Origin of the sequence: Sphingomonas sp. (assembly GCF_003248515.1) — a bacterium.
GTDB lineage: Bacteria > Pseudomonadota > Alphaproteobacteria > Sphingomonadales > Sphingomonadaceae > Sphingomonas_I.
Window position 1 is genome coordinate 1 of sequence record NZ_QFOB01000007.1, and the last position, 57671, is coordinate 57671.

The following is a 57671-nucleotide window of genomic DNA, read 5'->3' on the forward strand; positions in this document are numbered from 1 at the left end:
TTGACCGGGAAAGGGGAAAGTCGCGTCACATCGCCTGCAACGCGATGTGACGCCGCTCCGCCGCCGAACGATAAATCGCCTCGATCACCCGAAGATCCGCAAGCCCTTCCTCCCCCGGCACGATCGGGGTCGTATCGTTGATCACGCATTCCGCCAGATGATCCAGCTGCCCGGCGAACTGGCTCTTGCCGGGCGGGAGCGTGCGGGGGGTCGTTTCGCCATTCCGGTGAATGCTCATCGCCTGCCCGGCATAAGGGGTCGCGGGGCTCATCTCGATCCAGCCTCCCGTGCCGGTCACGCGATAGCTGTTGTGGCTGGAGCTGTAGCTGGACACGCAGACCGCCTCGATCCCCGAAGGAAAGCGCAGCAGGAAATTGATGCGATCCTCCACCGTGCGAAAACGCGGATCATTCCGATCGGTGCTTTCGATCGCGCTGACCTCCACCGGCTCCTCGCCCGTCAGATAGCGTGCCGCGTTGAGGCTGTAGATCCCGATATCCATCAGCGATCCGCCACCGGAAAGCGAGCGATCCAGCCGCCACTGACCGGCGGTGATCGGGAAACCATGATCGGCCGTGATGATCCGCGTCGGCCCTACATGCCCGCTGCGGGCGAGATCGATCGCCAGCCGGTTATATTGCTCGAAACGGGAGCGATAGCCGATCATCAGCTTCTTGCCCGCCTGGCGGAAGGCCGCGATCATGCGCTCGCCTTCGGCGACGGAGACGGCCATCGGCTTTTCGCACATCACATGCTTGCCCGCCTGCGCCGCGCGAATGCTGTATTCCGCATGCAGGCTGTTCGGCAGCACGACATAGACGATGTCGATATCCGGATTGTTCCGGATGCGATCGAAATCCCCATAGCTGTATCGATGCGATGCGGGAATGTCATACTTGTCGCCAAACGTGTCGAGCTTGGCCGGTGTCCCGCTCACCAGCGCGACAAGCCGCGAACGATCGCAGGATGCGAAGGCGGGCATGATCTGCTGCGTCGCATAATAACCCAGCCCCACGATCGCATAGCCCACCTTGCGATCGGCCGCGGAAGCACGCGCCGGCCCCAGCGTCATGGCGAGCCCCGCTCCGAGACCGCCCAGTACAGCTCTACGAGAATTTTCGACCATCATCGCGCTCCTCTGATCCTTGCCGCCGCCGCGTTCGCAGACCTCGATCGAAACCCGGCGAAATTTCTTTTATTTGTCTGAGTAGTTATGTAGCCCCGACCTGGGAAGGGCCATCCGGATACGGAATCGAGGCTCTTTTGTAGGAGCAGGATCGATGAAACCAGGCAAGTCCCTCATGCTGGCCGCAGCCAGCCTGCTCGCGTTCATGCCGCTCGGGGCCAAGCCCGGCTTTCCCGTCGCTCCTGTGTCGCCTGCGAAAAGCTGGGCGGCCGACAATGGCAACGGCACCTTCACCAATCCGATCTTCAACGAAGAACTTGAAGATCCGGACATCATCCGGGTGGGCGATACATTCTACATGACCGGCACCACGATGCACGTCATGCCGGCGCTCCCCGTGCTCCGATCGAAGGATCTCGTGAACTGGGAACTGATCGGATACGCGGCAGACCGGATCGACATGGGCCCCGAATATCGGATGGAAGGCGGCAAGGAGACGTACGGTCAGGGAATCTGGGCGCCCGTCATCCGCTATCATGACGGCACCTTCTACATTTTCTCGAACATCAACGGTTACGGCCTCCAGATCTTCACGGCGAAGGACCCGGCCGGGCCGTGGACGCATCGCTCGCTGGGTGGAAAGACGCACGATCTGGGCGTCCTGTTCGACGATGACGGACGCATTTATGCCGCCTACGGCTATAACGAAGTCCACCTGATCGAATTCAAGAAGGATCTGTCCGGCTTCATCGAAGGCAGCGATCGCGTCATCATTCCGGCCGGAAGCGGAATGGGCGAAGGGCATCATTTCTATAAGATCAACGGCAAATATTACATCGTCAGCGCCAATTACGCGCCCGTAGGCCGGATGCAGGCGGCCCGGGCGGACCGGATCGACGGCCCCTATGAAACGGTGACCATCAGCGCGCGGGAAACGATGGGAATACCGCGCCGCCGCCGCGTCAACGGTGCCGATTATGGCCCGCTGCCCGCGCCTGGCGCCGATCTGAAACTCAGCGAGCCCAATCCGAACAGCTTCGGCGCCGTCCCGATCCATCAGGGCGGCGTGGTCGATCTGCCCAATGGCGATTGGTGGGGTTTCTCGATGAGCGATGTCGGCTCGGCCGGGCGGATGGTCATGCTCTCACCCGTCACCTGGCAGGATGGCTGGCCCTATTTCGGCCTGCCCGGCAATCTCGGCCGTTCGCCCAGGACATGGCTCAAGCCGGCCGTCGCCACGCCCCAGAAGCCCGGCGCCACCTGGGATCGAGATGACGATTTTCGTGGTCCGGCGCTCAAGCCCATCTGGCAGTGGAACCATGTTCCCGTCGATGCCAAATGGTCATTGCGCGAGAAGCCCGGCGCCCTGCGCCTTCACACCCTTCCCGCGCCCGATCTGCTGCTGGCGCGCAACAGCCTGACGCAACGCGTTGCGGCCCCGCTCTCCACCGCGACCGTGACGCTCGATGGACGCGGCCTCAGGGCGGGCGACGTTGCCGGCCTCGCCCTGTTCGCGATACCGGATTACTGGATCGGCCTCGTCCGCACGCCAGCCGGCCTCGTGCTGCGGATGCACGATCAGGCCGCCAATCACGATCTCGATCGGCCGATCGCCGGCACGAAGGTCTTTCTCCGGGCGTCCGGCGATTTCGATTCCGAGACGGGCGAACTGAGCTTCAGCACCGATGGCACCACGTTCACGCCGATCGGCGGACCGCTGAAGCTGGCCTTCGGGCTGAAGATCTTCCAGGGCTATCGCTACGCGCTCTTCGCCTACAACAGCGCCGGGGCGGAAGGCGGCTATGCCGACTTCGACGATTTCCGCGTCAACGAGCCGCTCGCGGATCGATCGGGCGATATTCCGCTCGGCAAGGTCATCACGATCGCCAATCTGGCGGACGGGAAGCTGGCATCGGTGCACGAACTCGGCCTTCTGCACGTGAGCGTAGCCGGATCCAAGGAGGCGGCAAGCCTGTCCACCCGCTTCCGTGTCCTTGATCGTGGACAGGGGCGCGTGGCGCTGGAGGCGCTCGACGGCAGCGGCTTCCTCACCGTGACCGGCATAGGCATCTCCGGAGACGTGCGCCTGATGAAGCAGGAAACGCCGGACAGCCTGTTCCAGTGGCAGGATATGCTGCGCCACCAGTTCATGCTGATGTCGTTGAAAACGCACCGCTATATCGGCGTCGATCCGGCAACGGGCGAGCCCTATGGCGCGGACTGGCCCGGCACCTCGCCGGATCGGAAGAACGGCACCGTGATGCAGTGGGCGGAATCGGCGGGCCGCTGATCGGCGCCCGCCGCGTCTGCCCGGCCGCAACGCCACCCCGCCAAGCCGCATTGCGGCGGCGGGGCGGCCCTGTCATCGGGCGCGTTCGTCGAAGCTCAGGGTGCGGCTGAAGAAGGGCAATACCTGATCCTGGAAGCGGAAGGCCGTCCGGCTCGTATGCGTTCCCGGATAGATTTCGAAGCTGTTCGCGATGGAATAGCTGTCCAGCATCTGATGCAGCTTCTCCGCATCCGTCTTCAGGCTGTCCTTGTCGCCCACATCGATCGCGATCGCGCGATACTGGCGCAGATTTCCAACATATTGATCGAGGAAGGAGAGCGGCGCATTGGCCGCCCACTTGGCCAGTACTTCCCGGCGCTGCGCCTCATCTTCCCCCGGCAGATCCAGATAGAGCGGCGGTTTCTTCGGATTGGGCGACCATGCCGCGGCCGCGGCGAGCTGCGCGTGCAGCGCCCAGGGCAGGTTCGCCGCATCAGCGGGCGTCTTGATCGCCGCCAGCTGCTCCAGCGTTTTCGCGTCCGTAGGGCCAGCGCCACGGGCCGAAAGGCAGCACGGGCTCATCATATAGACGGCACCATACAGATCGGCGTGACGCATGCTGATCCGCGTCGCGCCATATCCACCCATGGAATGACCGACGAGCCCCCTGCTCTCCCGCCGCGCGATCGTCCGGTAGTGAGCATCGACATAGCGGACGAGATCGCGCGACACGAAGGCTTCGAAATCGCCGGTCGTGGCCGAACCGGAATACATCGATCCGTTATGGAGAGTCTTGGAATCCGGGAAGACCACGATCATCTCTTTCGCGCCCTGGGCGAACGCGCCTTCGATGGTCTGCGGCGCATGGATTTCCTTCATCCACTGCTCCGCCCCGATCGAATAGCCGTGAAGCGCGTAGAGAACCGGATAACGCCGCTTCGGGCTGGACGCGTAGCTGGGCGGAAGAACGACGACGACGGTGCGATCCGCGCTGTTTCCTTCCAGATTTCCGGCGACGGCCGGCGAATGGACCGCAATATGTTCGAGCTTCACGGGCTTCGCGCCCGCCACGACGGCCGGCTGCTCGGTGCCGACCTGCGCCGGGGCCGCATCCGTCATCACCATGGCCATGGTCAGCGCAACGGCGCTGGCGACCGACATCATCCTCATATCCTGCTCCCCTCTCCGATTATCAGCGGCGTAGCGCCGCATCCCCCCACGCAACCGGCAGTGCCTCGTCATCTCCCGTAGCCGCCCGCGCGACCAGTTCGACGATCGCGGCTCCAGCGATCGGCAGATCGAAATCATGGCCCGCATCGCCATATTTCAGCGGCGGACTGGTTCCGATCAGCTTGCCATCGGCAAACACCTGGAAGGTGACCGGCAGCGCCTTTTCGCGCGCGCTGTCGTCCACGCCCACAGTGGCCGTGAAGCGCCCGAAGCCAGCGTTGCGAACCTCGAGCCGCGAATTGGCGAGGATCCCGATCCCGCCCGACATCTGCCGCCCGGCGATCTGCACAAGCTGGCCGTAAGGGGCGCTGTCGGCTTGCGCACCGCCCCATCCGGCATAGATCGGGCGATCCCCCGCGCCGCGCGTGCCGGACCAGCCGAGCGATCTGTAGATGGTGGGATCAGCCGCGGGACGCGTCACGCCATCCTCCGCCGGGTTCACTCTTCCGGGCTGTTCGGAAAGGTAAAGCCCATCGGCCAGAATGCGTGTGCCGTCCGCACGGAACACCAATGTCTCGTGCGGCAGGATGCGGAGCTTCGTCTCTTTGGAGAAGCGCGTGACCTTCCTGCTCCACAGATCGGTCAGCGTCACCTCCGCATCGTCGCGGAACCGCATCTGTCTGGCCGCGAGGACCGCATCGATGGGTTTGGTGCTGCGGTTCAGCATCGCCACCGCCTTCTGCCCGCTCGCCAGCGTCTTGACGAAGACCTGCAGATCGTCGCTGTCGAATGCCAGCACGGCCTGATTGCCGGCCGCGTCCTGATTGAGCGCGATGATGTCCGTATTGCCCAGCACCTCCATCAACGCCGGGGGAGCGCTACGCAGATCCAGGCTCATGATCAGCGGCGCGTTGATGATCGCCCACAGCGAGAAATGCGATCGCGCCTCGGTCAGATGATCGGCATCGAAATCGCCTTTGCCGATATAGAGCAGGTCCGGATCGTTCCAGGAGCCCGGATGGCCATAGAGGGCGCGCTTGGCCGCACTGTCGAAATTGGCGAGCATGCGCCCCCAGCTTGGCGAGATATCGTCGCTGGTGCGTGATACGTTGCCATAATCCTTGCCCCAGGCGCGCACATCGGCCGAGCCCCAGATGCAAAGGGACAGGAGCCAATCCCCATCCGGATTGGTCCGCGCCAGCGCGTTGTTGATCTGCGCGAACATGCCCTGCACCTGCGGAACGTCCGTCCGGCCGACATAGTTGAGATCGATGATGGGCTTCAGTTCACGGAATTCGCCGGATTGCACCCGCTCCGCCTTGGCGTCGAAAGCGCGCAGGCCACATCCATCGACCTTGAGATAATCAAAGCCCCAGTCGCGGAAGAACAGGTCGATATCCTGTTCGACATGGCCGTACAGGCCAACCTCGCGCTCCAGCACCGTGCCCTGCGGCAGGTTGACCCGGTCGGTGGCATAGGCTTGCGAACAGATATTGCGGCCGAGATCCGAATAGATTCCGGCCTTCAGCCCCATCGCGTGAAGCCGGTCCGTCATCGGGCGAAAGCTGTTGCCACCCTTGCGCGTGACGGCGGACGGAAAGCGATCCGGCCGGATCAGGATGCGCCCGTCGGACAGCCGGCGCTTGAGCCACCAGCCATCGTCGAGATTCACGTAGCGATAGCCCTTTGCCGCAAGACCACTATCGACGATGCGACGTGCCTGGCCGAGGATCTTGGCCTCATCAATATCGGTATCGAAGGCGTTCCAGCTGTTCCAGCCCATCGGCGGGGTGGTGGCGCGCCCGGCCGTGTAGGCGCTCCACGTGCCGGTCGGAGCCAGCGGATCGGCGGCCGCGAGCGGCTGGGTCAGACTTGCAAATGCGATCACGCCAGCCAGCATGGTCGCCGCGCGATGGGCCGCAGCCTTCATTCCCGTTCCTTCATCCATGGGTAACAGCCAGATCGGGGCCGGAAAGCACGATGGTTCGCCCCGGCCGCAATTCGATGGTCTGGCGCCGCCCCGCGCACCGCACCGTGCGGGTTCCCCGCAATTTCGGCACGATCCGGCATTCGGCCAATTGCTGACCCGCCCAGCGCAGGTCCAGTTCGGCGGCACCTCGCACGCGAATTCCGGTCATGGCGCCCTCCGGCCATGCGCGCGGCAGCGCCGGCAGCAGATCGATGATATCGTCGCGGCTTCTCACCAGCATTTCGATCATCGCGTTCGCGCCGCCGAAATTGCCATCGATCTGGAAAGGCGGGTGGGCATCGAACATGTTGGGATAGGTGCGCTGCGAGGAAAGCAGGGTTTCCAGAATGCGATGGGCATGATCGCCATCGCCCAGCCGCGCCCAGAAATTGGCGCGCCACGCCAGCCCCCATCCGGTGGAGGAATCCCCCCGCATCTCCAGCGTCCGCCGCGCCGCCGCCGCAAGCTCCGGCGTCTCGTCCGTATTGATCTGGTGGCTGGGGTGCAGGCCGAACAGGTGGGATATGTGGCGGTGATGGAGATCGGCGGCGGTCATGTCCCAATCCTCCAGCCATTCCATCAGTTGCCCGGCCTTGCCGATGCGGTTGGGCACCAGCCGCGCCCGGGCTGCCGCGAACTGGCGACAGAGATCGCCGTCCCGCCGCAGGATCGCGCCCGCCTTCCCGCAGCGATCGAACAGATCCCGCAGGATCTGCATGTCCATGGTCGGCCCGGCGCACAGGCTGGCGCCGTGGCCGTGATTATTCTCCGGCGAGAGAGAGGGGTTGGTGACGAGATAATCGGTGCCCGGATAGGGCAGCAACGTATCGAGGAAGAACAGGGCCGCATCGCGCATGACCGGCCAGACCCTTTCGAGGAAGGCCCGGTCGCGACCATAATCATAATGATCCCACAGGTGGAGGCAGAGCCACGCGCCCCCCATCGGCCACATGCCGGCGGCCGCAAGATCGATCGGCGCGGTGGCACGCCAGAGATCCGTGTTGTGATGGGCCACCCATCCGCGCGCGCCATACATGGTGCGCGCGGTGCGCGCGCCTGTCCTGGCGATATCCTCGACCATCGCGACGAGGGGCGCCACGCATTCGGCAAGACCGGCCGGCTCCGCCAGCCAATAGTTCATCTCCGTATTGATGTTGATCGTATATTTCGATCCCCACGATGGCGCGTTGCTGTCGTTCCACATGCCCTGCAGATTGGCGGGCTGCCCGCCTGGACGCGAGCAGGCGATCAGCAGATAGCGGGCGTACGCGAAATAGAGCGCCACAAGCGCCGGATCATCGGCGGGCCGGCCGATCGCGATCCGCGCATCGGTCGAAAGCTCGGCCGCCGCCGTCCGGCCGAGTTCGAGCGAGGCGGCGCGAAACAGGCGGCGATGATCCGCCTGATGATCCCGCAGCAGCGTATCGAACGATTTGGCCGAGGCGGCATCCAGCATGCGCGTCGTCGCCGCGACGGGATCGCCGCCGATCAGTTCGAAATTCCGATAGTCACTGGCGAGAGCAACGAGAATGACCACCTCGTCCGCGCCGGCCACGAACAGCCGATCGCCCTCGCGCGAGATGCGGCCACCCGGCGCGAGCAGGCGGGCGTTCATCGCGAGCGACAGCCCCCCTTCGATCCCGGCGCTCGCCTCATTATGCTGCACTAGGATCAGCGAGCCGTCCGCTCCCGGCTGCGCCTCGGCCGCGGCGGCGGGCAGCCAGCCGATACGCGCATTGATGGAGCGCGGTGTGTCGCAACTCAGCCGGATCGCGATGATATCGTCGACGGCGCTCGCAAAGACCTCGCGCCGGAAATTCTTGCCGTGCACCAGGAAACGCGCCGTCGCGAGGGCGCCGTCCAGATCCAGCTCCCGCTCATAGGTTTCCGCGTCATTATCGTAGACGTCGTTGAGGCGGATCTGGAGCGTGCCGACATTCTGATACGGCATCTGCGTTTTCGGGCGCGCCAGCAGCGCCTCATCGGCAAGCTTTTCCGCCTCCGCAAATTTTCCGTCGAAGATCAGTTGGCGCACGCGCGGCAGAGCCTCCCGCGCGGCGGTATTGACGGGATCGTAGGGCCGCCCCGCCCACCATCTGTGGTGATTGAGCTGGAGCATTTCATCGCGAACGCCCCCGAAAACCATCGCCCCCGATCGGCCGTTGCCCACGGGCAGCGCCTCCAGCCACATCCGCGCCGGCTGCCGATACCAGAGACGTGGCGCCTCGACCTGCGGCGAGACGGTGGCCGCGCTGGCCGACGCCACGCGGATCGGCAAGGCTCCCGCCGCGCCGGCAGCCGCGAACGCAAGCGCCGTCCGGCGATCAATCTCGGTCACTTCGCGAATGACCATGAATACAGGCGCGCGATGCTCGCCCCCGGATCGGTCACGCTCATCCAATGCTCCTCTCCGGCGCCGTTTCGCCGCTAGAATCTACTCATACAAATACAGTGCGCGGGGTCAACGCCCTCCCGCCGATGAAAGATAGAAGCGCGCCGAATTTCCGCGACATCGTCGACTTGAACGCAATTTATGTCAGAGTTAATCTCGCCGCATGCGGCAGAGCAACTCGACTGGACCGATGCCCGGGTCGGACGCGAAATCGCCTGCGCCGCAGGCGGGCGGACCTCGCCCCGGATCAGGCGGAGGTTGGCGTGAAGGCCCGGCGAATCGCCGCGATCTTCGCCGCGCCGAATGCGCGCGCGGCCGCCGAGTTTCCGTTGTCGAAACCGTGGAAGGCGCCCGGCACGACCATGAGTTCGGTCGGCACCCCAGCATCCACGAGACGGCGCGCGAAAGCGATATCCTCGTCCACGAACAGGTCGATCGCTCCGACTCCGATGAAAGCGGCCGGCAGGCCCGCCAGATCCTTCGTCCGCGCCGGCACGGCGGCGACCGGCACGTCTGCGCCGCCGGGCGCCATGCCGAGGAAAGATCGCCAGCCGAACCGGTTGTCGGCGACACTCCAGCCGATGGTGCCGACATGCGCGGGCGGCTCCACGCCGCTTCCCGTTCTGTCATCCAGCATGGGATAGATCAGCACCTGCAGCACAAGCGGCACTTCGCCGCGATCCCGCGCGGTGATCGCCAGCAGCGCGGCATGCCCTCCCCCGGCGCTTTCGCCCATCACAGCGATCCGCGAGCGATCGATCCCGATCGTTTCGGCCTGCGAATGGACCCAGCGCAGCACCGTATAATTATCTTCGATCGAAGCTGCATAAGTCGCTTCCGGCGCGAGGCGATAATCGACCGTCACCACCACGCAATCGAGCATGCTGGCGAGCGCCTGCTTGCCGGCAACCTCGGCCCTGGCATTGCCGAACAGGAATCCCCCGCCATGCGCATGCACGATCACGGGCCGCCGCTCGCCGGCGCGGGCATTGATGATGAACGCACGCACGGCCGCTCCGGCGCCGGACGGCACCATCACTTCGCGCACCGGAACCGCAGCGCCGAAGGGCGCGGCGGATTCCTCGATCCTGCGCCTGATCCGGAGATAATTCTGGTCGAGCGGCGGGCTTCCGGCGCTCGATGCGATCGTGCGCCGGGCCATCTCGCGCAGTTCGGGAGCCACCATCCAGAGCGGATCGGAGAGGGGCTGGGTGGCCAGCGCGCGGGCCATGGACGGACGGAGGACGCCCACGCCCGAAAGCAGCGCCGCAGCACCCGAAATCAGACCACGCCGATCAATATTCATCGCTCATGCCTCGCTTCCACGCGCGGCCAGCGCGATGTTTGACTTTGATATCCGACAAAATGGGAGAGGTGAATGCAATATAGTCAAAAATCCGGCATGGCAGGCGCAGTAATGTGCGCACTTCTGCTTTCGGCCATGACGAGCCCCGCCATTGCCGCGGAAACAGCGCCGGCGCCCGATACGATCGGCAGTGGGCATTTTCCGGCCGTGAAGGAGGAAATATCCGGTCTTCCCGATCACGTCGTCTATCGGCCGCGCGATCTCGGCGGCGTCCCGCAGGGCGAATTGGGGGTCTATCTCTTCGGCAACGGCGCCTGCAGCGATGATGGCGCCAGTTCACGCATGCATCTTCTGGAGATCGCATCCCACGGTTATCTCGCCATCGCGCCGGGCCGCATCCGCTCCGGCCCGGGCGCGCTCGCACCCAAAACATCGCGGGCGCAAGCTCCCGGCCGCCTGAGCGCCCCCACCTCTTCCAGCGCGCTCGCCGAGGCCCTCGACTGGGCGCTCGCCGAGAATGAGCGGCCGGGCAGCCCGCTTCACGGCAAGATCGATCCAAAGCGGATCGCCGTCTCCGGCTTCAGTTGCGGCGGATTGCAGGCCTACCAGATTGCCACCGATCCCAGGATCCGCACCACCGTCATCATGAACAGCGGCATATTCTCCGAGGGCAAGAGCCCGATCGAGGGAATGGATCTCGGGAAGAGCCGCCTGAACGAATTGCACGGAACGGTACTCTACGTTCTCGGCGGGCCGACTGACATCGCCTATCCCAATGGCACCGATGATTTCCGGAGGCTTGCCCATCTCCCCACAGCGATGGTCAACATTCCCGTGGGTCATGGCGGCACATATGATCAGCCCAATGGAGGATTGGCCGCGAAAGTCGTCGTAAGCTGGCTGGATTGGCAGCTGAAGGGCGACGGCAAGGCTGCCGCGCAGTTCCAGGGCAAGGATTGCGGGCTGTGCACCACCGCCGGCCTCACTATCGAAACCAAGAGGATCAGCGATTAGGGACCGCGCACGGCGGAGCATCCCCGAAGATGGAGATGCTCCGCTGCCCCCCAAACATCGCCCGACGATCGCCCATTCGGAATGTATGACAATTTACCGAGAAAATCTGGCCATCGAAGTACAGGGTGACTGTTTCATACAATAGAAGATGCCAGACGATGATTTTCGACAATGAATGCCGGATGGCCGACGATCCCGAAGGGGAAGCGCGCCGGATCCTGCTCGGTTGATATTTGGGAGAGCCCGATGATCCGCAAAGCCCTTCTCACGCTGATGATCGCCTGCGCGGCGCCGGCCTTCGCGCAGGATGCGAGCATGACGCCGATCGCCGCCCCGGCCGAACCCGGCGCGATTCCGCTCGGCACCGGCCCCGGCAAATCCACTGCGCCGGAGGCGTGGTTCCGCCAATATGGCACGGCCTTTAACCGCAACGTCTCCACCGCCACGCTCACGCCCTTCCTCCCCGATCCCGCCAAGGCGACCGGGGCGGCGGTGATCGTGGCGCCAGGGGGCGGCTTTCTGATGCTTTCGATGGAGAATGAAGGCTGGAAGGTGGCGCGCGCGCTGGCTGACCGGGGGATCGCAGCCTTCGTGCTCAAATATCGATTGAAGCCCACGCCAGCCGACATGCCGGCCTTCGAGGCCGCCGCCACCGCGATGTTCAGCAGCGCCGGGCGATCGGATTCGCGGCTGCGGCCGGAGGATGCGATCAACGGCCTCTCCGATCAGATCGCCGATGGCAAGGCCGCTTTCGCGCTGGTTCGCGCCCGCGCTGCGGAATGGCATGTCGATCCTGATCGGGTGGGCATGATCGGCTTTTCGGCCGGCGCGATGACGACGATGGCGACGGCCCTCGCCGCTCCGGAAACCAAACCCGCCTTCATCGGGCCGATCTACGGATCGATGGAAGCGGTGAACGTTCGGCCGGATGCTCCGCCGATGTTCGCCGCGCTCGCCTCCGACGATCCCCTCTTCGCCCGCAAGGGCTTTGGCCTCATCGATTCCTGGCAGAAAGCAGGCCGCCCCGTCGAATTTCATCTTTATCAGGCGGGCGGGCACGGCTTCGGCCTCGGCAAGCGGGGCACAACCAGCCAGGGCTGGCTGGAAAGCTTCGTGCGGTGGCTGGAATTCAACGGGATGCTCAAGAAATAGCGGAGGCCCGGTTTCCCCATCCCGCCATCGGACGGCCTATCGCGCGCGCGTGGATGGCCTGCGCCGTGGCGGAGCATCCGATTGCCGGCGGATGAGCGCATGATCCAGCACGACATGTCTCTCGATCGTCCGTGACCGCCCTTTCTGGCGGATCGCGGCTATCAGCAGATCCACCGATTTGCGGGACATGTCGGCAATGGGCTGACGGATCGTCGTCAATTCCGGCCAGATGGCGGTGGCGAGCGCGGTATCATCGAAACCGCAAACGCTCAGGTCTCCGGGTACATCGATATGATGGCGATGGGCGACGGCAACCACGGCGGCGGCCATATCGTCGTTGGAGGCGAAAATCGCCGTGGGAGGATTGGATATCTCCAGCAGTTGCTCGGCCGCATCCAGACCTGAGCGATAGGTGTACAGGCCGGGCGCGACCAGGGCGGGATCCGCATCGAGACCGGCCTCTTCGAGTGCCAGACGATAGCCCTCGAGCCGAAGCGCGCTGCCGGTCTGGTTGGGATTGCCCATCACGAATCCGATCCGGCGATGCCCCAGTTCCATCAGGTGCCGCGTCATGGCGCGCGCCGCTTCCCGATCGTCGATCGTCACCGCCAGCATCTGTTCCGGGGGGCGCCCGGTCGCCACCACAACCGTCGGCACCCGCGCCTCTTCCAGCACGGCCAGCACCGCCTGGGAATCGCAGATCGGCGGCGGCAGGATGATGCCATCGATGCCGCCCGCGACGAGATGGCGCGCGGCTTCCACCTCATGATCGCCGATCTCGCATTTCTCGACCACGATCTGCGCATCGCTGCGGCTGGCCTGATCGAGGCCGCCCACCAGAAACTCGCTCAGATAGGCGGAACTGGGATTGCTGTAGAGGATGCCGATCCGCACCTGCCCCGCGCCCGCCAGGCTCCGGGCAGCGGGGTTTGGAGAATAGTTCAGCGCCGCAATGGCGAGGTTGACGGCCTCGCGCGTCGAATCCCTGACATTCGCCTCGCTGTTTATGACACGGGATACCGTCATCGGCGAAACGCCCGCCTGTCTGGCCACATCGTTTATCGTCGGCACGGATCGTCTGCGGCGTGTGCTTTTCTCGGTCATGTCCTGTGCTTTCACGAACCGAGGGAGAGCGCAATCTCACAAGACGGCCTCTCTTGCCGCAGCGCCGTCATCCGCCTAGTGTTAGCGCTACCGCCAACCCGAGAATGGCAGGCGAGAGGATGTTGGGAGGCAGACCTATTCCGGTTCATGAACACGCCCGGCCGCAAACGTCCCGCGGGCGAATCTCCCTCTTTTCACCAGTGATGAGCCGCCGCGGCGCCTTCGCGCTGCTCGCCACCTGCTCGGCCGTGGCCATGGCCGGCCCGGTCGCGCACGCCGCCACCATGGGGCTCCCGCCATACCGGAATCCGCGCCTCCCGATCGACGATCGCGTTCGCGATCTGCTCGGCCGGATGACGCTGGAGGAAAAGATCGCCCAGATGACGGCCATCTGGGGCAACAAGTCCAAGGTCATGGACGGCCTGGTCTTCGATCCGGCCAAAGCATCCGCCGCATTCCCCGCAGGCATCGGCCAGATCACGCGCCCCAGCGACAAGCGTGGCGGGCCGGGCGTGGCGGCTGCGGCCGGGGGGACGGAGGCGCAGTGGCGCACGCCCGCCGATGCCGTCGCCTTCATCAATGCCGCCCAGCGCTGGGCCGTCGAGAAAACGCGGCTCGGCATTCCGATCCTGTTCCACGAGGAGGCGCTCCACGGCTACATGTCCAGCGGCGCGACCAGCTTTCCCCAAGCGATCGCGCTGGCGGGAAGCTTCGATCCCGATCTGATGCGCCGGGTGCAGTCCGTGATCGCCCGGGAAGTTCGCGCGCGCGGCGTGCCTTATGTCTTGTCGCCGGTCGTCGATATCGCCCGAGATCCGCGATGGGGGCGCATCGAGGAGACGTTCGGCGAAGATCCGCATCTCGCTGGCGAAATGGGGGTCGCGGCGATCGAGGGGCTGCAAGGGCCGGGCCGAAGCGAAATGCTGCCCGCCGGCAAGGTGTTCGCCACGCTCAAGCACATGACCGGGCATGGCCAGCCACAGGCCGGCAACAACATCGCCCCCGCCCCGCTCGGGGAACGCGAACTGCGGGAATATTTTCTCCCGCCTTTCCGCGAGGCGGTGGAGCGCACGGGCATTGCCGCCGTCATGCCCTCCTACAATGAGGTGGATGGCGTCCCGAGCCACGCCAATCGCTGGCTGCTGAGAGACGTGTTGCGCGGCGAGTGGCATTTCGACGGCATCATCGCGAGCGATTATGGCGCAGTCGTGGAGCTCGCCTCGCTGCATCATCTGGCTGCCGACAAGGCGGGGGCGGCGCGCCTCGCCCTGGCGGCCGGCGTCGATTGCGAACTGCCGGATGGCACGGCCTATGCCACCCTGGCGGACCAGGTTCGCGCCGGGACGGTGGATCCCGCACTCGTCGACGAGGCCGCAGCCCGAATGCTGCGTTTCAAATTCCGCGCGGGCCTGTTCGAAAATCCCTATGGCTCGCCGGCACTCGCCGCCCGGCTGACCAACAATGCCGATGCGCGCGCGCTGGCGCTGGAAGCCGCCCGGCGCTCAGTCTGCCTGCTCAAGAATGACGGGGCGTTGCCTTTGAAGCCCGGCGGCAAGGTGGCCCTGATCGGTCCCAATGCAGCCATCGCCCGGCTGGGCGGCTATTCCGCCGATCCCGGCAGGCGCGTCAGCCTGCTCGAAGGCATCCGGGCGATCGCGGGCGGCGATGTGATCCACGCGCAGGGCGTGTTCATCACGCAGAGCGAAAATCCCGACATAGGCGAGGTGAAGCTTGCCGATCCCGCGCGCAATCGCGCGCTCATGGCGGAAGCGGTCGAGGCGGCACGCGCCGCCGACGTGATCGTGCTCGCGATCGGGGATACCGAACAGACGAGCCGGGAAGCCTATGCCCCCACTCATCTTGGCGATCGCACCTCTCTGGATCTCGTGGGCGAGCAGAATGATCTGTTCCTGGCGCTGGCCGAACTGGGCAAGCCGATCGTCGTGTGTGCGATCAACGGCCGCCCGCCGAGCTGGCCGATCGTGGCGGCGCGCGCCAATGCGATCCTGGAATGCTGGTATCTCGGCCAGGAAGGCGGCACCGCGATGGCGGAGGCGCTTTACGGGCGGATCAATCCCGGCGCGAAGCTGCCGGTCACGGTTGTCCGGAACGTGGGCCAGGTGCCTTTCTTCTACGATCAGAAGCCTACCGCACGGCGCGGTTATCTGTTCGATGATGCCTCCCCGCTTTTCCCGTTCGGCCACGGCCTGAGCTATACGGAGTTCGAGATCGGCGCGCCGCGCCTTTCCAGCGCCACCATCGATCCCGCCGGCGAGGTGGAGATATCAGTCGATGTGGCGAATGTGGGCGCGCGGACGGGCGACGAAGTGGTGCAGCTCTATGTTCGGCACGAAACCGCCTCCACCACGCAACCGGCGCTCGCGCTCAAGGCCTTCCGCCGGATCACGTTGGAGCCCGGCACGCGCCAGACGATACGCTTCCGCCTCGGCCCGAAGCAGTTCCGTATCTGGAATGCATCCATGGCGGAGGTGGTGGAAGCAGGCGATGTCACGATCTTCGCCGGCAACAGTTCAGCCAGCCTGAAATCCGCGACGCTCAGGATCGCTTAGGCGGCCATGCCCCTCCCTTCCTTCTCTCCGGGGCGGCGTGATTTCCTGGCGGCCGGCGCCGCGGCGGCGGCCCTGCCCTTCCTTTCGGGCAATGCGGACGCCGACTCCCTCGCCTCTCTGGGCGCGCGCAAGGGCATCCGCTTCGGCAGCACGATCGGGACGGGACATCTGGCCGATCAGGCGTATCTCGCCCTCAACGCCGCGCAGTGCGCGCTGATCGTTCCCGAAAACGAGATGAAATGGGGGGCGACGCGGCCCGACGTGCGCAGCTTCGATTTCAGCCGTGCGGACGCGATCGTGGCATGGGCGACGGCACACCGGATCGGGGTGCGCGGCCACACCCTGCTCTGGCATTCGGAACGCTGGATGCCCGGCTGGCTGGCCACCTATGATTTCGGTCCGCAGCCGCGCGTGGAAGCGGCCCGCCTGCTGACCGAACATGTCTCCACGGTCGCCCGCCGCTACGCTCCCGTCGTCGACAGCTTCGATGTCGTGAACGAAGCGGTCGATCCGGATACGGGCCTGCTGCGCGAAACCGCCATCTCCCGCCATCTCGGCGCGGAGGAGACGATCGATCTCGCCTTCCGCACGGCGCGCCAGGCGGCCCCGAAGGCGGAACTGGTCTATAACGACTATATGGGCTGGCGGGCGGACGAAGCCCGGCATCGTGATGCCGTGCTGCGGTTGCTGGAGCGCCTCAAGGCGCGCGGCACGCCGATCGACGCGCTGGGCGTGCAGAGCCATCTCGGCAGCAAATACAGCGATTCCCCCACGGGCCTCGGCGCGCTCGACGAGCGCGCCTGGCGAACCTTTCTGGACAGGGTGACAGGCATGGGATTGCGCCTCCTCGTCACCGAGATGGACGTGCACGACAATCCGTTGCCGGGCGATATCGCGCGCCGGGACCGGATGGTGGCCAATCACACGCGCGCCTATCTCGATCTCATGCTCTCCTATCCCGCACTTCACACCGTGATGTGCTGGGGCCTCAGCGATCGCTACACTTGGCTGAACGGCTCCCGCCCACGACCGGACGGCATGGCCAAGCGCCCATGCCCGTTCGATGCGGACCTTTCCCCGAAGCCGATGCGGGACGCGATCGCCGACGCGTTTCGCGCAGCCTCGCCGCGTGCCGCATGAAGGCGCTGGCTCTCGTCGCCGCGCTGCTGCTGGGTACGGCGGCCGCCGGCCGCCCCCCGGAAATCGCGCTGACCTTCGATGATCTTCCCTCGCATGGCCCCTTGCCGCCAGGCGAGACGCGACTGTCGGTGATCGACGGGCTCGTGGCGGCGCTGAAGGCGGCCCATGTCCAACATGTCTGGGGCTTTGTGAACGGCCGTGGGCTGGCGCGGGAGGCCGGCACTGCCGGCGTGCTGGAAAAGTGGCGCGCGGCGAGCTTTCCGCTCGGCAATCATGGCTGGAACCACAGCGATCTGGACAAGGTGGGGGCGCCGTCCTTCCTCGACGAGATCGACTTCAACACGCCGATCCTCACCGGCCAGATGGCTGGGCAGGACTGGCACTGGTTCCGCTTTCCCTATCTCCACGAGGGCTCGGACCCCGCCCAGCGGAGGGCGGTGCGGGATGGGCTCGCCACGCGAGGCTATCGCATCGCCGGCGTCACGATGAGCTTTGGCGACTTCATGTGGAATGACGCTTATGCGCGCTGCGCGGCGTCGGGCAACGATGCCGCGATCCGGCAACTGGAACAGACCTATCTTACCGCCGCGACCGAGGCTGCGCGCGCATCGCGCCATGCCGCGCAAGGGGCGATGGGGCGCGACATTCCCTATATCCTGCTGATGCACGTCGGCGCCTTCGATGCGCGCATGCTTCCACGATTGCTGGCGCAATATCGGCGCGAGGGATTCCGCTTCGTCACGCTGGAGCAGGCGGCGCGCGATCCCTTTTACGCCGCAGACGTCGATCCCCGGCTGGGTGCCGCGCCGACGCTGGAAGCACGGCTGAAGGACGCGGGCGGCAAACCGCTGGAAATCCCTTCTTATTCCGAAATGCTCGGCGCGATCTGCCGATAGGGCCGGAGATGCCCTCCAAAAAAATGGGCGGACCCCGAAAGGTCCGCCCAAGGAGGAGAGGCTCTCAAAAAGATCCGCTTGCGGGGCCGTCCACCACACGATCCTTCATGCCCCGGCTGCCCGTCGCCCGGAAATCGCTGCAATCCTTGAGCGAGAAGACCGGCGCCCCCTTCGGCGCACGCACCCAGAAGATATCGGCATCGGCGACATCCTCCAGCCGGAAGGCCGGCCGGGGATCGGGCTTCGCCACGGCAACCTCGATATTGCTCATCTGAAGATTGCGGGCGTGGCGGACGAAGAAGCCCGTCGCCGGGAGCGGGCCGAACATCGTCGCCTCGGGATAGCCGAGTTCCGCCTCTGGCGGCTGGATCGTCGCCATCTCCGCCGCGGCGGCGCCCACATGATGCACGAACAGGTCGCTGATCGAGACATCCTCGATCGGATGGCCGGCGAGCCCGGCGATCACGGACGGCAGGATCGTGGCCCCCGAACTGACGATATTCTGGATGCGGATCCGCCGCACCGTGCCGATGTCCCGGCCAGACGGGCCTCGCATCCGCTTGCCGAGGCGAATGAAGATGGGTGCATCGACGATGCCGCGCATCGCGATGTTGCTCACCACCACATCCTCGATCATCGCGCCGTCCACCGTCTCGAAGGCGAGCCCGCGGCTATCCTCGAACACGCAATTCGTGATCGTGATGTTGCGAAAGCCGCCATTGGATTCCGTGCCGAATTTGATCCGGCCGTGAATATGCCCGGCGAAGTCCTGCGGCATCTTGCGCCAGGTGCCGTCCAGCACCGACCCGACCACATAATTGCCCGTGACGAAGCAATTAGCGATCATCACATTCTCGGTCACGCGGATCTCGCCCAGCGCATGGCTGCTCTTCGGGCAGATCGCATCGTCCCACGGCGCGTTGACCGTGCAGTTCGTGACGCGCACGTTCCGGCAGCAATCGATGTCGAAGCCGTCACGATTGGTATCCACCAGCAGATTGTCGATCGTGAGATTGTCGACGCCCGTCGCCAGCAGCGCGAACCATCCGCCTTCCAGGATGCGGAAATCCCGCAGCGTCACGTTGCGACAATTCTTGAGCGCGATCGATTTGTTCGCGGTGCCCGGCCCGCTCGGATCCTTCAGCCAATCGTCCTTGCCGTCGCCACGACCGATCCCCTTGCCCCAGATCAGCCCCTGCCCGACGATCGCGATATCGTGGAGACCCTCGCCCCAGATCAGGCTGTTGCGCCAGTGGCTGTGCCCCGCATCCTGATAGGCGCCCCATGCACCGATCGGCTCGGCCAGATCATAGCCCCGCCCGGCGGACGGCGCGGCCCCCAGCAGCACGGCGCCATTGTCCAGCCACAACGTAACCCTGCTCTTCAGATGGATCGTATAGGAGGCATAGGTTCCGGCCGGGAAATAGACGGTGCCACCACCCCGCGCCGCGACATGATCGATCGCGCGATCGATGGCGGCTGTATCGATCGTCGCACCGTCGCCCGTCGCGCCGAAATGGCGCACATCGACCCAGCCCGCATTACCGGCAGCCACCGGCTTTGCCGCCATCGCCGCGTCGGCAGCCGCCAGCCCGGCCATTCCGAACGCGCCGGACATGATGAGAGAGCGCCTGCCGACGGTCATGACAGGCTCGTTGAAGGTTCGAGCGCCCGCTGAGCGGCGCGCAAGCCGCCACGCGGGCGGATCGCCGCCGCCGAAAGCGCCGGGACTGCCACGGCCGAAATCATGCCGCGAACCCGCTCTGCGCGAAGATGACAAGCAGGCCCCTCATGATCCCCTCTCTTTCGTGCCCCGCACCTGCCTCTTTCGATGGGCCAAAAAAATGATAGCGTTACCATTTTACAGCACGAGGCTTGTTTGTTAGCCCTAACGCTAAGCGCTGGAATTTTGCCAGTCAATGCCGATTTCGAGCGGCGAGAGAGGGGAGCGAAGGGTTTTGCGGATCGCGCATCGCAGGTCGCCGGCCCGGATGCTGGGCATGCTGGCAACGCTTTCATGGATCGTGCCGGCCGCCCCTCTCGTGGCGGGCGCCACCTATACCAATCCGATCCTGTTCGCCGATTATTCGGATCCGGACGTGATCCGGATCGGCAGGGATTACTATCTCGTCGCCTCCAGCTTTCATTTCTCACCGGGCATTCCGATCCTCCGGTCGGGCGATCTCGTCCACTGGTCGATCGCCGGGCATGTCCTGCCCCGCCTGCCCTTCGCGCCCGAATATGACATGCCCGGTCCGCACACGCTGACCGATGCAATCTCGAAACCGATCGGCGGCACGCGCTATGCCGGCGGAGTCTGGGCGCCCTCCATCCGGCAGCATGCCGGCCTGATCTACGTCTATTGGGCGACGCCTGACGAGGGCATCTTCATGGCGACGGCGCGCAGCCCGGAAGGTCCGTGGAGCGCGCCGGTCAAGGTTATCGATCAACCCGCCCTGGAGGACCCCTGCCCGTTCTGGGATGATGACGGCAGCGCCTGGCTGGTCCATTCGCGGCATGGCGCCGGCCCCCTGATCCTTCACCGGATGAGCCCGGATGGGCGCCGCGTGCTCGACGAAGGCACCGTGATCGTCGAGGACAAGAAGAATCTCCCGATCCTCGAAGGGCCGAAATTCTACAAGCGGAACGGCTATTATTATATCTTCGCGCCGTTCGGAGGGGTGGAGAAGGGCGCGCAGGCCGTGCTCCGCGCCCGCACGATCACGGGGCCTTACGAATGGCGGGTCGTGCTTCGCCAGGGGAACACGGCGCTGGAAGGGCCGCATCAGGGCGGCTGGGTGGAAACCCCTTCGGGCGAGGGCTGGTTCGTGCATTTCAACAGCACGGGCGCCTTCGGCCGCATCACCTATCTGGAACCGGTCAGGTGGATCGACGACTGGCCCGTGATCGGCGATCCGATCGCCGGCGACGTGGCTGGCCAGCCGGTGGCGAGCCACGCCGTACCGGATGGTCCACCCGCCCCCGCCACCCTCCAGACCAGCGACGAATTCGGCTCCCGTACGCTGGGCCAGCAATGGGAGTGGAACCATAATCCCGATGATGCGCGCTGGAGCCTCGCCGCGCGCCCCGGCCATCTGCGGCTCATCGCCAACCACGCGAACCAGATCGTCAATGCGCGCAACACGCTCACGCAGATCCTGATCGGTCCGGCCTCGCGCATCACGACACGGATCGATGCCCGGAAAATGAGCGAGGGGCAGCGCGCCGGCCTGTCGCTGTTCGGGGTCAAGCCCAGCTGGATCGGAATCACGCGCGAGGGCGGTCGCAACTGGCTTACCCTATCCTCGGCTGGCGAAGAGACACGTGGCGCCGCCATCGCCGGCAAGCAGATCGAACTGCGCGCCATCGTCTCCTCCGACCAGAAGGTTCGCTACAGCTACAGCCTGGACGGCGGACAGACCTTTGCGCCGATGGGCGATGTCTTTCCCCTCGCCCGCTTCTCCTGGTGGAAGGGATCGCGTCCCGCGTTGTTCACCTTCACCCGTGGCACGCCGGGCGGCATCGTCGATGTCGATTGGGTCCACATCGATACCCTGCCGCAGGACTGATATGAAAAGACGCGATTTCCTTGCCGGCGCCGTCATGCTGGCCGGCCTCCCCCGCTCGGCCTCGGCCCTATCCCCGATCGAGGGAGCGCCGCGTTTCGCCACCGGCAACGCCGGCTGGCAGGCCGCTTATGACAAGGCGCTGGCGGTGCTGGCGGCCAATGTCCAGACGATGCCCTATGTGAGCCGCCCGGTGCTGATCGAGGGATCGAACTATCAGGGCATCTGGCAGGAATGTGGACCGCACGAGGCGCTCGTCTATCGCGATTTCAGGCCCGATGTGGCGCGCGACAGCCATCTGACCTTCTTCGAACTTCAGCGCGCGGACGGCCAGCTTCCGGCCAACAACAAGCTGGCCGAAACGGGCTTCGGCCAGATCCAGATGGTCGTCCCCATCGCAGCCACGGCCTGGGAGCTTGCCCGCGCCACCGGCGACGAGGAATTGCTCGCCGCCGCTTATGCCGCCTGCTCGGCATGGGACGGGTGGCTGATGCGCTATCGCAATACGCGCGGCACCGGGCTGATCGAGGGATTCTGCACCTACGATACCGGCCACGACAACAGCCCGCGCTGGGCCGGAATGCCCAATCAGTGCCCGAACAAGGATGCGAAGCGGCATCATCCGATCGCCTCTCTGCCCCGCCTCTGCCCGGATCTGTCGGCAACGGTTCATGGCGGCCGGCGCGCACTGGCCGAAATGGCGACCGCGTTGGGCAAGACCGGCGAAGCCGATATCTGGGCCGAGCAGGCGGAACGGATCCGTTCGCTGATCCTCGCAAAGCTTTATGTGGCCGAAGATGCCGCCTTCTACGATCTGGATGCCGAAGGCCGGTTCGTGCGCGTGCGATCCGACATCCTCTCGCGCGTGTGCGGGGAACATGTGCCCGATCAGAAGCTGTTCGATGACCTGTGGGCCAGGCAGATCCACAATCCGGCGGCCTTCTGGGCGCCCTTCCCGCTTCCCTCGATCGCGCTGGACGATCCGGCCTTCGTGCGCCCGATCCCGCCAAACAGCTGGGGTGGCGCGACGCAGGCGCTCACGGCGCTCCGGGCAGGACGCTGGATGGAGCATTATGGCAGGCCGGCCGAATTCGCATGGATGATGGATCGCTGGTGCGAGGCGCTGCAGGCGGACACCTCCTTCCGCCAGCAGATCGATCCGCAGGACGGGCGTTACTCTGCCGGCGACAATCCGGGTTATTCGCCCAGCGCGCTGGTGATGATCGATTATACGTGGCGGCTGCTCGGCGTCCGCAATCTGGGCGACGAGCTGGAATGGAATATCCGCCCGGCCCATGTCGCCGCTTCCGGGGCACGCTTCGATCTCCCCCTCGGCACGGGGCGTTCAGCCTCGATCGCTTATTCCGGGCGCGGAGCCGACCTCATGATTTCCGGCCGACCCATCGCCCGGATCGAGGGCGGGAGCGCGCGCCTCCTCACGGACATGCAGGGCCGGATCCGTGCGCTGGCAGGTATCGACGGAAATCGGCAGCGGGTGACGATCCGCTCACTGCCGAACGGGCAAAAGCGAAGCCATATGCTTGCGGCCAATCAGCGCGTGGACCTGCGCTAGCAGCCCCCCTGCGGCAAATACCGGTGCGCCGGTTCTTGACAGTTTGGGCCGGCGGGAACAATGATAGCGCTATCATAATTCGGCCACGGCAGAGGATATGGCGGACTTCACCTTTTCGGCGGCGGACATGCCGCAGGGCGACTGGCAGCGTGGCCTGTATCTCGGGCGGATCGAAACCCCGGCCGGCCCGACACCGATCCTGATCCGCGATGGCATCGCGCATGACATGTCGCGTGTCGCGCCAACCGCTGCGGAACTGATCTCGATCCGTGGCTGGGAGAGCGGGAGCGGTGCGCCGCTCGGGCCGATCGAGACCTTGCTGTCCTCCGGCCCGGCCGCGCCGCGCCTGCTGAGCCCCCTCGATCTCCAGTGCGTGAAGGCGGCCGGAGTCACCTTCGCGGTTTCCGCGATCGAGCGGGTGATCGAAGAACGCGCGCGCGGCGACGCCTCCGCTGCGGCGGCCGTCCGCGATCGCCTCGAATCCCGGCTCGGCGCGGACATCCGCGCGGTTGTGCCGGGATCCGAAAATGCGGCCGCCCTCAAGGCGATGCTGATCGAGGATGGCATGTGGTCGCAATATCTGGAGGTCGCGATCGGCCCCGATGCCGAGGTGTTCACCAAGGCGCCGATCCTCTCCACGGTCGGCTGGGGAGCCGAAATAGGGATCCGATCCGATTCATCCTGGAACAATCCTGAGCCCGAAATCCTGATCGTCGCGGATCGCGCGGGCGTCGCGGTGGGCGCCTCGCTGGGCAATGACGTCAATCTGCGCGATTTCGAGGGACGATCGGCCCTTCTGCTGGGCAAGGCCAAGGACAATAATGCCTCATGCTCGATCGGCCCGTTCGTGCGCCTGTTCGACGACGGGTTCACGATGGATGATGTCCGTGCCGCGCAGGTCGATCTGCTGATCGAGGGCGAGGACGGCTATCGTCTGGCCGGCACCAGCAACATGGCGCAGATCAGCCGCGATCCCGAGAGCCTGCTCGCCCAGACGATGAGCGAACATCACTATCCGGACGGCTTCGCCCTGTTCCTCGGCACCCTGTTCGCACCCGTCGACGATCGCGACGAGCCCGGCCGCGGGTTCACGCACAAGATGGGCGACGTCGTCGCCATCTCCACACCCACACTCGGCCGCCTCGTCAATCGCGTGACGAGTTCGAAAGCGGCGCCTCCCTGGACGTTCGGCGTGAGCGATCTGATGCGGAATCTCGCCGCGCGCCAGCTGCTTTCCTCCACGGCGCGGGAATGATGCCCACGGCCCCCTTTCCGCTGCCTGCCGCGCAACAACTCTTCATCGGGCGGCTGTGCAGCATGGCGGCCGGGCCGGAGAGGATGATCCATGACCGGGGATGAGCCTTCGGCGCAGACCGCCTCCTATCCCAGCCTGCGGGGCAAGCGGGTGCTGGTGACGGGTGGCGGAAGCGGCATCGGCGCCGGGCTTGTGGAAGCCTTCGTGCGGCAGGGTGCGCGCGTGGCATTCCTCGATATCGCGGAAGAGGCTTCCCTCGCCCTCGTGGCGGCGCTCACGCCGGTCGCGGCGCATCCGATCCTGTTCGAACGGTGCGACATCACCGATCTCGACAGCTTCGTCCCCGCGATCGCCCGCATCGAAGCGTCGCTGGGCGGCATCGATGTGCTGATCAACAATGCCGGCAATGATGATCGTCACGATATCGCGCAGGTGACGCCCGCTTACTGGGACGAGCGCATGGCCGTGAACCTGCGCCACATGTTCTTCGCGGCACAGGCGGTGATCCCCGCGATGAAGGCGGCGGGCGGCGGCGTGATCCTGAATTTCGGATCGATCAGCTGGCATCTCGCGCTGGAGGAACTCGTCCTCTACCAGACCGCCAAGGCCGCGATCGAAGGATTGACCCGCAGCCTCGCGCGCGATCTTGGCCGCGCGAATATCCGCGTCAACACGATCGTTCCGGGCAACGTCCAGACGCCCCGTCAGGAAAAATGGTACACGCCGGAAGGAGAGGCCGAGATCATCAGGGCGCAATGCCTGGACGGCCGCATTCAGCCCGTCGATGTCGCCGCCCTCGTGCTCTTCCTGTCATCCGACGATGCGCGGATGTGCACCGGCCACGATTATTTCGTCGACGCGGGCTGGCGCTGATCGCCGTCGATTATCCCGCGAACCACGGGATGAGGCAGCGCTCGCGATCGAGGCAATAATCACGGGGGCCGTTAGGGTCGGCCGCCGGTCCGTCGATCAGACCCGGGCCGCGCCGCTACAGTTCGTCTTTCCCACGGTAACGCAAACGGCGTAGGCGCCTTGCAAAATGGAAGGTGGGCGGTCGCGCGGACCGCCCACCCCCTTCATCAGAATTTGACCGAAGCACCCAGGAAGAATTCGGTGCCGATCGAATCGTAGGTCGCCGGATAGGTGTTGGCGCGAACCTGCGCGCTGCCCACCACCGGCGGCTTGTTGGCGAACACGTTGTTCGCACCGCCGAACACCTGGATATTCTTGAGCACATCGGCGGTGAACGAGAGATCGAAATAGTTGCGATCGCCCAGGCGCGGGTGCGAGAGGCTCGCCAGGGTCGGCGCGGTGGCGCTGCCGGCGCGGGTGGGGATCACATAGCGATCGTCCGTCACGCGGCCGACATAGCGATGGCGGATGCTGAGGCTGATCGGCCCCATCGCATAGGTGAGGCGCGACGTACCGCGCCAGCGCGGCAGCGGCTCACCGCACGTCTGCCCGAAGGCGCCGGCGCAACGATTCTTGGTATTGGGGAATGCCGCCACCGGGGTCAGCGTGAAATCGTCCAGATAGGTCCAGTCCGATCCCAGCGAGAGCGAGCTCGTCTCGGCCATCCCGAACAGCCCGAATTCCAGCGGCTGGGTGTAGCGTAGCACGAAATCGATGCCCGCCGTCCTCATCTGCCCGGTATTGGCCGAAAGGATGCGCGCCGGATACTGATCGGTGATGGCGCCCGTCGTCGGATCGCGGCGGATCGCCTGGCAGAAGTTGCTGCTCGCGTCCTGCAGCACGTTGTAGCAAAGGTTGAGCGTATTGTTCAGGCCGCCACCGAGCAGGCCGATCGCCCCATCCAGCGTGATCTTGAAATAATCGACGCTGAAGCGGAAGCGCGGCAGGAAGCGCGGCGTGAAGACGGCACCGAACGTATAGGTGTTGGACTTTTCCTCACCCACGCTCGGATTGCCGCCCTGATCCACCGGGAAGAAGGTGTTGGGCTGCACCACCGCGGTGAACACGTTGCCCGCCGGAACGCCGGTGGCGACGCAGATCGCGCGCACGGCTGCGGTCTGCTGCGCCGTCGGCTGGCGGCTGGAGCAGGGATCGGTCGCCAGCGGATTGGTGCGGGAAAGGCCGCCATACAGCTCGTTGACGTTCGGCGCGCGGATCGCGCGCTGATATTGCCCGCGGAAGCTAATGTCGTTGCTCACCCGCCACTCCGCACCACCCAGATAGGTGAGCACGCCGCCGACGCCGGAGAGGCTGTAATCCGAATAGCGGAAGGCGCCATTCACGGTCAGCGCCTGGATGAAGGGCGTATCGTGGATCAGCGGGACGCGGATTTCACCGAAGACTTCCTTGGCGCTGATGCTCCCGCCCGTCGCCTGTCCGGCATTCCAGCCCACCACGTCTCCGGAGGCCAGATACTGGTCGGGGCGGAAGCTGGCCGAATTCTTGCGCCATTCGACGCCGAGATCGAAGGCGATGTCACCAGCCGGCAAGGTGAAGGATTTGCCGGTGATGGTGGCGGCGGCGACCTGCTGGACGGCGCGCGTCGTATTCGTGGCCGTCACGGAAATGGCCTGCACGCACGCCTGGCTGATGTTCGAGCCGAAGACGTTGCACACGGGCGCCGCGCCATTCACGGACAGCAGGGATGCCTGCAGCGCACTGCGCGAGAGAGCCCGGTTCAGCTCCTCCGTATAGTTGGTCTTCGCATAGGTGTAGTAGACGTCATAGGAGATATCGCGCACCGCACCCTCGACGAGATCGCCGAGATCGCCACGGAAACCGAATGCGCCGCGGAACACGTCGCGACGCTGGTTCGCCTGACGAGGCCCCACCTCCTGATAACGACGCCCGAGGGTGACGACTGCCAGGCCGTCATTGGCCGTTGTCGTGCGCGTGACAGGGCCGGACGCAACGCTGATCGTACCGGTCTCGGCCGCGTCGAGCTGGCGCAACACATTCTGCACCGACGCGCTCAGATAAGGATTGTTGACGTTGAGCAGTGTGGCGACGCCGACATTCGGCGGAGCCAGCTGCGCGCGCACTTCATTCTGCGAATAGTGCAGTTCCATATAGCCGGTCACGCCCGGCGTGAAATCAAAATGGCTGAGACTGTTGAACATGTACCGCTTCTGCGGAATGATCAGGTAATTCTCAGGCGCGAGATTGTAGCGGTCGGCCGGATCGAGCGCAGGCCGCGCGGTGGTGCCGGCATCGTTGAAGGTGAAGCCGAACGATCCGACATTGGAGAGACCGGCGGCATCATAGGCGGCGCGCAGGCCGCTGCTGGCCTGGGCATAGGTGGGAATGCCGGAAACGCGGCTGTTGGGAATATCGCCCGAGCCGCCGAAAATGAAGCCCGGCTGCCCGCCCGACGAAAGGCAGGATTGGCCCGAAGGCACGGTGAAGGGCGTTCCCAGATGATATTTGTTGTCGTCCGAACCCGGAACGACGCACCCGTCGCCCAGCGCGAAGAGCGTGAAGCCGCCACGATCGCGGCGTGTGATCGCATCGCGCTTCAGATAATTGGCCGAAATGACGACATTGCCCCGGCCATCGGCGAAGTTGCCGCCCACCGTGATGCTGTAATCATAGGTCTTGGCGCTGGTCGGCGAATTGGCGTTCATCTGCGCGCGCGCCTCCACCCCTTCGAACTTGTCGTCGAGGATGAAGTTGACGACGCCGGTGATCGCGTCGGAGCCATAGACGGCGGAAGAGCCGCCCGTCACGATTTCGGTCCGCTTGATGAGAGCGCTCGGGATCGTGTTGATGTCGACGGTCTGGTCCGGCCCGGCAATGGCGAAGCGACGGCCGTTCACGAGGACGAGGTTACGCGTGGCGCCGAAGCCGCGCAGATTGAGGTCGGCCTGCCCGGCCCCCTGACCCGACACCGTGGAGCCACCCGTGGCGGAGGCGACGAATTGCGGGGATTGCGACAGCAGCCGCTCCACATTGACCGTGCCGGACAGCTTGATGTCGGCGGAGCTGACGACGGAAACCGGTGTGGGCGCGTTGAACCCGTCCTGCGCCAGTCGCGATCCGGTCACAACGATATCGGAGGGATCAGAGGAGGCGGCTTGCGCGGCAGCCTCGCCGGCGACCGCCACTGGCGCGGCGGTCTGCGCCTGCAGCGCTCCGGCAGGAAGCACCGCAGCCAGCACGGCCAGAGTCGTAGTGCACAGGTAATAAGCTCGCCGGCGGCGATCGAAATTCGACATGTTCCTCTCCCCTTTTGGCAACTCAATGCCCGCCCGCTGCACGGCAGAAGACGATGATAAGCTGGGCTTTTGCCCTTACTGGCTTCGCGCATCGGAACTGGTAACGCTACCATTTTCCAATGCATTAGGCCCGATCAGGATATAAAAAGACTCCATCCTGTCAACGGCCAAAGTGATGGGCAGCCGATGGTAGCCCTCCCATTGCAGGCCAGAAACCGCGAAAATCGAGGGAATTGGCCTGGATTTTGGCCACCGCCACACCCGCTTTTTCCGCTCTGCGCGCCGCCCGGCGCGGCATGCTAGCGGAACAGGCTCAGATCGATCATCGCCCCCATCCGCCGAAAGCCCGCGGCGTTGGGATGGATATGATCGCCGCTGTCGAATTCCGGTGAAAGCCGGTCCGGCGAACGCGGATCGGCAAGCGCCTTTTCAAAATCTATCACGCCGTCAAAGGCGCCGGCCGAACGTATCCAGCCATTCACCGCGCGCCGCACGGCATCGCCTTCGGGCGAATAGAAAAAAGCATCGCGATAGGGCAGCAGGGTTGCGCCGATCACCCTGATGCCCCGCGCATGGGCCCGTGAAATGATCTGCCGGTAAGCCGCCATGATCGTCGCGGGCGCCGGCATCGGCAATCGATCGCGAACCGAGCCGCCAATATCGTTGATCCCCTGAAACAGGATCAGATAGCGGGCGCCGGGAACGCCGAGCACGTCCCGATCCAGCCGTGCCAGCGCCGGCTGCCCGGTGCCCATCGAAAGAAGGCGATTGCCGGATATGCCGACATTGGCGACCCCTGCCCGCCCCGCGAGCCGGGACGACAGCACATCGGGCCATCGCTCATTTTCCCTGCCATCGGTAATCGAATCCCCGATCGTGACGATCGTCCGCGCGGCCGGCCCATCCACGTCGATCGCCGTCAACAATATGCGCCCGGCGACGATCCGCCCCCCGCCAGGCATGGTCGACAGATCGGCCGAGCCGCCCTGCGTCATCCGCGTTTCGGCCCCCGCCAGCGGGTGCATGGCAAGCGTCGCCGTTTCGCCGGGGGCATGAATGCTGATCGCCAGCCGCGCTCCAGGCTCCGTCGCCAGATCCACCGGATCGCTTTCCAGCGGCGACCAGGCGGAAATTACCGCCCGCGCCGCCCCACCGAATGTCATCGTGCGCGTGCTGCCCGCGATGATGCTGCCGTCGGGACCGGCCAGTGCGACTTCGACCGTGTCGACCGGCACGGCGGAACCGCCCAGTTCGTTGGACAGGCGAAGGCGCAGCCGAGCTCCTCCGGAACTCAACAGCGCCGTCATCCGAAAGGTTTGATCCGCGCCGTCCACCAGCGGCGCGGGAGGCGCGTCCCGTGGTCCGGGCGGGGGCGCGTTAGGAAATTGCAGCGGGGCCGCCGCCCAGCTTCGCGTCCAGGCGGCATGAGCCGGATGACTGAGGAGTGCGCAGGCTAAAGCAGCGGCAGCCCATCGATGCAGCAATGATCGCCCCTCGAAACCGTCAGCATGAAAGGCTGATCTCTCGTTGCAGAATATTCTGCCGGAACGCGGATTATAGGCGCCGGCCCATCATTTCCAAGCCGCGCCTGTGGCCACGATTTCGCGCAAGCCGGTCATGAACGCCCCAGCCTCACGATCACGCGGATCGCAGCCGGATGATATGGCGCACCGCCAGCCCATAGCCATCGACACCAAGCCCGCTGACGATGCCTGTCACGCCCTGCGTCATGATCGATTTCGATCGCCAGGCCTCCTCCCGCCGATGGATGTTCGAAATGTGAACCTCCACGATCGGGCAGTCGCACATCTTCAGCGCATCGTAGACGGGATAGGCGGCATAGCTGAAGGCCGCCGGATTGAAGACGATCCCGGCGGCTCCGACCCGCGCGTCATGGAAGAAATGCACCATCTCGTGCTCGGCATCGGTCTGCCGGAAGACGATGTCGAAACCCGTGGGCTCCGCGATGGCACGGCATTCCCGTTCCACATCGGCCAGCGTGGTCGTGCCGTAAATGTGCGGCTCGCGGATCCCGAGGAAGCCCAGATTGGGACCGTTCAGAACGTGGATCGTACCGGACATGATCTTCCTTCTTCGGCCTGATCGGGACGGCCATCGCGCCGCCAGATCCGTGCCTATCGACGAAACGGCGATCTTTCGCCACCGCCGTCATGGACGATTTGGGGAGAGCCCCCCCGCCACCCGGCGCCCACACGCAAACCGCGCATCCCTCGGCACGCAAAAAGGCCCGACACATACCATGCCGGGCCTCTCCGCTTTTCGTGATCGGCGCGAAGGCCGATCGGCAATCCCGGATCAGGCCGGCTCGACGACCTGTTCGGACGCTTCCGCGATGCGGGCTTTCAGTGCCGCCTGCTGGCGCTTGAGCGCCGGAGGCAGACGATCGCCGAAGCTGTCGAAATAGGCCCCGTTGCGCTCTACCTCGTCAGCCCAGATATCCATGTCCACGGACAGAAGCATCTCGATCTGCTCCGGCGTCAGCGTCAGTCCGTCGAGATCGAGGCTGCCCTTGGCCGGAAGCAGGCCGATCGGCGTGGCATTGGCCTCCGCCTTGCCCTCGATCCGCTCGGCGATCCATTTCAGCACGCGGGCATTATCGCCGAAGCCCGGCCATACGAACTTGCCGGCGGTATCCTTGCGGAACCAGTTGACCAGGAACAGCCTGGGCAGAACGGACGGATCCGAAGCCGCCGACGCACCGATGCGCACCCAGTGGTTGAAATAATCGGCCATGTGATAGCCGCAGAAAGGCAGCATCGCGAAGGGATCGCGGCGCAGTTCGCCCACCTTGTTCTCGGCCGCCGCCGTGCCTTCGGATGCGATATTGGCGGCCATGTACACGCCATGATCCCAATCCAGCGCCTCCGTGACGAGCGGCACCGCGCTCGCGCGGCGACCACCGAACAGGATGGCGGAGATCGGCACGCCTTCCGGCGAATCCCAATCGCTGGCGATGGCCGGGCATTGCGCGGCCGGCACGGCGAAGCGCGCATTGGGGTGCGCCGCAGGCTTGCCGCTGGCCGGATCATAAGGCTGGCCCGTCCAGTCGGTCAGTCCCTCGGGCGGCGTCTTGGTGAGGCCTTCCCACCACACGTCGCCATCCGCCGTCAGCGCGGTGTTGGTGAAGATGCAATTGCCGCTGAGCGTATCGATCGCATTCTTGTTGGTGGAAGGGCCGGTGCCCGGCGCCACCCCGAAGAAGCCCGCTTCCGGATTGATCGCATAGAGGCGCCCATCCTTGCCGAAGCGCATCCAGGCAATGTCGTCACCCACCGTCTCGGCCTTCCAGCCCGGTATGGTCGGCTCCAGCATGGCGAGGTTGGTCTTGCCGCAAGCGCTGGGAAAGGCGGCGGCGACATAGTGGCTCGCGCCTTCCGGATTGGTCAGCTTCAGGATCAGCATATGCTCGGCCAGCCAGCCATCGTCGCGCGCCATCACGCTGGCGATGCGCAGCGCCACGCATTTCTTGCCGAGCAATGCATTGCCGCCATAGCCCGATCCATAGGACCAGATTTCTCGCGTTTCCGGGAAATGGACGATCCACTTCTCATCGTTGGACGGCCAGGCGACATCGGCCACGCCTTCGCCCAGCGGCATGCCGACCGAGTGGACGCAGCGGATGAAGAAGCCGTCATCGCCCAGCACATCCAGCACCGGCGTGCCCATGCGGGTCATAATCCGCATGGAAAGGACAACATATGGACTATCGGTGATCTCGACACCGATGATGCTCTTGTCCGATCCCAGCGGCCCCATGCAGAAGGGCACGACATACATCGTGCGCCCCTTCATCGTGCCGGAGAACAGGCCGTCGAGGCGCGTGCGCATTTCGCCCGGCTCGGCCCAATTATTGGTCGGCCCGGCATCGCTCTCGGCATCCGAACAGATGAAGGTGCGGCTTTCGACGCGTGCGACATCGCGCGGATCGGAGCGCGCATAGAAGGAATTCGGGCGCTTGGCGGGATCCAGAGCCACCAGCGTGCCGGCATCCACCAGCTGGGCGGTCAATTCGTTCCATTCCGCGTCGGAACCGTCGCACCAGCGGATCGCGTCCGGCTGCACGTGGGCGGCGATTTCCTCCACCCAATCCAGCAGCGCGCGATGCTGCGTGGGGGCTCCATCGACGGCGCTTTTCCGCTCGTTCTCCGGATTCATAAGCATATCGATCCTTCCCTCTCCGAGAATGCGATTCTGCCCTCTGGCTATGCCTCCTCCGGCCGGCCCACAAATATGATTATCGGAAAGCTATAAGCCTGGGCTAAACAATGCCGATGGACGGTGCTTACGATCTTAACCTTCGGCATCTGCGGATGCTCTCGATAATCGCGGAAAACGGCAGCCTCAGCGCCGCCGCGAAAGCCGCATCCATCTCCCAGCCCGCGCTAACCCAGGCGCTGGCGAAGCTGGAGCTGGCCTTCGGCACGGCGCTGTTCGATCGCACCGCCGCGGGCGTGATCCCCACCGCGAGCGGGCGGCGCGTGTTGCAGCGCGTGGAGCGTGCGCTGCGCAGCTTCGCGCAGGCCTGCCGCCGCTGCGCACGAAACACACCCGCCGGCCAGTTTGAAAATTATCTGACGACCACGCATGTCCGGGGGCTGATGGCGCTGGCGGAGGCGGGCAGCTTCCTGCGCGCGGCTGACGAGGCCGGCGTTTCCGTGCCTTCTCTGCACCGCGCCGTGCGCGATCTGGAGAAGGTTTCCGGCACCGCGCTCGTCGAGCGGCGCGGGCGCGGCGTGGGGCTCACCCGCGCAGGCGCCAAGCTCGCGCGCGGCTTCACGATCGCTGTCACCGAACTGGGCGCCGCGATCGAGGAAACGATCGACGGCGGGGGCCGCCTCTCGATCGGGGCGATGGCGCTATCCCGTTCGCAATTGCTGCCGGCGACACTGGCGGAGCTGCTGCGCGAGCGGCCGGACATAAGGGTAGACGTGATCGAGGGCTCCTATCTGGAGTTGGTCGAGCTGCTGCGCAGCGGCCGGATCGACATATTGATCGGCGCGCTGCGCGACGCGCCCGGCCGCGATCTGCTCCAGGAGCCGCTCTTCACCGATCGGCTGACCATCATCGGCCGCGCCGAACATCCGCTGGCGGGTACATTTGCCGGCTTCGATCAGCTCGCCGAACATTCATGGATCGTCGCGCGGCGCGCATCCGGGCTGCTGGATCGCTGGCAGCAGATGTTCGATCGTTCGAACAAGGCGCGCCCCGAGGCGCCGATCCAGTGTGGTTCGGTCGCCCTGATCCGCGGTCTCCTGTTGCGAACCGACTTCCTCACCCTCCTCTCCACCGATCAGGTGCGCTCGGAAATCGAGGCGGGCACGCTCGTGCGCATCGAATCCGAAGTGCCGGATACGATGCGCACGATCGGCGCGATCACCCGGCGGGACTGGTTTCCCACCAAGCTGCAGGAGGCGTTCATGGTCGCGCTGCGGCGGACGGGACGAGAGGCCATACACGGCTAGATGCGCCCGCCCGGCGGCGGCGCTCCACCCGCTATCAGCGGATCACGCGGCGATCGCGGCGCGATCCGGTGCGGCCGGAATCAGCCCCAGCCGCGCACGCATCCCCCAGCGCGACATCAGCAGCACCGCCACCACGAAGAGACCGATCGCCAGCCCCCACCAGATGCCGACGCCCGCCATCGGCGTGGCGAAGCCCAGCAGGATCGAGGTGCCGAACCCCGCCACCCAATAGCCGAGCAGGGCGATCACCATCGGCACGCGCGTATCCTGCAGCCCGCGCAGCACGCCCGCCGCCACGGCCTGTGCGCCATCGACGAGCTGGAACACGGCCGCCACCGCCAGAAAGCGCATCGCCAGCCCGGCGACCAGCGCGTTCTGCGGATCGGCGGGATCGATATAGGCGGCGACAAGCCGGCCCGGCACCGCCCACATGATGATCGCCGAAAGCCCCATGATGCCGATGCCGGCAACCAGCGCGACCCAGCCGGCGCGGGCGATCCAGATCCTGTCCCGTGCGCCGAACGCCAGCCCCACGCGGATCGTGGCCGCCTGCGCGATCCCGAACGGTATCTGGAAAGCGACTGCTGCGATGTTGAGGGCGACGGCGTGCGCCGCGACGTCCGCAACGCCGATCAGCCCCATCAGGATCGCGGCCCCCGCGAACAGCCCCGCCTCGAAGATCCAGGTGGCGGCGATCGGCAGGCCGAGCCGGACGATCTCGCCCGCGCGTGCCTTCTCGAATTCCCACCAGCGGCCGAACAGGCGGAACCGGCGCAGCCGCCTGTCCCACAGCAGGATCGCCACATAGGCCAGTGCGATCGCCGCGAAAGCCAGATCATTGGCCAGCGCCGAACCGCGCAGGCCCATCGCCGGAAAGCCGAGATGGCCGAACACGAACGCCCAGTTGCCGACGATATCGAGCGCCAGCGCGAAGCCCGTCACCACGAACACCCAGCCCGGCCGGCCGAGCGCGGCGGATGCCGTGCGCATGACGCCGGCCGCCACGGCCAGCGGCATGCCCCACAGGATCACGTCAAGGAAATCACCGGCCTGGCGGGAAACGTCCGGATCCTGGCGGGCCAGCAGGAACAGCCTCTCCCCCTGCGACAGCAGCAGCATCGCCGCCACGGAAAAGGCCATGCCGACCCAGAAGGCCATCCGGAAACTGCGGCGCACCTCGCGCACGGCATGGGCACGGCGCCCAAGCTCGGCCGCGATCAGCGGCGCCGCAGCGCCGCACAGGCCGATCAGCGCATAATTGAGGATGTTGAAGAAATAGGCGCCGAGAGTCGCGGCGGCCAGCGCGCGCGAGCCAAGATGGGCGGCGAACACCACATCCACCGCCGCGATCGCCATTTGCAGCAGATTTGCACCGACGAGTGGGCCCGCCAGACGAAACAGGGCTCCTGCCTCGCCCCACGCGGTTGCGGGCGGCGGAGCGTTGAGCGGCGGCGTAACAGTCATTTCCATGGCGCGGCCCTTACATCAGCCGCGAGGGATTACCCTCCCAATATCGTGCCCGCGATATGGCCGCCCGCCATCGCCCGCCTGCGATCGAGCGCGATGCCCGCGAGATTCTGCGCGCGCCGCACATGCCTGATGCGCACCCTGTGGAAGTGGGGTGCCAGAGCGCGATACTCATCGAACCTGTCCCGGAAACGCTCCACCCGGCAGGGCTGGATGCCGTTCGCCTGCTGCACGATCAGCGTGGAATCCCCGAGCAGGATCACATCGGTGGCGCCCAGCGATCGGGCGATGCGCAGTGCGTGGATCAGCGCCGCCCACTCCGCGTCATTATTGTCGCCCTGCCCCGCATCGGGATCCACATAGGCTCTCCCCCGGGCGACGACAGCCGTTTCCATCCTTCCGGGATTGGGCCGGCAGCCGCCATCGAAATAGATTTTGAGCCCCATCTAGACGTAGCGCGGGATCGGCCCGATCTGCGGCGTCTGATCCGGCAGATCGACCTCCACCTCGTCCACATAGCACCAGCCCCAGCCTTCCGGAGGATCATAACCTTCGATGATCGGGTGGCCCGTGGCGTGGAAATGGGCGGTGGCGTGGCGATGCGGCGATTGATCGCAGCAGCCGACATGGCCGCACGCGCGGCACAGCCGCAGATGGACCCAGGGGCTCCCGATCCTGAGGCATTCCTCGCACCCGCGCGCGCTGGGCGTGACATCCACGATGGTCGATTGGTGGCGGCATTCCGTCATCTGATTTTCCCCGCAAACACTGGCCCGTCCGGTCACAATAGCGAGTTCACCAGCCGCGCGACATTCTCCGCGAGCTTGCGAAAAGTGGAGCGCGCGCGCCACTCCTCAAGATGCAGCGTATCGCTGGCATCGAGATAGCCGCGCTGCACCGCTTCAACCTTCGCGACGGACGCCGCATCATAGAGCAGCAGGCTCGCTTCCTCGTTGAGCTGGAAGGATCGCATGTCGACATTGCTCGATCCGACGACGGCAAGCCGCCCGTCTATGCTGAGATTCTTCGCATGCAGCAGGAAATCGCGGAACAGCCTCACCCGCACGCCGGCGCGCAGCAGATCATCATAGAAGGAGGATTGGGAGAGGTTCACCAGCCTCTGGTCCACCACCTTCGAGACGACCAGATCGACAACCACGCCCCGCGCCACGGCCGCCCGCATCGCGCCCAGCACGCCTTCATCCGGAATGAAATAGGGGGTGACCATGATGACCCGCTCACGGGCCTGATGGATCTGCCAGACAAGCAAGGTCTCAAACCCCTCGAGCGGGAATTCCGCGCCACTGGGGAGCAGTTGCGTCAGGGCATCGGCGGTGGCGGCCGGGATCGTTTCGATCGGCTCGGGCGCATCGCCTGTTTCCAGACTCCAGTCCCCCCGCACCACGGCTTCCATCGCGGCGACCGTCGGCCCCTCGATCCGCGCGACCAGCTCCCGGTTGACGACGCCGGGGCGGAAATCCTTCGCGACGAGATTCTGCGAGCCGGCATAGCCGATGCGGCCGTCGATCACGAAAAGCTTGCGGTGGTTGCGCATGTCGCGGCGGGTCCGCCCCCGGATGAGGCGGAACGGCAATGCTTCGCGAACCTCGATTCCTTGCGCGCCCAGCAGCGCAAGCGTGCCGCGCCGCCAACGGTGGGAACCCACGGGATCGAACATCACGCGCACCGGCAGCCCCCGCCGCACCGCCCGCCCCAGCGCCTCCGCCACGCGCCGTCCGACATGATCGTCCGCGAAGATATAGACGAGCAGGTGCACCGATCGCTCGGCCGCGTCGATATCGCGCACGAGGCGATCGACCACACCATCATAATCATCGATCAGTTCCACAGCGTTCCCGCCCGTGGCAGGCATATGCCCCAGCTTCTCGACGAGCGTCGCGATCGGGGCCGCATCATCCAGATCGGGAGCATGAATGCGCAGCCTTGCGGCGACATCGCCGAAGAAAGGCAGAAGCCGCCGGAAGCGCTGCTTGCGCCAGGCGGGGAAACGCGGGCTGCCGATAATCAGAAAAAGCAGAAGCCCGGGCGCCGGCAGGAAGAAGATCAGCAACAGCCAACCGCGCGCCGCAGCCGGCGATCGGCGCAGGGGCACAATGGCCAGCGCGCCGATCCTGATCAGCCATTCGGCCATGTACCATCCGATTTCCGGACCCGGGAGCATCTCCATCATCCTCCCGACATAGACCGGCCCGATCGACCGCCGCCATAGGGCGCCTCCGGCTGATGCCTGCCGGACACAATTGAGAAAAAGATCGCGCACCCCATTGCGAAAATCGTCGATTTAATTAATTAGCAAACTAATGACTTATGATCGCCCAGCCCTCGAAGCCGCCTATGCGCGCACCCTGCTCCCGCTGGCGCGCATGTGGCGCCAGGCGGCGGACAAGGCGTTGAGAGAGATGTCACTCTCCGCGTCCGTCGGCTGGGCGCTCGTCCAGCTCAGCCGGCTGGACGACAATGTTCGCCAGACGGATCTTGCCGCGGAGCTGGACATCACGGCGGCCTCGCTCGTGCGGCTCATCGATCAGATGGCCGCGAGCGGGCTGGTCGAGCGTCGCCGCGACGACAATGACGCGCGCGTTAGCCGGGTGGGCCTGACCACGCGCGGCGCGGCCGTAGCGGCCACGATCGAGCAGAAGCTCGCGGCACTGCGTAACAAGATGCTGCACGACATGCCCGATGCGGATCTGGAGACGGCGCTCGATGTCGCTCAGCGCCTGGCGGCGCGCTTCGTGCAGGAACGGAAGCGATGAAGATCGTCCTGCCCACCGGCAAGGAATGGCTGTTCACGATCAAATGCTTCGCGGCCGCGATCCTGGCTTATTACGTGTCCCTGCGGATCGGCCTGACCCGTCCCTACTGGGCGGTGACGACATCGTATATCGTGGCGCAGCCCTTGGCCGGCGCCGTGCTTTCCAAGGCGATGTTCCGCATGCTGGGCACGGTGCTGGGCGCGATCGCGGCGGTGGTGCTGGTGCCCAATCTCGTCAACGCACCCGAACTGCTCTCGGTCGGCCTCGCGCTGTGGCTAGGGCTCTGCCTCTACATATCGCTGCTCGACCGCACGCCGCGTGCCTACATCTTCCTGCTCGCGGGCTATACGGCGAGCATCATCGGATTTCCCTCCGTCTCGGCGCCCGGCGCGATATTCACGACCGCCGTGGTGCGCGTCGAGGAGATCACGATCGGCATCCTGAGCGGCAGCCTCATTCACGGCGTGGTCTTTCCGCAGACGGTGACGGCACGACTGCTGGCCCGGATCGACGTGATCCTGGCCGATGCCGAGCGCTGGTCGCGTGACTCGCTGGCCGGCCTCTCCGACGCGTCACTCGATCGGGACAGGCGGCGGCTGGCGCTCGACATCAACGAACTCCACCAGCTTTCCATCCACCTGCCGTTCGATACGGCCCGGCTGCTGCCGCGCGTCAGCACGCTGCGCGCCCTTCAGGCCGAGCTTTCCATGCTTCTCCCGCTGGCCAGCGCGGTCGACGATCGCTTCGGCGAACTCAAGCGCGGGGCCGACTCGCCCCGCCCCGAGGCGCTCGAACTGATCGAGGATGTCCGCGAATGGCTGCGCGATCCGCCGCCGATCGCCGAACGCGGCCCCAGCGCCGATGCCCTCATCGCCCGCGCCCGCGCGCTGGAGCCCGAGCCGGCGGAGCCGCTCCTCTGGCGTGACGCGCTGCGCATGAGCCTGCTCGCGCGGCTTGCCGAGCTGATCGCCGCGCATCGCAATGCCCGCGATCTGCGCGATCAGATGCGTTCGCCGTCCCGCCTGCCGGTGACGCAGGCCGTCGCGGCGCTGCTGGGCCGCAACGCGAAGCGGCCGCTGCATCGGGATCGGGGCACGGCACTGCGCGCGGCGGCCGGAACGACCGCCACGATCCTGCTCGGCTGCGCTTTCTGGATCGCGACCGCCTGGCCGGACGGCGCCGGGGCGGTGCTGATCTCGGGCGTGTGCTGTGCCCTTTTCGGCAATAGCGATGATCCGGCACCCTCCATCATTACCTTTTTCTATGGATCGCTGTGCGGGCTCGTCATGGCCGCGATCTATGCTTTCGCGATCATGCCCCGTGCCACCGATTTCGTGACACTGGTGCTGGTGCTGGCGCCCGTCCTCCTCTTGTGCGGGTTGTTCCTCGCGCGTCCCGGAACCATGCTGTTCGCGATCGGCCTGCTTCTGGGGGGTCTGAACACGATGGGGCTCAATGATCGCTATACCGGAAACTTCAGCACCTTCGTGAACGAGGGAACCGCACAGTTGATCGGCACCTTCTTCGCCGCGGTCACGGTGGGCCTGTTCCAGACGGTCGGCGCGCGCACCAGCGCCCGCAGGCTGATCCGCGCCGGCTGGCGGGATCTCGCCTGGCGGAGCGAAGCGGCGGGACCTCCCGACGCGGTCGGCTGGATCGCGCGGATGCTGGATCGCATCGGGCTGCTGGCGCCCCGCCTGGCGCAGCAGGGCGAGGATCCCGGCAAGCCGCTGCTGGATGCGCTCACGGATCTGCGCGTCGGCGTCTCGGTGGGTGAATTGCGCCAGCTCCGGATCGACGGAACGCCCGACGACGCCGCGAAGATCACGCCCGTGCTGCTGGGGGTCGGCGCCCATTATCGCGCGCTGCGCCCCGAACTGCCGCACCCGCCCGAGCCGGATCTTCTGGCCGGGATCGACAATGCCATGACGGATCTTTCGCGTGGCGGCCCGGCGGCCAAGCGCCGCACCGCCATTCTCGCGCTCACCTCGCTCCGCCGCAACCTGTTCCCGGGCGCGCCCGCTTATGGAGCGATCGGATGATCGGCGAAATCGCCATAGGCGGAGTGTTCCTGCCGACCATCCTCGTGCTCGCGATCGTGTCGCTGGTGCTGGCCGGCATCACATCCCGCCTGCTCGGCTATGCCGGTGCCTATCGTCTCGTAACCTATCGGCCGCTGGTCGATGTTGCCCTGTTCATCCTGATCCTCGGACTCTTGTCCCTGCTTACCGGACATCTTGCATGAAACCCCTCTATGCGCGGCTCGCCCGATCGGCCGTGACCATCCTGATCGTGGTGCTGGCCGTGCTCGTCGCCCTGTGGCTGTGGAAGCGCTACGAAACGGATCCCTGGACGCGGGATGGCCATATCCGCGCCGATGTCGTTCGCGTCACGCCGGACGTGGCCGGGCTGGTCACGCAGGTGTCGGTCCAGGACAATCAGAAGGTGAAGCCCGGCGACATCCTGTTCGTGGTCGATCGCCCCCGCTTCCAGCTGGCGCTGGCGCAATCGGAAGCCGCCATCGCCAGCGCGCGGGCGACCCTGCTTCAGGCGCGGCGCGAGGCGCAGCGCGATACGGCGCTGGGCGATCTGGTGGCCAAGGAGACGCACGAGCAGAATGTCGCCCGCGTCGCCACGGCCAGCGCCGCGCTCGCACAGGCGGAAAGCGCACGGGCGACCGCCGCGCTCAACCTGACCCGCACCACCGTCCGCGCGACCGTGCACGGCATCGTCACCAATCTCGATCTCCATCCCGGCGATTATATCGCGGCGGGCACGCAGGCGATGGCGCTGGTCGATACGGATTCGCTGCGCGTGGAGGGCTATTTCGAGGAAACCAAGCTCGGCAAGATCCATCTCGGCGATCCCGTGATCGTGCATCTGATGGGTGAGCCGCGCGCGCTCCACGGCCGGGTCGACAGCATCGCCGCCGGCATCAACGACAGCGAACGCACCAACACATCGAATCTGCTGCCGAACGTGAACCCCACCTTCACCTGGGTCCGCCTCGCCCAGCGCATTCCCGTGCGGGTGAAGCTGGAGCGCGTGCCGGCCGACGTGGCGTTGATCTCCGGGCGCACCGCGACGGTTACGGTCCAGCCCCGGGCCGGCGCATGAACCGCCGCTCTTTCGGGGCGCTGCTGGGCCTCGCGCTTTCGGGCTGTGCCGCCGTCGGCCCCAATTATGCCCTTCCCGATCGCGCGGCCGTGAACCGCCCCTCGGCGCAGGGCGCGTTCGCCAGCGGGGGAGAGAAGGGTTTCGTCGACGCCCCCCTGCCCGATCACTGGTGGCAGCTTTATGGCGATGCGCGCCTTGACGGCTACATCACGGAGGCGCTGGGCGCGAACACCGATCTTCGCGTGGCCGATGCCAATCTTCGCCGCGCGGATGCCGTGGTGGCGGAGGTTGCCGCCGGGCGCATGATCTCCACCGGCATCAGCGGCGGCACGTCCGTTTCGCGCCCCTATACCACCGGCGGCAGCCTGCCCGGCGTGGTCGGCTATGATCTTGGCATCGCGCTCGCCTATCCGCTGGATCTCTCCGGCCGGATCGCGCGTGCGATCGAGGCGGCGCGCGGCGACGCCGAAGCCGTGGAGGCCGCGCGCGACAATGTGCGCGTCACCGTCGCGGCGGAAACGGCGAGGAGCTATGCGGCCGCCTGCACCGCCAATATGGTGCTGGCCGCAAACAATCGCGTGCTCGCCCTCCAGCGACAGACGCTGGACGTGACCCAGCGCCTCCAGCGCGGCGGACGCGGCACGGCCTTCGATGTCACGCGGGCGCAGACCGCCGTGGACCAGAGCGAGGCGCTGATCCCCGCCGCGATCGCGACGCGCACGGCCGCCCTCTATCGGCTGGCCACGTTGATGGGCCGCGCGCCGGCCGATTATCCACATGAGGTGGAAGCCTGCACCACGCCGCCGGCCATGACGCGGCCGCTTCCGATCGGCGACGGCGCCGCCCTGATCCGCCGCCGCCCGGATGTGCGCGCGGCCGAGCGCACGCTGGCCGCCGCCACCGCGCGGATCGGCGTGGCGACGGCGAACCTCTATCCGCAGGTCAGCCTCGGCGGATCGGCCGGGTTCACCGGGCCGGTCTCCGCCTTCGGATCGGGCAATGCCTTCCACATGGCTCTGGGGCCGCTGATCACCTGGAGCTTTCCCAACCGGCCGGTCGTGCGCGCCCAGATCGCGCAGGCCGGGGCGGCCGCCGATGCTGCCCTCGCCTCGTTCGATTCCACGACTCTGGAGGCGCTCCGCCAGACGGAGACGGCGCTCTCCGCTTATGCGCGCGAGGCTGATCGCAACGCGGCCCTCGCGCGATCGCAGGCCAGTGCCGCCACCGCAGCCGATCAGGCCGCGCGGCTCTACAAGTTCGGGCGGACCGATTTCCTGTCGCTGCTCACAGCCCAGGCCTCGCTGACGACGGCGCAGGCCAATCTCGCCGCATCGGATGCGTTGCTGATCGATCGGCAGGTGGATGTCTTCAAGGCGCTGGGCGGCGGCTGGCAACAATGATGCCGGGCCGCACGCCGATCCGGCTTGGAGCGGCCGGCACGCGCCGATAGAAAGCGCGCCCGGGCCGCGATCACGGCCCGCGTCCGCATGTGAACCGGGGGAGCGCATCGATGCCGGAACTGGATCTCGCGCGTCTCAAGGGGCGGACGCTGTTCGTCGGCACGCCCATGTATGACGGGCAATGCCATTCCGCCTTCGCCTTCTCCATCACCCAGCTCACGGCCCTGTGCACCCAGCTCGGCATCGGGCTGCGCTTCTATTTCCTGGGCCACGAGGCACTGGTGACCAAGGCGCGCAACATCACGGTGAACGAATTTCTGCGATCGGGCGCCGATCACCTGCTCTTCATCGATGCGGATATCGGCTTCGACGCGCGCGACGCGCTCCATCTCCTTGCATTGCAGGCCCTCGATCCGGAGGGGCGCGGCCATGATGTCGTGGCGGCCCCCTATCCGCTCAAGCGCATTTCCTGGGAGCGCGTGCTCCGGGCGGCCAGGGCCGGCGTGGCCGATGAACGGCCCGATCTGCTGGCCGATTATTCCAGCGCGATCGCCGTCCACCCCGCGCACGAAAGCAGCTTTCCGATCCGTCGTCCGGTCGAGGTGACGAAGGCGGGCACCGGCTTCATGATGATCCGGCGTGAAACCTTCACGCGATTTCGCGACCATCATCCGGGGCGCGCCTATGGGCCGGGCAGCGTGGCCGGGGCGAACGACACCGCCCCCGAAATGTACGCCTTCTTCGAAACCGAGATCGACAGCAAGCGGGCGAACCTGCCGCGCGAGATACGCTCCTTCCTCGATGCGAATCCTGAGGCCGGGGCCGACGAGATCCTCGCTTTCATCGAGAGTGACGAAGCGATCGGACGCTATAGCGGGAAGCATATTTCCGAGGATTACGCCTTCTGCCTGCGGGTGCGCGAGGCGGGCATGACAATCTGGCTCTGCCCTTGGATGGAACTGACCCACACCGGAAGCCACACATTCGCCAGCCGTCTCGCCGGTCTGGGCGCGATCGGCGCGGTGTAGCGGCGCTCGGCTATCGGCTGCGGGCCGTCACGCGCTTCTTCGCGCGCCATCCACGGGCCGCTCGCCGTTCAGCCCCGATAGCGCAACGCATCCACGATCAGCGAGAAAGCCGCCGAAGGCTGCCGGCGGCTCGGATAATAGAGGTGATAGCCGGCGAAGGGCGCGCACCAGTCCTCCAGCGCGCGCACCAGCCGCCCCGCCTCCAGCTGGGCCGCCACCTGATCCTCCATCACGAAGGCGAGGCCGAAGCCAGCCTCGGCCGCACGCACGATCATGCCGACATTGTTGAATGCCAGCTGGCCATCGACGCGCACGCGCACCTCACGCCCGTCTTTCTCCAGTTCCCATGCATAGAGGGCACCGGAACTGGGCATGCGCAGGTTGATGCAATCATGCCTCGCCAGATCCTGAGGCGAGCGGGGAATGCCGCGCCTTTCGAAATAAGAGGGCGATCCGATCACGGCCATGCGCAGATCCGGCCCGATCGGCACCGCGATCATATCCTTGGCCAGCGCCTCGCCCAGCCGCACCCCCGCATCGAACCGGTCCGCCACGATATCGGCGAAACCGGCATCCACGCTCAGTTCGACATGCACATCGGGATAGGCGGGCAGCAACCTTTCCAGCACCGGCCAGAGGATGGTCCGCGCGGCATGTTCCGAAGTGGTGATCCGGATCGTGCCGGCCGGCTTGTCCCGCAATTCGCCGAGAGAGGCGAGTTCGCTTCCGATATTGTCCAGGGCGGGCCGCAGGACAGCGAGCAGACGATCCCCCGCCTCCGTAGGCGCCACGCTGCGTGTGGTGCGCGTCAGCAGGCGCACGCCGAGCCGCGCCTCCAGCCGCCGGATCGTATGGCTCACCGCCGATTGCGAACTGCCCAATCGCGCCGCGGCGCGCGTGAAGCTCCGCTCCTCGGCCACCGCCATGAAGGCGGCCAGATCCCCCAGATCCTCGCGATGCATGCGCGGACCCTAGAGCCTGATCGTCCGGGGCGGAAGCGCCTCGCCCTTCCCGCCCCGACGCAAGGATCAGTTGCCGATCATCGCCATCAGCCGCGCTGGATAGCGTTCGCCCTCCACGTCGATCTCCGCGAGCAACTGGCGGATCTCTTCAAGGTCGCGCGTCGTCAGTTCCACGTCGACCGCGCCGAGATTCTCCTCCAGCCGGTGCAATTTGGTCGTCCCCGGGATCGGCACGATCCACGGCCTTTGCGCCAGCAGCCAGGCGAGTGCGATCTGCGCGGGCGTTGCCCCCTTGTCCTGCGCGATCCGCCTGAGCAGATCGATCAGCGCCTGGTTCTTCTCCATCGCCTCGGGCGTGAAGCGCGGGAGCAGCTTGCGGAAGTCATTCTCGGCCAGCTTGCTGTCCTTGCCCATCGCCCCTGTCAGGAAGCCCTTGCCGAGCGGGCTATAGGGAACCAGCCCGATGCCGAGTTCCTCGCAGGCATCGAATATGCCGTTCGTCTCCGGCCCGCGCGTCCACAGCGAATATTCATTCTGGAGCGCCGTGACAGGCTGCACCGCATGGGCCCGGCGCACGGTGGCGGCGCTGGGCTCCGAAAGGCCGAAATGCCGCACCTTGCCCTCGGCGATCAGATCCCGGACGGTGCCCGCCACATCCTCGATCGGCACTTTGGTGTCGACGCGATGCTGGTAGAACAGATCGATCACCTCAATCCCCAGACGCCGGAGCGATGCGTCGCACACCTTGCGTATCTGGTCCGGGCGACTGTTCAGGCCGGACTGGGCGCCATCGACGATATCGAAGCCGAACTTGGTGGCGATCACCACCTGATCGCGCACCGGGCGCAGCGCCTCGCCCACCATCTCCTCGTTCGTATAGGGGCCATAGACTTCGGCCGTATCGAAGAAGGTAACGCCCCGATCCACGGCGGCGCGGATCAGGGATACGCCTTCTTCCCGGCCCACTGCATGGCCATAGCCGAAGTTGAGCCCCATGCAGCCATAGCCGAGCGCCGAAACCACCAGGCCCTGGCTGCCGAGAATGCGCTTTTCCATGATCGTATCCTGTCCATCGAGGGGGTTCATCCCTCCTGATGGCGACAAGATGGTCGCTCCTCGATCGTGCGATTAGGCGATACAAACAGCATGTCTTCATGTTCCTGGATCATGAATGGCACCCCGGCATCCGCGCCGATCCAGATCATGCGCGGCGGCGTCGCCAAACGGGCGACCAGCATCGCCCCCCTAAAAAATATCGTTAACGCCGTGCATCCCAAGGGCGGCTGCACCCGTATTTGGGAATGGTTATGGTCTGGACTTTTCAGTCCAAAACAGCAACCGTCTGGAAATACGGCAACCGGGGGATTCGCCGGAAATCCCTGTGGGGAACCGGTTTTGTGGGGGTGTGGCGTAGGCATGAACCGTTATGCTCGGCTCGCATCCGCCCTGTTGGGCGGGGTCGCCTTCTGCCAGATGGCGGTGGCGCAGCGCGTCTCCCCGCCGCCTTCGGCGCTGGCGAACGGAGGATTGCCGACGCGTGAGGAGGTCACGCGGCCCGGCGCGGCGCCCGCCCCCGAACCCGCGAGCAAGCTGAAAGTGGAAGGCGATATCGAGCGCGCGCCCTGCCCGCTGGACGATGCCGCCTACAAGGACATACGCGTCACGATCACGGGCGCGACCTTCCACAATCTCGGCCCCGTCTCCCCGGAGGATCTGGCCCCCGTCTTTAAACGCTATCTCGGCGCGGACCGGACGGTCGGCACGATCTGCGAGATACGCGACGCGGCCGCCACCTACCTTCGGCAAAAGGGCTATCTCGCCGCGGTCCAGGTGCCGACCCAGAAGATCGAGAATGGCAATGTCGTTTTCGAGGTTCTGTATGCGCGCCTCAGCGCCATCCGGGTGCGCGGAGATGCGGGGCGCAACGAGCAATTGATCGCCAGCTATCTCAACAAGCTGACCGCCGATCCCGTCTTCAACCGCTTCTCGGCCGAGCGATATCTGCTGCTCGCCCGCGACATGCCCGGCTACGACGTCCGCCTCGTGCTGCGCCCCACGGGCGAGAAGCCGGGCGAGCTGCTGGGCGACGTGATCGTCACGCGCACCCCTTTCGAGGCGGATCTCAACGTCCAGAATTTCGCCTCGCGCGATACGGGCCGGTTCGGCGGGCAACTGACCGGGCGGCTCTACGGCCTCACCGGGCTGGGCGACCGCACGACGATCGGTTTCTATTCCTCGTCCGATTTCAAGGAACAGCAGATCCTGCAGCTGGGCCATGATTTCCGGGTGGGGCCGGAGGGGCTGACCTTCGCGGGCCGCTTCACCTATGCCTGGACGCGGCCCGACGTCGGCCTGTCCGGCGAACTCAAGGCGCGCACACTGTTTGCCACCGGCGAGGCTTCCTATCCCTTCATCCGCAGCCAGGCGGCGAACCTGCGCGGCTCGATCGGCTTTGACTATGTCGATCAGGACGTGCGCTTCGGCGGCACCTCGCTGACGCGCGATCATGTTCGCGTCGCCTATCTGCGCCTCGATGGAGACATGACCGATCATCGCGAGCGCGCGCCGGCCCGGTGGCGCACCGCCTATTCGCTGGAATTGCGACAGGGCCTGCATCTGTTCGATGCAACGGACGGCACGTTGGTGCCCGGAGTGATCGGCCCCAGTCGTTCTGACGGCGATGCGGGTGCCACGCTCGTCCGAGCATCCGGCTATGCCGAACTCGCTCTCACGCCGGCCGTCACCGCATCGATCGCGCCGCGCGCGCAATATGCGTTCGATCCGCTGCTGAGCTTCGAGGAATATTCAGCCGGCACCTACACGATCGGACGAGGCTATGATCCCGGCACGATCATCGGCGACAGCGGTGCCGGTTTCTCGGCCGAGCTGCGCATCAACCGGATCGTCCCCTTCACCAGCACCAATCTGGTGATGCAGCCGTTCGTGTTCGTGGATTCCGCCTGGGTCTGGAACAAGAACCGCACTGGCGATCCGCAATCGCTCACCTCGGTCGGCGGCGGCGTGCGCACCAGCTTTGCGAACAAGATGCGGCTGGATCTCACGGTGGCGGTGCCCACCAAGCGCGCCGGCTTCCAGACTTCACGCGGCGACACGCGCATCCTGATGTCGCTCACCACCCGGCTCTTTCCGTGGAAGGACCGCTGATGTCCGCCAGGCATATCCCCGCCCCGTCGCTCCGCGCCCTTCCCCTCACGGTATCGGCGCTCGCGCTGGCGGTGGCGCTCGCCCAGCCGGCCCGCGCCCAGCAGGCCAACCCCAATTCCTACAATGCCGCGGCCCCCACCGTATCGCCGGGCGGCAGCGTCACCTCCGATTTCAACACGGCCAACACCGATATCTATACGATCAGCACGCCCACGGCGGTGCTGAACTTCACCCCCAGCGACACCGGCCAGGGCGGCGGCGCGAACAATCCGATCAATTTCCAGAATGCCGGTACGCAGGTCATCTACCAGAGCACGCCCGGCGGCCCGAACTTCACCGTGCTCAATCGCATCGTACCCTCCGATCCGGGCCGGCCGATCGCGTTCAACGGCACGGTCACGAGCCAGCTCGTCAGCGCCGCCAACGTCACCTCGCGGGGGGGCTCCGTCTGGTTCTACAGCCCCGGCGGCATCATCCTGGGCGATGGATCGGTGTTCGATGTCGGCAGCCTGCTGCTGTCGACCGCCGATCCCACCGGCGGCACGGGCACGATCGGCAACACGACCACCTTTTCGCTGAACAGTTCGGCCAGCCCGAACGGCATCATCAACGTGCTTTCGCAGGCCACGATCAACGCCACCAACACGAACAGCTATGTCGCGATCGTGGCACCGAACGTGCTTCAGCGCGGCACGATCAACGTGAATGGCGCGGCTGCCTTCGTCGCGGCGGAAACGGCCCTGCTCTCCTTCGATCAGGGATTGTTCCAGATCACGGTCGGCGTGGGCGGCGGCACCGCCGCCGATCCCTTTCCGCTCCAGTTGCGCGGCACTGTGCGGCTCGATCGAAGCAGCGGGGCCGCGACCGACAATCGCGGCATTTATGCCGTCGCCGTGCCCAAGAATACGGCGATCTCGATGATCGTCGCACCGGATGGCTATTATGGCTTCGATGTCGCGCAGGGGGCGACATTCCAGAATGGCGGCGTCTATCTGGTAGCCGGCGGCAATCTTTCGGTGGATCCGCTCGCCCTGACGCCGGGCAAGATCAACGCCCTGCCCACGATCGGCGGCGCGAGCATCAGCATCGAGGGCAGCGCGATCACGCCGGCGCCGGCCAGCGGTGGCCGCTTCAATGCCCCGGTTTCGGCCCGCGCAAGCGACACGATCGATGTCGCCAATTTCTCCAGCCTGTCGGGCCAGACGAGCCCCATCGCTTTCCTCAGCGACCTGGCGATCTTCGGCGGGACCAGTTCCACGCTGAGCGTGGCCAACGGCACGATCAACATCGGCGGCAACCTCGATATCCAGTCGTTTGGGTTGAACGGGAACCTCGGCACATCGCTGCTCTCCGCGACGGCCGGCGGGACGGTGACCATCACCGGTTCCACCCAGGTGCGCGCCGCCGTGCCGAACGGGATAAACTACACGCAGGGGCTCTACGACTTCAGTACGGGCGGCACCGCGCGGGTGGATATCAACGGCGGCACGGTGCAGACGGGGCGCCTGTCCGTTGGCGCTGATGGCCGCGGCGAAAACGGCCAGGTAACGCAGGGCGGAGCGGCGACGGTCACCGTCAACAACGGAACGCTCCGCGCCGATACGAGCATCGATCTCTATGCGGCTGCGCTTTCCGCAAACCGCACCGCCACGGGCGGAACGGCAACTCTGGATGTCGCCAACGGCACCGTCCAGACCGGCACCAGTCTGACGGTCGGCGCCGGAGGATTTGGCGGCCCCGCGTCGGATGGCGCCGGCGGCACGGCCCAGATGATCGTGCATTCGGGCGGCGGGATAACGGCAGGCGGCCTGGTCCAGATCTCCGCCGACGCGCAGGGCGGCGCGGCGACCGGCGTCGGATCGGGCGGCACCGCCACCGGCGGCACTGCCATCCTGACGATGGACCAGACCAGCGGGCCGATAACAAGCCTTGCCACGACGGGCGACCTCGACATTCAGGCCACCGCGCAGGGCGGCCAGGGCGGATCAGGCGCCAATTCGGCCGGCGGCGCGGCGACCGGCGGCAACGTGACGGTGACGATCGGATCGGGCGCGCAACTGACGGCCAATACGGGCTTCTTCAGCACGTTCGGCTATGGCGGCACCTCGGCCGGCGGAGGAACGGGCGGCACCGGAACCGGCGGCATCATCACCGCCGACAGCGCCGGCATTCTCGATTTCGCGCTGCTCTCGCTGAGTTCCGATGCGATGGGTGGCGACAAGACGGGCGGCACCGGCAATGCGGGCGATGCGCTCAGCGGCCGCGCGGTGCTGCGCGTGCGCGGCGGATCGCTGACGGCGACGCGCGCGACCGGAAACGCATCGCTGACGCCCGGCGTCGTCGTCGGGATCCAGGCAATCGGCGGATCGGTGACGGGCGGCACAGGATCGGGCGGCACGGGCGTCGCCGGCGGGGGCGTCCCCGGGCTCGGCAGCGCGATCATCAGCGTCTTCAACGATGCCACGGTGACGGCAACACGGCTCGGCGCCTTCGCCAATGGCACGGGCGGCGCTGGGCTCGGCGCAGGCGCAATGGGCGGCCTGGGCCGCGCGGCGAACGCATCGATCCTGACGCAAAGCGACGGCGCGATGCAGATCGGCTCGATCACCGCGCGATCGGACGGCACCGGCGGCGCATCGCCAGGTGGCACGGGCGGCGATGGCTCGGCCAGTTTCGCGGAATATAATTCCGCACCCGCATCGGGCGCCACGTCCGCGACCATGATCAGCGGCACCGTGGATCTGTCCGCCAACGGCACAGGCGGCAATGGTCTTACAGGTGGCGCGGCGACGGCAAGCCTCGTCTCGTTCCGCGAATCCAGTTCCACCCAGGAAACACGGATCGCGGGCGCGGTAAGCCTCTCCTCGCTCGCAACCGGCGGCAGCGGCACCGGCGGCAATGGCGGCAGTGCCCAGGGCAGCACGATCAACGTGCAGGCCGATCGATCGATCGCGATCGGCGGTACCCTGACCGCGACAGCCAACGCGATCGGGGGATCCGCCAGCGGCGCTTCGTTCAACGGCGGCCAGGCGACGGGCGGCAGCGTGAACCTGATCGCCGCAGGTGGCGATCTGGCCGTGACGGGCGACACCGCCCTCAGCGCCGATGCCCGCAGCGGCAGCAGCGCCTCCGGCAGGGCGGGTGATGCCACCGGCGGCAACCTGAGCCTCAACGCGAACGGCGGCCGGCTCACACTGGCCGGAACCGGCACGTTGAGCGCCACCGCGTTCGGCGGGGTCAGCAGCGGCGATGGCGGCAACGCCACGGGCGGCAATGCGCGCATCATAACCGAGCCGGACACGGATACAGGCGCCGAGGACGGCACCATCTCCACGGGCCTCCTGTCCGTCAACATAAACGCCAATGCCAGCCAATTGCAGAATCAGGGCAGGATCGGCGGCGCGGCGACCGGCGGCAACTTCACCCTGCTGGCGGATACCGGCGCGATCACGATCGGCGATCTGAGCGTGTCTGCCGGCGCGGGCGGCTATGGCGGCAGCGATCCCACGACCACCACGATGCGGGGCGGCACGGCGCTGTTCGAGGCCCGGAGCGCCGATATCACGCTGGCCTCCGCCACGATCTCGGCCGTCGGCCAGGCGGCGACCACATTCAATTCCAATCCGCCCGCCGGCCCCGGCGACAGTATCGGCGGATCGGTCACCCTGCGCGCGGCGGCGGGGCGCACATTCACCGTCACGAACATCTTCTTGGCGGCGGTGGATGCCGTATCAGGCCGGTCCAGCCTCGACACACAGGCCGGAGCCGGCATCGCAGGGCAGATCATGGTCGTCGCGACCGGATCCATCGTCGGCGGCGGGCTGGATCTGCGCGCGAGCGGATTCGGTGGAAACACGTTCGGCACCAGCACCGGCGCCGGTGGCGAAGGCCGGGGCGGATCGATCGACATATCGGTGACTGGCCTGCTCGACATGTCGCAGGGCATAGGCGCCACGGCGGACGGCAGGGCGGGTAACCCGATCATCGGGGTGGGCGGAAACGGCATTGGTGGCCTGGCCCGTCTCCGCGCGTTCGAGGGCGGCGTGGTTCGCACCGGCGGCATCAGCCTGACGGCGAACGGAACCGGCACGAGCGGCACGAGCGGCGGCGCCGGAATCGGCGGCCGAACGGTCGGCACGCAACTGGGCGGCGCCTATCTGATCGCCGATGACGGCACGATCACCGGATCCGGCGGCTTCATCGTCACGGCGAATGGCTATGGCGGCGGCGCCGGCGGCATTGGTGGCGTGGGCGGTGCCGGCACGGGCGGCCAGGCGTGGATCATCGGCATGAACGGCACCGTGGATTTTTCATCCGGCAGCAGCCTCAGCCAGCTTCAGGCGATCGGCAGCGGTGGAGGCGCCTTCTTCGCCACCCCCAGCGGAAGCGCCGGCGGCACCGGCACCGGCGGCCAGCTGCTGGTCGGCCAATCCAGCACCGGCGCGAACCAGGATGCGATATCCGTGAGCACGGGGCGCATCCTGCTGGGTGACACCTATCTCGATGCCACCGGGCAGGGCGGCAGCGGCGGTCAGGGCGTGGCCGGGGGAACGGGCGGCGCCGGCGGCACGGGCATCGGCGGCACCGCCGAGGTTTCGGCGGACACGACATTCGGCGTGATCGCGGCCAATGCGGGATCCACCCTGTCTATCGCCGTGGGCGGCACCGGCGGACAGGGCGGCGTGGGTGGCGACCCCGATGGAAGTGGCGTGACCGGTGCTGGGGGGATCGGCGGCACGGGAACCGGCGGCACGGCTTTCGTGGGTACGCGGGAGATAGCATCCAGCAGCAACGCCGCGGGGGGATCGGCCACGTTCGCCGATGTCGCCCTCGACGCGGAAGGGATCGGCGGCACCGGAGGGGATGGTGCAACCGTGGTGGGCGCTGGCGGCGCGGGGCGTGGGGGCACGCTGACCTTCGCATCCGCCGGCGCCCCCGTCACGGCGGGCAACATCGCCTTCCTGGTCGGTGGCACGGGGGGTGACGGCGGACAGGATGCGGCGGGCGGCACCGGCACGGGCGGCGAAGGCCGGGGCGGCACGACGGCCGTCTCGGTGGCATCGCGCACCGACGGCTCGTCGCGCGGATCGCTGATGCAGACGGGCACGATCGCGGCCGACACCACCGGCGCCTCGAATGGTGGCGCCTCGATCGCCGGCACCAGCAGCCTGGACGTGATATCGGGCGATGCGAATATCGGCCTCTATTTCGTCACCAGTGCCGGCACGACACCTTCATTGGCAGGCCCCTCGCGCATCAACGTCCGCGATGGGCTGCTGACGGCGGCCGGGCTCAACATAGAGGCGGTCGGGGATCTTTCGCTCACGACCGGCGCGGGCGGCCGGATGAACATCGGCACGGCCATCCTGCAGGCGACGCGCAGCATCACCTTCGGTGACGGGACGACATCCTCGAACGTGCCCGGCGCGATCACCGTCTCTGGCGATCTCAGCGTGATCGTCGGCGCGGATTATACGCTGGGCACCGGCTCGGCCGTGGGAGGAAATTATCTCGTCTCGGCCGGCGGCGCGATCAGCACGCAGGGAATACAGGCCGGCGGCAGCATCCTGTTCGCGGCGAATGGCGACGTGACGATCGGCGATGCGAGCAGCGGCAACGGAATCGTGGCGCTGGCCTCACGCACCGGCAGCGTCACCGCCGGCACGCTCGCGGGGCAGAATGTCGTGCTGCTCGCCGCCCGGAACGCTGCGGCGGGCGGGATCACCACCGCCGCCACCGGGACCGCGCTGATCTCGAACATCGGCCTCGTCTCGACGGCGCCCGCTTCGGGCATGCTGGGCGCCACCGGCACCTTCGATCCCGGCTTCGATTATGCGACGCTCGCCGGATATACGCCCCAGCGCCTGGCGGGGACCGCGACGATCACGGGCGCGACCCGCGCGGGCAATTTCCTGGTGGCGGCGGAAAGTGGCTTCTCTGCCGGATCGCTCGATATCGGCAGCCGCCTCCTGATCGACAGCGGCACAACGATCGCGCTTGGCAACGTCACGATCCCCGCCGCCCTGTCCTTGCAGGCGGATGGAGCGATCACGACCGGGACGATCGCGTCGCAAGGCGCCGTCAGCCTGCTCAGCCGGACGGCGCAGATCGCGACCGGCGCGATCCAGGCGGGCGGGAATGTCGCACTGCTGGCGCGTACCGGGATCGGCACGGCGGGCATCACGGCGTCGACGACGAGCGGCACCTATGTGCTGCTGGCCGATGCGGCCAATGCCGGCGCGATCGACATTGCCGGCACCGTCACGGCGCTCAACGGACCGATCAGCGCGAGCGGCCCGATCACGGCCGATATCGTGCGGGCCGCCTCGTCAGGAACCGCAAGCTTCGCGGCCATAACCGGCGCCTCGACGGTAAGGCTGCAGGCGGCCGACCTGAGTTTCGCCGGTGCCATCCTCGGCAACGACATCGCGCTGGCGAGCGGGAATGTGCGGATCGGGGCGAACGGATCGATCGGCAATGCAAACACCCGCACGATCGCTTTCACGATCACGGGCGGCGGCCCCGCCTTCCTCGGCGGCACCACGGATGGCGCCGGCTATACGCTGGACAATAGCGAAATTTCGCGCATCCGCGCGGGCACGATTTCGCTGATCGCCGGCAGCGACGGCGCGGGCGGCCCAGCCCTCACCGTGCGCGACGCGAGCTTCACCGGATCGGCCAACGCCAATGGCGGATCGCTGACGGGCGCAAGCGGATCGCTGACGCTTTCGGCCACGGGCACGATCAGCGTGGTGGGCAATCTGGCGCTGACCGACGCCGGCAGCGGGCAGAGCCTTCTGCTCAATGCCGGCCTCGTCCGGCTGACCACCGATGCGGGATCGATCGGCGTTCTTTCTGGCGGGGCGCCGGGCGGAAGGCTGGCCATTTCTGCGCGGCGGATCGAGGCGGCCAGCGCGCAGCTGCTCGGCGCCAATGCGGGCTTTACCGGCACGCTTTCCAGCACCACGACAGCCGCGATTGGTGCTGCGGCCACCCAGCCGCGCGCCGAAGGCTATATCCAGGCCGGGCGGATCGAGCTTTCCGCCAATGACGACATCATCATCCAGAATAGCGGCACGGCCGCGCTCGCGGCCGGCTTCACCGCCGGTGCCGGCGGCCTGGCGATCACCAATCTGGGCGGCGCGGGCTCCGGCGGCTTCAACGTTCTGATCTACGGCCGCATCCAGGGGGCGAGCGGCTTCCTCACCAATGCCGATACGCTGGGCGCGGTGAACTTCGCCTCGGCAGAGAACAACTCGCTGGCGGGCTATTCGGCGCAATCCGTCGTCAATGGCTGCCCGATCCTCGGCACCGGCTGCATGATGAGCGCGCCCGAAACACCACCGATCGCCGCAATCGTGCGTGACGTGATCGACGGCAATCTCATCGCCTTCTCGCGCGAAACGGTATTTCTGCCCGTTTTCGATCAGCCGGCGGCGATCGATCTCACGATCCTGCAGGCGCCGGCCATCATCACCGATCCGGTCGCCAGCGCGGGCAATGCGATCATGTGGGAGAGCGCGGGTGCGCCCCGCGCTGGTCCCCCCGCCGGCCCGGCGACCGGCAAGAAGCAGAATGACGAGGAGCGCCAGCCAAGCGGCGCCCGGCAGGAGCAGCGGCCATGATCCGGCGGATCGCAATCCTCGTGGCCGCGATCGCGGCCATCGCCCAGCCGGGCGAAGCGGCGCCGGCGCGCAACGGCGGCATCGCGGTGCAGGACAGTTTCCGCATCGGCAGCGCCGGCGTGCTATGCACAGCGCAGGCCAAACCGCTGGATCCATTGCTGAAAGGCATGTTCGATCGCGGCTATGGCATCGTCTGCCGGGATGCGGCGGCGGAGGTTGGCGGCCTCTATGCCCTGCGCGATGCTGGGCCGGATCCCGTGCCCGCCATCCTGACCACGCGCCATGCGGGGCTCGCCTGCCAGCCCGCCGCCGATGCGGCCATCGAAGGGCTTGCGGGTGCCAGGACGATCGCGTGCGAGATCCCCGCGAACAAGCTCGCCTATCGCGCCTATTCGGTGCGGCGCGGGCGGACCGTGTTCATCGCGGAAGGGCTTGCCGGCTATGATGGCGCGCTGCGCCTCGCACTGCGAACGATCGTCGCCAATCGCCTCATCCCCGGCACCGTCGAAGTCGCGACGACCGAATCCGGCAATCCCGCCGCCTTCGCCCGCGTGCAGGCCGGCACGCTGGATCCGGAAATCGCGCTGAGCCAGGCCTATCTGCGCAACAATGCCGGCAGCTTCGCCGAGGCGGCCGAATTCTTCGAAACGCTGGTGGAGCGTGAGGGCAGCGGCGACGATGCCGTGCGCAAGGCCGAATATCTCGTGAACCAGGGCCTCCAGCAATCGAATCTCGGCAATTATGCCGCGGCCGATTCCTTCTTCGCGCAGGCAGCGGCGCTCGGCGCGCGCCCGGATCCCGTCGCCAGCCGGCTGGTGCGCAATTATCGCGCGATGCACGCGCTGAACCAGTCCCGGCCCGAGGAAGCGATCGCCGCGCTCGACGTGCCCGTGCCGCCGATCGATCGGTACGACGGGGATTCCTCCATCGCGGGCGGCGTGATCAGCCCCACGCTGGCGGAACAGATCAATCGTCAGAATGCGGCGCTGGATCGTCTGGCCAGGCTGGACGGCAAGCTCAGGCCATCGGAACGCGCCACGATTCTCGACGGGCAGGCGCAGCAGTTGCGCGGCGTGGCCTATCGGCTGCTCACCCGCTATCCGGAGGCGATCCAGTCGATCGGACAAGCCAACCGCACCTTGCTTTCGGTGCGCGAAGGTCGCGTCGCTTCCACCGCCTTCCTCCGCTCCGAGGGGTTGGCCGAACTCGCGCTGATCAGCGAGGCGAAGCAGGATTATGGCACCGCCGAGGGCCAGCTCACCGAATCCGCGAAGATCCTGGAGATCGACTATCCCCAATCCTCCGCCGAGCTTGTCGCAAGGGCGCGCCTCGCCGCCTTTCTCGCACGGCGCGGAGATGCCGCGCGCGCCCTGCCCCTCTACGGATCGATCGTTTCGGAAAGCCTGAAGCTGCCCGGCTCGGCGGTGGCGATGCAGACGTTGCTCGTCCCCTATTTCGCCCTGCTCGCGCCGCGCGCGAACAGCGATGCGCAGGCGGCCGAGGCGCTTTTCGCAGCCAATCAGGTGATGGTGCGCCCCGGCGTCGCCCAGACGCAGGCGGTGCTGGCGCGCGAGCTTTCGGGCGGGGGCGACGAGGCGGCCGCGATGTTCCGCGAATCCGTGGCGCTCTCGCGCGATGTCGCGCGGGCCACGAGCGATGTCACCAGTGCCGTGAACCGCCAGGCCACGGGCCAGGCAACGGACGCGGACGTGGCCACCGCGCGCGCTGCCCTTGCCGTGCTGGAACGCGACCAGACGGCGCTGCAATCCCGCCTCTCCGCCTTCCCGCGCTATCGCGTGCTCGCCCCTCAGGCGATCACGGTGGCCGAACTGCGCCAGACGCTGCTGCCGAACGACGCCTATTACCAGCTCCGCATCGTGGAGCAGGACGTCTATGCGATGATCGTGACGAAGACTGCGGTGCGCGCGGCGAAGCTGCCGATGACGACCGCCCTGTTCGAT

The 57671-nt window shown here is 66.4% G+C and carries 38 protein-coding genes (1 of these 38 running past the window's edge); 20 read left to right on the forward strand and 18 right to left on the reverse strand.

Annotation, left to right across the window (positions count from 1 at the left end; translation table 11 throughout):
* Positions 1-25: 25 nt before the first annotated feature.
* Positions 26-1126: a Gfo/Idh/MocA family oxidoreductase gene (locus DI605_RS13015; protein ID WP_293974492.1), complete on the reverse strand. Its 1101-nt coding sequence runs from the start codon at positions 1124-1126 to the stop codon at positions 26-28.
* A 154-nt stretch (positions 1127-1280) separates the two neighbouring features.
* Between DI605_RS13015 and DI605_RS13020 the strand changes: the two genes are divergently transcribed.
* The gene (locus tag DI605_RS13020) at positions 1281-3416 is read left to right on the forward strand and encodes a glycoside hydrolase 43 family protein (protein WP_293974495.1); all 2136 of its coding nucleotides are present in this window, start codon (positions 1281-1283) and stop codon (positions 3414-3416) included.
* Positions 3417-3488: 72 nt separating this feature from the next.
* On the opposite strand, the gene DI605_RS13025 is transcribed toward DI605_RS13020, so the two are convergent.
* From DI605_RS13025 to DI605_RS13040, 4 genes are all read right to left on the reverse strand, one after another.
* Positions 3489-4565 (reverse strand): alpha/beta hydrolase, encoded by a 1077-nt coding sequence (locus DI605_RS13025; RefSeq protein ID WP_367120050.1) that lies wholly within the window; start codon positions 4563-4565, stop codon positions 3489-3491.
* 22 nt (positions 4566-4587) lie between these two features.
* Positions 4588-6465, reverse strand: coding sequence for an NPCBM/NEW2 domain-containing protein (locus tag DI605_RS13030; protein WP_293974891.1), 1878 nt, complete (start codon positions 6463-6465; stop codon positions 4588-4590).
* A 40-nt stretch (positions 6466-6505) separates the two neighbouring features.
* Positions 6506-8935 (reverse strand): glycoside hydrolase family 95 protein, encoded by a 2430-nt coding sequence (locus DI605_RS13035; RefSeq protein WP_293974498.1) that lies wholly within the window; start codon positions 8933-8935, stop codon positions 6506-6508.
* Positions 8936-9173: 238 nt separating this feature from the next.
* The gene (locus tag DI605_RS13040) at positions 9174-10232 is read right to left on the reverse strand and encodes an alpha/beta hydrolase (RefSeq protein ID WP_293974501.1); all 1059 of its coding nucleotides are present in this window, start codon (positions 10230-10232) and stop codon (positions 9174-9176) included.
* A 111-nt stretch (positions 10233-10343) separates the two neighbouring features.
* On the opposite strand from DI605_RS13040, the gene DI605_RS13045 reads away from it, so the two are divergent.
* On the forward strand, positions 10344-11246 hold the full coding sequence (locus DI605_RS13045) for a hypothetical protein (RefSeq protein ID WP_293974504.1): 903 nt from the start codon (positions 10344-10346) through the stop codon (positions 11244-11246).
* A 246-nt stretch (positions 11247-11492) separates the two neighbouring features.
* Positions 11493-12398, forward strand: a complete 906-nt coding sequence (locus tag DI605_RS13050) for an alpha/beta hydrolase (RefSeq protein WP_293974507.1) — start codon at positions 11493-11495, stop codon at positions 12396-12398.
* A 36-nt stretch (positions 12399-12434) separates the two neighbouring features.
* Here the strand turns inward: DI605_RS13050 and DI605_RS13055 are convergent, their stop codons facing one another.
* Entirely contained in the window at positions 12435-13502 is a 1068-nt protein-coding gene (locus DI605_RS13055) for a LacI family DNA-binding transcriptional regulator (protein WP_293974510.1), read from the reverse strand.
* A gap of 203 nt (positions 13503-13705) precedes the next feature.
* Between DI605_RS13055 and DI605_RS13060 the strand changes: the two genes are divergently transcribed.
* The 3 genes from DI605_RS13060 to DI605_RS13070 are packed head-to-tail and all read left to right on the forward strand — an operon-like array spanning position 13706 to position 18108.
* Entirely contained in the window at positions 13706-16072 is a 2367-nt protein-coding gene (locus DI605_RS13060) for a glycoside hydrolase family 3 N-terminal domain-containing protein (protein WP_293974513.1), read from the forward strand.
* A gap of 6 nt (positions 16073-16078) precedes the next feature.
* On the forward strand, positions 16079-17212 hold the full coding sequence (locus tag DI605_RS13065) for an endo-1,4-beta-xylanase (RefSeq protein WP_293974516.1): 1134 nt from the start codon (positions 16079-16081) through the stop codon (positions 17210-17212).
* Positions 17209-18108 (forward strand): polysaccharide deacetylase family protein, encoded by a 900-nt coding sequence (locus DI605_RS13070; protein WP_293974519.1) that lies wholly within the window; start codon positions 17209-17211, stop codon positions 18106-18108. Before DI605_RS13065 ends, DI605_RS13070 begins: the two co-directional genes overlap by 4 nt.
* Positions 18109-18172: 64 nt before the next feature.
* Here the strand turns inward: DI605_RS13070 and DI605_RS13075 are convergent, their stop codons facing one another.
* The gene (locus DI605_RS13075; protein WP_293974522.1) at positions 18173-19753 is read right to left on the reverse strand and encodes a glycoside hydrolase family 28 protein; all 1581 of its coding nucleotides are present in this window, start codon (positions 19751-19753) and stop codon (positions 18173-18175) included.
* A gap of 355 nt (positions 19754-20108) precedes the next feature.
* Here DI605_RS13075 and DI605_RS13080 point away from each other — a divergent pair, with 355 nt between their 5' ends.
* The 4 genes from DI605_RS13080 (at position 20109) to DI605_RS13095 (ending at position 25375) form a co-directional block, all read left to right on the forward strand.
* On the forward strand, positions 20109-21677 hold the full coding sequence (locus tag DI605_RS13080) for a glycoside hydrolase 43 family protein (RefSeq protein WP_293974525.1): 1569 nt from the start codon (positions 20109-20111) through the stop codon (positions 21675-21677).
* Position 21678: 1 nt separating this feature from the next.
* On the forward strand, positions 21679-23247 hold the full coding sequence (locus DI605_RS13085) for an alpha-L-rhamnosidase (RefSeq protein WP_293974528.1): 1569 nt from the start codon (positions 21679-21681) through the stop codon (positions 23245-23247).
* A gap of 97 nt (positions 23248-23344) precedes the next feature.
* Positions 23345-24502, forward strand: a complete 1158-nt coding sequence (locus DI605_RS13090; protein ID WP_293974531.1) for a fumarylacetoacetate hydrolase family protein — start codon at positions 23345-23347, stop codon at positions 24500-24502.
* A 90-nt stretch (positions 24503-24592) separates the two neighbouring features.
* Positions 24593-25375 (forward strand): SDR family NAD(P)-dependent oxidoreductase, encoded by a 783-nt coding sequence (locus tag DI605_RS13095; RefSeq protein ID WP_293974534.1) that lies wholly within the window; start codon positions 24593-24595, stop codon positions 25373-25375.
* A gap of 206 nt (positions 25376-25581) precedes the next feature.
* Here the strand turns inward: DI605_RS13095 and DI605_RS13100 are convergent, their stop codons facing one another.
* The 4 genes from DI605_RS13100 to DI605_RS13115 form a co-directional block, all read right to left on the reverse strand.
* Entirely contained in the window at positions 25582-28689 is a 3108-nt protein-coding gene (locus DI605_RS13100) for a TonB-dependent receptor (protein WP_293974537.1), read from the reverse strand.
* A gap of 299 nt (positions 28690-28988) precedes the next feature.
* Positions 28989-29996, reverse strand: coding sequence for an SGNH/GDSL hydrolase family protein (locus DI605_RS13105; protein ID WP_293974540.1), 1008 nt, complete (start codon positions 29994-29996; stop codon positions 28989-28991).
* A gap of 331 nt (positions 29997-30327) precedes the next feature.
* On the reverse strand, positions 30328-30771 hold the full coding sequence (locus tag DI605_RS13110) for a type II 3-dehydroquinate dehydratase (protein ID WP_293974543.1): 444 nt from the start codon (positions 30769-30771) through the stop codon (positions 30328-30330).
* A gap of 234 nt (positions 30772-31005) precedes the next feature.
* The gene (locus DI605_RS13115; RefSeq protein ID WP_367120055.1) at positions 31006-32865 is read right to left on the reverse strand and encodes a phosphoenolpyruvate carboxykinase (GTP); all 1860 of its coding nucleotides are present in this window, start codon (positions 32863-32865) and stop codon (positions 31006-31008) included.
* Between the two features lie 116 nt (positions 32866-32981).
* On the opposite strand from DI605_RS13115, the gene DI605_RS13120 reads away from it, so the two are divergent.
* Positions 32982-34172: a LysR family transcriptional regulator gene (locus tag DI605_RS13120; protein ID WP_293974549.1), complete on the forward strand. Its 1191-nt coding sequence runs from the start codon at positions 32982-32984 to the stop codon at positions 34170-34172.
* 42 nt (positions 34173-34214) lie between these two features.
* On the opposite strand, the gene DI605_RS13125 is transcribed toward DI605_RS13120, so the two are convergent.
* The 4 genes from DI605_RS13125 to cls are packed head-to-tail and all read right to left on the reverse strand — an operon-like array spanning position 34215 to position 37827.
* Positions 34215-35642, reverse strand: a complete 1428-nt coding sequence (locus DI605_RS13125) for an MATE family efflux transporter (RefSeq protein ID WP_367120051.1) — start codon at positions 35640-35642, stop codon at positions 34215-34217.
* Between the two features lie 29 nt (positions 35643-35671).
* Positions 35672-36085 carry a reverse transcriptase-like protein gene (locus tag DI605_RS13130; protein WP_293974552.1) on the reverse strand — a complete coding sequence of 138 codons (414 nt, stop codon included), beginning with the start codon at positions 36083-36085 and terminating at the stop codon, positions 35672-35674.
* Positions 36086-36388 carry a UBP-type zinc finger domain-containing protein gene (locus DI605_RS13135; protein ID WP_293974555.1) on the reverse strand — a complete coding sequence of 101 codons (303 nt, stop codon included), beginning with the start codon at positions 36386-36388 and terminating at the stop codon, positions 36086-36088.
* Between the two features lie 32 nt (positions 36389-36420).
* Positions 36421-37827: a cardiolipin synthase gene (gene cls / locus DI605_RS13140; RefSeq protein ID WP_293974897.1), complete on the reverse strand. Its 1407-nt coding sequence runs from the start codon at positions 37825-37827 to the stop codon at positions 36421-36423.
* A gap of 133 nt (positions 37828-37960) precedes the next feature.
* Between cls and DI605_RS13145 the strand changes: the two genes are divergently transcribed.
* From DI605_RS13145 to DI605_RS13170, 6 genes are all read left to right on the forward strand, one after another.
* Entirely contained in the window at positions 37961-38413 is a 453-nt protein-coding gene (locus tag DI605_RS13145; RefSeq protein ID WP_293974558.1) for a MarR family transcriptional regulator, read from the forward strand.
* Positions 38410-40455, forward strand: a complete 2046-nt coding sequence (locus tag DI605_RS13150) for an FUSC family protein (RefSeq protein WP_293974561.1) — start codon at positions 38410-38412, stop codon at positions 40453-40455. Before DI605_RS13145 ends, DI605_RS13150 begins: the two co-directional genes overlap by 4 nt.
* The gene (locus DI605_RS13155) at positions 40452-40658 is read left to right on the forward strand and encodes a DUF1656 domain-containing protein (protein WP_293974564.1); all 207 of its coding nucleotides are present in this window, start codon (positions 40452-40454) and stop codon (positions 40656-40658) included. Before DI605_RS13150 ends, DI605_RS13155 begins: the two co-directional genes overlap by 4 nt.
* Positions 40655-41530, forward strand: coding sequence for an efflux RND transporter periplasmic adaptor subunit (locus DI605_RS13160; protein ID WP_293974566.1), 876 nt, complete (start codon positions 40655-40657; stop codon positions 41528-41530). Before DI605_RS13155 ends, DI605_RS13160 begins: the two co-directional genes overlap by 4 nt.
* Positions 41527-42930: an efflux transporter outer membrane subunit gene (locus DI605_RS13165; RefSeq protein ID WP_293974569.1), complete on the forward strand. Its 1404-nt coding sequence runs from the start codon at positions 41527-41529 to the stop codon at positions 42928-42930. The genes DI605_RS13160 and DI605_RS13165 overlap by 4 nt, the downstream gene beginning before the upstream one ends.
* Before the next feature lie 110 nt (positions 42931-43040).
* The gene (locus DI605_RS13170) at positions 43041-43958 is read left to right on the forward strand and encodes a hypothetical protein (protein ID WP_293974572.1); all 918 of its coding nucleotides are present in this window, start codon (positions 43041-43043) and stop codon (positions 43956-43958) included.
* 68 nt (positions 43959-44026) lie between these two features.
* Here DI605_RS13170 and DI605_RS13175 read toward each other — a convergent pair whose 3' ends face one another.
* The 3 genes from DI605_RS13175 to DI605_RS13185 form a co-directional block, all read right to left on the reverse strand.
* Positions 44027-44920: a LysR family transcriptional regulator gene (locus DI605_RS13175; RefSeq protein ID WP_293974575.1), complete on the reverse strand. Its 894-nt coding sequence runs from the start codon at positions 44918-44920 to the stop codon at positions 44027-44029.
* Positions 44921-44986: 66 nt separating this feature from the next.
* Positions 44987-45976, reverse strand: coding sequence for an aldo/keto reductase (locus tag DI605_RS13180; protein ID WP_293974577.1), 990 nt, complete (start codon positions 45974-45976; stop codon positions 44987-44989).
* Between the two features lie 26 nt (positions 45977-46002).
* Positions 46003-46158 (reverse strand): hypothetical protein, encoded by a 156-nt coding sequence (locus tag DI605_RS13185; RefSeq protein WP_293974580.1) that lies wholly within the window; start codon positions 46156-46158, stop codon positions 46003-46005.
* A gap of 178 nt (positions 46159-46336) precedes the next feature.
* Here DI605_RS13185 and DI605_RS13190 point away from each other — a divergent pair, with 178 nt between their 5' ends.
* The 3 genes in view from DI605_RS13190 to DI605_RS13200 are tightly spaced (each overlapping or abutting the next) and all read left to right on the forward strand, a layout consistent with a single transcriptional unit that may run on beyond the window.
* Positions 46337-48085 carry a ShlB/FhaC/HecB family hemolysin secretion/activation protein gene (locus tag DI605_RS13190; protein ID WP_293974583.1) on the forward strand — a complete coding sequence of 583 codons (1749 nt, stop codon included), beginning with the start codon at positions 46337-46339 and terminating at the stop codon, positions 48083-48085.
* Complete coding sequence (locus DI605_RS13195) at positions 48085-55710, forward strand: hypothetical protein (protein ID WP_293974586.1); 7626 nt, start codon at positions 48085-48087, stop codon at positions 55708-55710. The genes DI605_RS13190 and DI605_RS13195 overlap by 1 nt, the downstream gene beginning before the upstream one ends.
* On the forward strand, positions 55707-57671 hold the 5' portion of the coding sequence (locus tag DI605_RS13200) for a CHAT domain-containing protein (RefSeq protein WP_293974589.1). It continues 1122 nt past the right edge of the window; the window shows 1965 of its 3087 coding nt (coding positions 1-1965); the start codon lies at positions 55707-55709; its stop codon lies off the right edge, out of view. The genes DI605_RS13195 and DI605_RS13200 overlap by 4 nt, the downstream gene beginning before the upstream one ends.

Coding starts and splice junctions, on each gene's coding strand:
- DI605_RS13015 (WP_293974492.1), bottom strand. CDS start 1,126: ATGGTCGAAAATTCTCGTAGAGCTGTACTGGGCGGTCTCGGAGCGGGG.
- DI605_RS13020 (WP_293974495.1), top strand. CDS start 1,281: ATGAAACCAGGCAAGTCCCTCATGCTGGCCGCAGCCAGCCTGCTCGCG.
- DI605_RS13025 (WP_367120050.1), bottom strand. CDS start 4,565: ATGAGGATGATGTCGGTCGCCAGCGCCGTTGCGCTGACCATGGCCATG.
- DI605_RS13030 (WP_293974891.1), bottom strand. CDS start 6,465: ATGCTGGCTGGCGTGATCGCATTTGCAAGTCTGACCCAGCCGCTCGCG.
- DI605_RS13040 (WP_293974501.1), bottom strand. CDS start 10,232: ATGAATATTGATCGGCGTGGTCTGATTTCGGGTGCTGCGGCGCTGCTT.
- DI605_RS13045 (WP_293974504.1), top strand. CDS start 10,344: ATGTGCGCACTTCTGCTTTCGGCCATGACGAGCCCCGCCATTGCCGCG.
- DI605_RS13050 (WP_293974507.1), top strand. CDS start 11,493: ATGATCCGCAAAGCCCTTCTCACGCTGATGATCGCCTGCGCGGCGCCG.
- DI605_RS13055 (WP_293974510.1), bottom strand. CDS start 13,502: ATGACCGAGAAAAGCACACGCCGCAGACGATCCGTGCCGACGATAAAC.
- DI605_RS13060 (WP_293974513.1), top strand. CDS start 13,706: ATGAGCCGCCGCGGCGCCTTCGCGCTGCTCGCCACCTGCTCGGCCGTG.
- DI605_RS13065 (WP_293974516.1), top strand. CDS start 16,079: ATGCCCCTCCCTTCCTTCTCTCCGGGGCGGCGTGATTTCCTGGCGGCC.
- DI605_RS13070 (WP_293974519.1), top strand. CDS start 17,209: ATGAAGGCGCTGGCTCTCGTCGCCGCGCTGCTGCTGGGTACGGCGGCC.
- DI605_RS13075 (WP_293974522.1), bottom strand. CDS start 19,753: ATGACCGTCGGCAGGCGCTCTCTCATCATGTCCGGCGCGTTCGGAATG.
- DI605_RS13080 (WP_293974525.1), top strand. CDS start 20,109: ATGCTGGCAACGCTTTCATGGATCGTGCCGGCCGCCCCTCTCGTGGCG.
- DI605_RS13085 (WP_293974528.1), top strand. CDS start 21,679: ATGAAAAGACGCGATTTCCTTGCCGGCGCCGTCATGCTGGCCGGCCTC.
- DI605_RS13090 (WP_293974531.1), top strand. CDS start 23,345: ATGGCGGACTTCACCTTTTCGGCGGCGGACATGCCGCAGGGCGACTGG.
- DI605_RS13095 (WP_293974534.1), top strand. CDS start 24,593: ATGACCGGGGATGAGCCTTCGGCGCAGACCGCCTCCTATCCCAGCCTG.
- DI605_RS13100 (WP_293974537.1), bottom strand. CDS start 28,689: ATGTCGAATTTCGATCGCCGCCGGCGAGCTTATTACCTGTGCACTACG.
- DI605_RS13105 (WP_293974540.1), bottom strand. CDS start 29,996: ATGACGGCGCTGTTGAGTTCCGGAGGAGCTCGGCTGCGCCTTCGCCTG.
- DI605_RS13110 (WP_293974543.1), bottom strand. CDS start 30,771: ATGTCCGGTACGATCCACGTTCTGAACGGTCCCAATCTGGGCTTCCTC.
- DI605_RS13115 (WP_367120055.1), bottom strand. CDS start 32,865: ATGAATCCGGAGAACGAGCGGAAAAGCGCCGTCGATGGAGCCCCCACG.
- DI605_RS13120 (WP_293974549.1), top strand. CDS start 32,982: ATGGACGGTGCTTACGATCTTAACCTTCGGCATCTGCGGATGCTCTCG.
- DI605_RS13125 (WP_367120051.1), bottom strand. CDS start 35,642: ATGGAAATGACTGTTACGCCGCCGCTCAACGCTCCGCCGCCCGCAACC.
- DI605_RS13130 (WP_293974552.1), bottom strand. CDS start 36,085: ATGGGGCTCAAAATCTATTTCGATGGCGGCTGCCGGCCCAATCCCGGA.
- DI605_RS13135 (WP_293974555.1), bottom strand. CDS start 36,388: ATGACGGAATGCCGCCACCAATCGACCATCGTGGATGTCACGCCCAGC.
- cls (WP_293974897.1), bottom strand. CDS start 37,827: ATGGAGATGCTCCCGGGTCCGGAAATCGGATGGTACATGGCCGAATGG.
- DI605_RS13145 (WP_293974558.1), top strand. CDS start 37,961: ATGACTTATGATCGCCCAGCCCTCGAAGCCGCCTATGCGCGCACCCTG.
- DI605_RS13150 (WP_293974561.1), top strand. CDS start 38,410: ATGAAGATCGTCCTGCCCACCGGCAAGGAATGGCTGTTCACGATCAAA.
- DI605_RS13155 (WP_293974564.1), top strand. CDS start 40,452: ATGATCGGCGAAATCGCCATAGGCGGAGTGTTCCTGCCGACCATCCTC.
- DI605_RS13160 (WP_293974566.1), top strand. CDS start 40,655: ATGAAACCCCTCTATGCGCGGCTCGCCCGATCGGCCGTGACCATCCTG.
- DI605_RS13165 (WP_293974569.1), top strand. CDS start 41,527: ATGAACCGCCGCTCTTTCGGGGCGCTGCTGGGCCTCGCGCTTTCGGGC.
- DI605_RS13170 (WP_293974572.1), top strand. CDS start 43,041: ATGCCGGAACTGGATCTCGCGCGTCTCAAGGGGCGGACGCTGTTCGTC.
- DI605_RS13175 (WP_293974575.1), bottom strand. CDS start 44,920: ATGCATCGCGAGGATCTGGGGGATCTGGCCGCCTTCATGGCGGTGGCC.
- DI605_RS13180 (WP_293974577.1), bottom strand. CDS start 45,976: ATGGAAAAGCGCATTCTCGGCAGCCAGGGCCTGGTGGTTTCGGCGCTC.
- DI605_RS13185 (WP_293974580.1), bottom strand. CDS start 46,158: ATGCTGGTCGCCCGTTTGGCGACGCCGCCGCGCATGATCTGGATCGGC.
- DI605_RS13190 (WP_293974583.1), top strand. CDS start 46,337: ATGAACCGTTATGCTCGGCTCGCATCCGCCCTGTTGGGCGGGGTCGCC.
- DI605_RS13195 (WP_293974586.1), top strand. CDS start 48,085: ATGTCCGCCAGGCATATCCCCGCCCCGTCGCTCCGCGCCCTTCCCCTC.